Source organism: Priestia sp. AB (assembly GCF_028369225.1).
GTDB classification, from domain to species: Bacteria; Bacillota; Bacilli; order Bacillales; family Bacillaceae_H; genus Priestia; species Priestia megaterium.
The window spans coordinates 173,014-230,684 of record NZ_JAQMYN010000001.1 but is presented as its reverse complement, the minus strand read 5'-3'; the positions used below and the strand labels follow the sequence as shown (position 1 = coordinate 230,684).

General features: G+C 39.0%; 55 protein-coding genes, 1 tRNA gene, 1 riboswitch and 2 other annotated features (2 of these 59 only partly in view). Of the genes, 4 read left to right on the top strand and 52 right to left on the bottom strand.

Features of this window, described 5'->3' with window-relative positions:
* On the bottom strand, positions 1-338 hold the 5' portion of the coding sequence (locus POF52_RS01120; protein WP_271989257.1) for a valine--tRNA ligase. Its footprint begins 2,305 nt before the window's first position; 338 of the gene's 2,643 nt are visible here — the first part of the coding sequence; the start codon lies at positions 336-338; the stop codon falls past the left edge of the window.
* 82 nt (positions 339-420) lie between these two features.
* Positions 421-665: a binding site (T-box leader), on the bottom strand.
* Between the two features lie 230 nt (positions 666-895).
* On the opposite strand from POF52_RS01120, the gene POF52_RS01115 reads away from it, so the two are divergent.
* Positions 896-1,093, top strand: coding sequence for a hypothetical protein (locus POF52_RS01115; protein ID WP_013059354.1), 198 nt, complete (start codon positions 896-898; stop codon positions 1,091-1,093).
* Positions 1,094-1,104: 11 nt separating this feature from the next.
* On the opposite strand, the gene ysxE is transcribed toward POF52_RS01115, so the two are convergent.
* The 8 genes from ysxE to hemA form a co-directional block, all read right to left on the bottom strand.
* Complete coding sequence (gene ysxE / locus POF52_RS01110; RefSeq protein ID WP_271989254.1) at positions 1,105-2,154, bottom strand: spore coat protein YsxE; 1,050 nt, start codon at positions 2,152-2,154, stop codon at positions 1,105-1,107.
* Positions 2,155-2,231: 77 nt separating this feature from the next.
* A complete protein-coding gene (spoVID, locus tag POF52_RS01105; RefSeq protein WP_271989252.1) occupies positions 2,232-3,377 on the bottom strand; it encodes a stage VI sporulation protein D in 1,146 nt (381 codons plus the stop codon).
* A gap of 147 nt (positions 3,378-3,524) precedes the next feature.
* Positions 3,525-4,814 carry a glutamate-1-semialdehyde 2,1-aminomutase gene (gene hemL, locus POF52_RS01100; RefSeq protein WP_013085130.1) on the bottom strand — a complete coding sequence of 430 codons (1,290 nt, stop codon included), beginning with the start codon at positions 4,812-4,814 and terminating at the stop codon, positions 3,525-3,527.
* Between the two features lie 16 nt (positions 4,815-4,830).
* On the bottom strand, positions 4,831-5,811 hold the full coding sequence (hemB, locus tag POF52_RS01095) for a porphobilinogen synthase (protein ID WP_014458109.1): 981 nt from the start codon (positions 5,809-5,811) through the stop codon (positions 4,831-4,833).
* A gap of 17 nt (positions 5,812-5,828) precedes the next feature.
* Positions 5,829-6,602, bottom strand: coding sequence for a uroporphyrinogen-III synthase (locus POF52_RS01090; protein ID WP_271989248.1), 774 nt, complete (start codon positions 6,600-6,602; stop codon positions 5,829-5,831).
* Complete coding sequence (gene hemC, locus POF52_RS01085) at positions 6,602-7,534, bottom strand: hydroxymethylbilane synthase (protein WP_271989247.1); 933 nt, start codon at positions 7,532-7,534, stop codon at positions 6,602-6,604. The genes POF52_RS01090 and hemC overlap by 1 nt, the downstream gene beginning before the upstream one ends.
* A 13-nt stretch (positions 7,535-7,547) precedes the next feature.
* Positions 7,548-8,381, bottom strand: a complete 834-nt coding sequence (locus tag POF52_RS01080; RefSeq protein WP_013059361.1) for a cytochrome C assembly family protein — start codon at positions 8,379-8,381, stop codon at positions 7,548-7,550.
* 14 nt (positions 8,382-8,395) lie between these two features.
* On the bottom strand, positions 8,396-9,736 hold the full coding sequence (hemA, locus tag POF52_RS01075) for a glutamyl-tRNA reductase (RefSeq protein ID WP_013085134.1): 1,341 nt from the start codon (positions 9,734-9,736) through the stop codon (positions 8,396-8,398).
* Between the two features lie 329 nt (positions 9,737-10,065).
* Here hemA and POF52_RS01070 point away from each other — a divergent pair, with 329 nt between their 5' ends.
* The gene (locus tag POF52_RS01070; protein ID WP_013059363.1) at positions 10,066-10,551 is read left to right on the top strand and encodes a LiaF transmembrane domain-containing protein; all 486 of its coding nucleotides are present in this window, start codon (positions 10,066-10,068) and stop codon (positions 10,549-10,551) included.
* A 92-nt stretch (positions 10,552-10,643) separates the two neighbouring features.
* Here the strand turns inward: POF52_RS01070 and yihA are convergent, their stop codons facing one another.
* From yihA to POF52_RS00950, 24 genes are all read right to left on the bottom strand, one after another.
* Entirely contained in the window at positions 10,644-11,231 is a 588-nt protein-coding gene (yihA, locus tag POF52_RS01065) for a ribosome biogenesis GTP-binding protein YihA/YsxC (RefSeq protein ID WP_013059364.1), read from the bottom strand.
* Positions 11,228-13,552, bottom strand: a complete 2,325-nt coding sequence (lon, locus tag POF52_RS01060; protein ID WP_013085135.1) for an endopeptidase La — start codon at positions 13,550-13,552, stop codon at positions 11,228-11,230. Before lon ends, yihA begins: the two co-directional genes overlap by 4 nt.
* 259 nt (positions 13,553-13,811) lie before the next feature.
* Positions 13,812-15,479, bottom strand: a complete 1,668-nt coding sequence (gene lonB / locus POF52_RS01055) for an ATP-dependent protease LonB (protein ID WP_013085136.1) — start codon at positions 15,477-15,479, stop codon at positions 13,812-13,814.
* A 152-nt stretch (positions 15,480-15,631) separates the two neighbouring features.
* Positions 15,632-16,897 carry an ATP-dependent protease ATP-binding subunit ClpX gene (clpX, locus tag POF52_RS01050; protein WP_013059367.1) on the bottom strand — a complete coding sequence of 422 codons (1,266 nt, stop codon included), beginning with the start codon at positions 16,895-16,897 and terminating at the stop codon, positions 15,632-15,634.
* Positions 16,898-17,281: 384 nt separating this feature from the next.
* The gene (tig, locus tag POF52_RS01045) at positions 17,282-18,568 is read right to left on the bottom strand and encodes a trigger factor (protein WP_016765666.1); all 1,287 of its coding nucleotides are present in this window, start codon (positions 18,566-18,568) and stop codon (positions 17,282-17,284) included.
* 221 nt (positions 18,569-18,789) lie between these two features.
* Positions 18,790-19,791, bottom strand: a complete 1,002-nt coding sequence (locus POF52_RS01040) for a tetratricopeptide repeat protein (RefSeq protein WP_271989241.1) — start codon at positions 19,789-19,791, stop codon at positions 18,790-18,792.
* 101 nt (positions 19,792-19,892) lie between these two features.
* Positions 19,893-20,483, bottom strand: a complete 591-nt coding sequence (leuD, locus tag POF52_RS01035; protein ID WP_271989239.1) for a 3-isopropylmalate dehydratase small subunit — start codon at positions 20,481-20,483, stop codon at positions 19,893-19,895.
* A 14-nt stretch (positions 20,484-20,497) separates the two neighbouring features.
* Complete coding sequence (gene leuC / locus POF52_RS01030; RefSeq protein ID WP_013059371.1) at positions 20,498-21,913, bottom strand: 3-isopropylmalate dehydratase large subunit; 1,416 nt, start codon at positions 21,911-21,913, stop codon at positions 20,498-20,500.
* Positions 21,914-21,971: 58 nt separating this feature from the next.
* Entirely contained in the window at positions 21,972-23,081 is a 1,110-nt protein-coding gene (gene leuB / locus POF52_RS01025; protein WP_013059372.1) for a 3-isopropylmalate dehydrogenase, read from the bottom strand.
* Between the two features lie 19 nt (positions 23,082-23,100).
* Positions 23,101-24,636: a 2-isopropylmalate synthase gene (locus tag POF52_RS01020; RefSeq protein WP_025750618.1), complete on the bottom strand. Its 1,536-nt coding sequence runs from the start codon at positions 24,634-24,636 to the stop codon at positions 23,101-23,103.
* A complete protein-coding gene (gene ilvC / locus POF52_RS01015) occupies positions 24,623-25,648 on the bottom strand; it encodes a ketol-acid reductoisomerase (RefSeq protein ID WP_013085141.1) in 1,026 nt (341 codons plus the stop codon). The genes POF52_RS01020 and ilvC overlap by 14 nt, the downstream gene beginning before the upstream one ends.
* Before the next feature lie 64 nt (positions 25,649-25,712).
* Complete coding sequence (gene ilvN, locus POF52_RS01010; RefSeq protein ID WP_013059375.1) at positions 25,713-26,225, bottom strand: acetolactate synthase small subunit; 513 nt, start codon at positions 26,223-26,225, stop codon at positions 25,713-25,715.
* A complete protein-coding gene (ilvB, locus tag POF52_RS01005; protein ID WP_271989236.1) occupies positions 26,222-27,949 on the bottom strand; it encodes an acetolactate synthase large subunit in 1,728 nt (575 codons plus the stop codon). The genes ilvN and ilvB overlap by 4 nt, the downstream gene beginning before the upstream one ends.
* Before the next feature lie 68 nt (positions 27,950-28,017).
* Positions 28,018-28,271: a binding site (T-box leader), on the bottom strand.
* 324 nt (positions 28,272-28,595) lie between these two features.
* Positions 28,596-28,669: transfer RNA gene (locus POF52_RS01000), tRNA-Arg, on the bottom strand.
* 125 nt (positions 28,670-28,794) lie between these two features.
* On the bottom strand, positions 28,795-29,307 hold the full coding sequence (locus POF52_RS00995; protein WP_013059377.1) for a metallophosphoesterase: 513 nt from the start codon (positions 29,305-29,307) through the stop codon (positions 28,795-28,797).
* A gap of 15 nt (positions 29,308-29,322) precedes the next feature.
* Positions 29,323-29,916, bottom strand: a complete 594-nt coding sequence (locus POF52_RS00990) for an XTP/dITP diphosphatase (protein ID WP_271989233.1) — start codon at positions 29,914-29,916, stop codon at positions 29,323-29,325.
* Positions 29,917-29,925: 9 nt separating this feature from the next.
* On the bottom strand, positions 29,926-30,672 hold the full coding sequence (gene rph / locus POF52_RS00985; protein ID WP_013085143.1) for a ribonuclease PH: 747 nt from the start codon (positions 30,670-30,672) through the stop codon (positions 29,926-29,928).
* A 134-nt stretch (positions 30,673-30,806) separates the two neighbouring features.
* Positions 30,807-31,892 (bottom strand): GerMN domain-containing protein, encoded by a 1,086-nt coding sequence (locus POF52_RS00980; RefSeq protein WP_271989230.1) that lies wholly within the window; start codon positions 31,890-31,892, stop codon positions 30,807-30,809.
* Between the two features lie 113 nt (positions 31,893-32,005).
* Complete coding sequence (racE, locus tag POF52_RS00975) at positions 32,006-32,800, bottom strand: glutamate racemase (protein WP_025601441.1); 795 nt, start codon at positions 32,798-32,800, stop codon at positions 32,006-32,008.
* Between the two features lie 10 nt (positions 32,801-32,810).
* On the bottom strand, positions 32,811-33,254 hold the full coding sequence (locus tag POF52_RS00970) for a MarR family winged helix-turn-helix transcriptional regulator (protein ID WP_271989227.1): 444 nt from the start codon (positions 33,252-33,254) through the stop codon (positions 32,811-32,813).
* Between the two features lie 211 nt (positions 33,255-33,465).
* Positions 33,466-34,080, bottom strand: coding sequence for a PH domain-containing protein (locus POF52_RS00965; RefSeq protein WP_271989225.1), 615 nt, complete (start codon positions 34,078-34,080; stop codon positions 33,466-33,468).
* Positions 34,081-34,194: 114 nt separating this feature from the next.
* Entirely contained in the window at positions 34,195-35,193 is a 999-nt protein-coding gene (locus POF52_RS00960; RefSeq protein ID WP_025750624.1) for an inorganic phosphate transporter, read from the bottom strand.
* Between the two features lie 15 nt (positions 35,194-35,208).
* Complete coding sequence (locus POF52_RS00955; protein ID WP_218039679.1) at positions 35,209-35,841, bottom strand: DUF47 domain-containing protein; 633 nt, start codon at positions 35,839-35,841, stop codon at positions 35,209-35,211.
* A gap of 442 nt (positions 35,842-36,283) precedes the next feature.
* Positions 36,284-38,302: a penicillin-binding transpeptidase domain-containing protein gene (locus POF52_RS00950; protein ID WP_271989221.1), complete on the bottom strand. Its 2,019-nt coding sequence runs from the start codon at positions 38,300-38,302 to the stop codon at positions 36,284-36,286.
* Between the two features lie 240 nt (positions 38,303-38,542).
* On the opposite strand from POF52_RS00950, the gene POF52_RS00945 reads away from it, so the two are divergent.
* Entirely contained in the window at positions 38,543-38,749 is a 207-nt protein-coding gene (locus POF52_RS00945) for a hypothetical protein (RefSeq protein ID WP_013059387.1), read from the top strand.
* 66 nt (positions 38,750-38,815) lie between these two features.
* Here POF52_RS00945 and ssuD read toward each other — a convergent pair whose 3' ends face one another.
* The 13 genes from ssuD to POF52_RS00880 all read right to left on the bottom strand — a co-directional run bounded on the left by ssuD (position 38,816) and on the right by POF52_RS00880 (position 49,885).
* A complete protein-coding gene (ssuD, locus tag POF52_RS00940; RefSeq protein WP_271989217.1) occupies positions 38,816-39,940 on the bottom strand; it encodes an FMNH2-dependent alkanesulfonate monooxygenase in 1,125 nt (374 codons plus the stop codon).
* A complete protein-coding gene (gene ssuE, locus POF52_RS00935) occupies positions 39,937-40,491 on the bottom strand; it encodes an NADPH-dependent FMN reductase (RefSeq protein WP_271989214.1) in 555 nt (184 codons plus the stop codon). Before ssuE ends, ssuD begins: the two co-directional genes overlap by 4 nt.
* Before the next feature lie 69 nt (positions 40,492-40,560).
* On the bottom strand, positions 40,561-41,415 hold the full coding sequence (locus POF52_RS00930; RefSeq protein WP_016765676.1) for an ABC transporter permease: 855 nt from the start codon (positions 41,413-41,415) through the stop codon (positions 40,561-40,563).
* Between the two features lie 10 nt (positions 41,416-41,425).
* Entirely contained in the window at positions 41,426-42,412 is a 987-nt protein-coding gene (locus POF52_RS00925) for an aliphatic sulfonate ABC transporter substrate-binding protein (RefSeq protein WP_271989213.1), read from the bottom strand.
* A gap of 33 nt (positions 42,413-42,445) precedes the next feature.
* On the bottom strand, positions 42,446-43,243 hold the full coding sequence (locus tag POF52_RS00920) for an ABC transporter ATP-binding protein (protein WP_013085156.1): 798 nt from the start codon (positions 43,241-43,243) through the stop codon (positions 42,446-42,448).
* Positions 43,244-43,379: 136 nt separating this feature from the next.
* Positions 43,380-44,591 (bottom strand): cation:proton antiporter, encoded by a 1,212-nt coding sequence (locus POF52_RS00915; RefSeq protein ID WP_025750630.1) that lies wholly within the window; start codon positions 44,589-44,591, stop codon positions 43,380-43,382.
* Positions 44,592-45,092 carry a cation:proton antiporter regulatory subunit gene (locus POF52_RS00910; RefSeq protein WP_013085158.1) on the bottom strand — a complete coding sequence of 167 codons (501 nt, stop codon included), beginning with the start codon at positions 45,090-45,092 and terminating at the stop codon, positions 44,592-44,594.
* A gap of 148 nt (positions 45,093-45,240) precedes the next feature.
* The gene (locus POF52_RS00905; RefSeq protein ID WP_026106709.1) at positions 45,241-45,567 is read right to left on the bottom strand and encodes a hypothetical protein; all 327 of its coding nucleotides are present in this window, start codon (positions 45,565-45,567) and stop codon (positions 45,241-45,243) included.
* 203 nt (positions 45,568-45,770) lie between these two features.
* A complete protein-coding gene (gerE, locus tag POF52_RS00900) occupies positions 45,771-45,995 on the bottom strand; it encodes a spore germination transcription factor GerE (RefSeq protein ID WP_013059396.1) in 225 nt (74 codons plus the stop codon).
* Between the two features lie 174 nt (positions 45,996-46,169).
* The gene (locus tag POF52_RS00895; protein ID WP_013085160.1) at positions 46,170-46,619 is read right to left on the bottom strand and encodes an acyl-CoA thioesterase; all 450 of its coding nucleotides are present in this window, start codon (positions 46,617-46,619) and stop codon (positions 46,170-46,172) included.
* Positions 46,620-46,682: 63 nt separating this feature from the next.
* Positions 46,683-47,456: a succinate dehydrogenase iron-sulfur subunit gene (gene sdhB / locus POF52_RS00890; RefSeq protein ID WP_013059398.1), complete on the bottom strand. Its 774-nt coding sequence runs from the start codon at positions 47,454-47,456 to the stop codon at positions 46,683-46,685.
* A 3-nt stretch (positions 47,457-47,459) separates the two neighbouring features.
* Positions 47,460-49,247, bottom strand: coding sequence for a succinate dehydrogenase flavoprotein subunit (gene sdhA, locus POF52_RS00885; RefSeq protein ID WP_013085161.1), 1,788 nt, complete (start codon positions 49,245-49,247; stop codon positions 47,460-47,462).
* A 29-nt stretch (positions 49,248-49,276) separates the two neighbouring features.
* The gene (locus POF52_RS00880) at positions 49,277-49,885 is read right to left on the bottom strand and encodes a succinate dehydrogenase cytochrome b558 subunit (protein ID WP_013059400.1); all 609 of its coding nucleotides are present in this window, start codon (positions 49,883-49,885) and stop codon (positions 49,277-49,279) included.
* Between the two features lie 489 nt (positions 49,886-50,374).
* On the opposite strand from POF52_RS00880, the gene POF52_RS00875 reads away from it, so the two are divergent.
* The gene (locus POF52_RS00875) at positions 50,375-50,902 is read left to right on the top strand and encodes a YslB family protein (RefSeq protein WP_013085162.1); all 528 of its coding nucleotides are present in this window, start codon (positions 50,375-50,377) and stop codon (positions 50,900-50,902) included.
* A gap of 49 nt (positions 50,903-50,951) precedes the next feature.
* On the opposite strand, the gene POF52_RS00870 is transcribed toward POF52_RS00875, so the two are convergent.
* From POF52_RS00870 to POF52_RS00845, 6 genes are all read right to left on the bottom strand, one after another.
* Positions 50,952-52,184 carry an aspartate kinase gene (locus POF52_RS00870; RefSeq protein WP_271989205.1) on the bottom strand — a complete coding sequence of 411 codons (1,233 nt, stop codon included), beginning with the start codon at positions 52,182-52,184 and terminating at the stop codon, positions 50,952-50,954.
* 141 nt (positions 52,185-52,325) lie between these two features.
* A riboswitch (Lysine riboswitch) is annotated at positions 52,326-52,503 on the bottom strand.
* 65 nt (positions 52,504-52,568) lie between these two features.
* Positions 52,569-54,335: an excinuclease ABC subunit UvrC gene (gene uvrC / locus POF52_RS00865; RefSeq protein WP_271989203.1), complete on the bottom strand. Its 1,767-nt coding sequence runs from the start codon at positions 54,333-54,335 to the stop codon at positions 52,569-52,571.
* A gap of 224 nt (positions 54,336-54,559) precedes the next feature.
* Positions 54,560-54,874, bottom strand: coding sequence for a thioredoxin (gene trxA, locus POF52_RS00860; RefSeq protein WP_013059404.1), 315 nt, complete (start codon positions 54,872-54,874; stop codon positions 54,560-54,562).
* Between the two features lie 408 nt (positions 54,875-55,282).
* Positions 55,283-56,263, bottom strand: a complete 981-nt coding sequence (locus POF52_RS00855; RefSeq protein WP_271989181.1) for an electron transfer flavoprotein subunit alpha/FixB family protein — start codon at positions 56,261-56,263, stop codon at positions 55,283-55,285.
* Between the two features lie 33 nt (positions 56,264-56,296).
* Complete coding sequence (locus POF52_RS00850; RefSeq protein WP_016765685.1) at positions 56,297-57,070, bottom strand: electron transfer flavoprotein subunit beta/FixA family protein; 774 nt, start codon at positions 57,068-57,070, stop codon at positions 56,297-56,299.
* 18 nt (positions 57,071-57,088) lie between these two features.
* On the bottom strand, positions 57,089-57,671 hold the 3' portion of the coding sequence (locus POF52_RS00845) for an enoyl-CoA hydratase (protein WP_271989178.1). It continues 191 nt past the right edge of the window; 583 of the gene's 774 nt are visible here — the last part of the coding sequence; the start codon falls outside the window, past its right edge — the gene reads right to left on this strand; the stop codon is at positions 57,089-57,091.

Sequence of the window (57,671 nt, the reverse complement as noted above, 5' to 3'; positions counted from 1 at the left end):
CGGCCTAGATCGTAGCGGCTTTTCCCTTCGCTGCGAAGCTTTTCTTCTACTTTTGCCTGCGTTGCAATCCCCGCATGGTCCATACCAGGAAGCCATAAAACGTCATGGCCTTGCATGCGCTTCATACGCGTTAAGATGTCTTGTAACGTTGTATCCCAAGCGTGGCCTAAATGCAGCTTGCCCGTTACGTTTGGGGGTGGAATTACAATTGTATACGGCTCTTTTTCAGGATCATTTGTTGCTTCAAAAAACTTCCCGTCTAACCAATACTGATAACGATTTTCTTCAACGGCTTTTGGATCATACTTCGTTGGAAGAGTCACTTCTTTTTCAGACATAATGTATACCTCCATAATATAAAGTTTCAGTCTTTAGAAACTGTGTAAAGCTTTTATAAACATAAAAAAACTCCTTTCCTAATAAAAGGACGAAAGGAGTTGATTTCGCGGTACCACCTTTTTTTATAGACCTATCCCGTTTGATAAGCCTATACACTTCATTTCATAACGGTTGATTAACCGGCTTTTTCTACTGAGCTATGCAGCTGTTCAAAAAAGCTACTCATAGGCGACATTCCGAGTGCACATTCTTAAGAAATCTCACAGCAGCTGATTTCTCTCTCTGAAAGACGAACATCCCGTACTCTTCCTATTCACTGTATTTATGTATGAATTTCTCTTAATTATACTATATGAAAAAATGTTGAATCGTCAATAATCTTCTCCACTTTTTTACGATTATATTCATAATTTTTTTGTTCTGCTCTTTATTTTTTCATTCACTCGCTAATTTTGGAAATAAAATGAAGAGTCCGCTCAAAAAAATGGCACCATTTCTTTCTTTTTTCATATACTTACTTTAACCTGGGCACGTGGATTGAAAGGGGCATGTACAAATGAAGAAACGAATAAATGTAAATTCGTATCAGCTGCAGCGGTGGCTCAAAACAGCAGGAGCGGCTTGTGGACAGTTTATTGTTCCTTTAACAATTTTTCAAGGTATACGTACACTATTTTTCCCTACAACCTTTGATGTACTGTTGTTGGCACTGCTTGCCATACTAGCGGTTGCTTTATATTCCGACTGGATTTAAAAACCCAAGCGCTATTCGTTCGCTTGGGCTTGTGCAGCTGCTTCCGCTGCCATTTTTTTTTGCTGATCTACTTCAAATATTTTAATATTGAGCTGTTCAATGTTTTTCGTCAGCCAGTATGCTCGAATAAATGACTGCATATGTTCAAGCTCTGTTTTACTTTCTTTATGCTGCCTATATTGAACGATACACTGATACAAGGGTTCTGGAAACGCCAAATAACTGTGTAAAAGCAGCCGTTCCTCTTCTCTGAGAGCAAAATGTTTTTCATACGTACTAAACCACTCATAGCTGTCATAGGTAGTTACTGGGTATGTGCGAAGAGTACGGAAATAAAATGAGACCAAATCATAAATCGGTGAAGCATCTTTTGCATGTTCAAAATTAATAAAAAAACCATTTCCCCGTTCGTCATAGATAAAATGTTTAGCCGATAGCTTTCCATGAGACGTAACCAGCCGGATCTTTTCCTTTTCTTCCATTTCATCGTTCCACTGATCGAGCTTTCCAAAACCAAATTCAAGCGCTCTTGTCATTTCATAATAAAACGTACAGTAATGCAATTCAAACGGGGACATATAGATTTTTTTCTCGCATTCTGCTACATACTGCTTCAGCTCTTCCTGACGTTTTTCCCACGTTTCTTTCATCGATGTATAATGATTTTCTATATCTTCTTTTTTCACTTCTACTTCCTGCGCTGAAGCGCCGTGAAGCTTAGCAAGCTCTTGAAATAATTTATGATATCGAATATCACGCTCTTCGGTCGGATTATTTGGGAGCCACGGCATTAAGTAATACGAGCCGCTTTCATCTGAAACAATGGGCTGAGAACGCTTTGTTTGATAAATAGGGACAAATCCCATCCATCCTTTTTGATGCACGTTCTGCAGCTTTTGAATGAAGTTTTGATTTCGTTCTTGATGATTCGCCATTTCTTTAAGCGCAAATACGCCGGTTTTCGTATAGACTTTTTTTACTTTTCCGTAGTCTTCGATAAAGTCAACATCTAAGTCATATTCTTTTAACAATACTTTGTAGTCTGCTACTGTCCGCTGCATCTATATTCTCCTTCCTCGTAAAAAATAAAGAAAACAGTTAAGACATTATATGCGTCAAAACTGTTTTCTTTCCGACTTTAACGAACGGGAATATTTAAGATGCTTCCTTCTTCCAGCTCATATTCATCTTCTAAATTATTTACTCGTAAAATGTTTTGTACATTCGTATTATAGCGGTTTGCTATCGTATCAAGCGAATCTCCGTCTTGAACAATACAAAGCTTCCACGTTGAAAAAGCTTCTTCTTCCCGCGAAAAGAGCTTTGTTAAATAAAGGGCGTTTTCATTTCGGCCGCTTTCATTTTCTTCTTTCCGAAATTCAACAATAATCTTTTCCTCTTCTTGTTCAGCTTCTTCTTGCTCAGCCTCTTGTTGAACGTCAGCATACGTATTCAATTCACTAGCTTGCGATTCTTCGAAGCTTTCTTGCTCTTGACGAAGCTGAAACAGTTCAATCACATTGTCTTCTCTTTCTTCCTCGATTTGGGCCTCTTTTTTCACTTCGACTTCAAATGGTTCATATGCTTCCTCTTCATATTCCACGACCGGCTCAGCACGAGATTCTTTTTTAAATACAGATGAAAAATAACTAGGGGTCTCTTCTGAATGCTCTTCTTCAATAGCCTCTGCTTCTAAAAGTGCGGGAGCTTCACGATAGCTTACGTCAAACTCTTGTTCTTCTTGTTCTTCTTCTTCTTGAGCAACGTTTTCAGTATATACCTCTTCAGCATCGTCCACTTCTTCATAAGAGACGATGTGCTGTTCCTCCGAAAACTCTTCCTCTTCTCGTTCTTCATGCTGTTCTTCGTACAATCCTGTGATGGACAAGTCAGCCATTAGCTGTAGCTGATTTGTGTCTGGCAATTCATAATCAAATAAATCAATAGATACATATACGTCTTCAATACTTTGAATACGATTTTTAGGAATGGTAATATCAACAGGAAATTGATGTGATAATTCAGCCGTTCCGTCTTCACGGACAGAGATAGATTGCACTTGATTCTCATTTGTATATTCGCGTAACGAGTGCTCTCCCTCGCACGTTTCGTATTCACCTGTTAATTGTAATGCTCCTCGAATAGACACGTATTGGTCATATTCTTGAATAGATACTTGAGGCTCTAAGGAGATAGACAAAAGTTGTGAGACTTCCTGTCCTTTTTGAAACCATACTGATTCTTCTACGGAAAAACGCAGACATGATAAATTATCCTGCGACAAATTGTTCTCCCCCTTCCAACACCCGCCAGGTAATAGCGCGGTCATTAAAGATGTATGAACAAATAAATTAAAATATGTCTTTAAAACTAAAAAAGCTTACGGAATACTCCGTAAGCTTTGATATAAAAGTCAATCTTATTTATCTGTTTATCCACGTAACTTCGAAAAGGCTTTTTCAGCTGCTGCAATTGTATGTTCAATGTCTGCATCTGTATGAGAAGTTGATAAAAACATTCCTTCGAATTGAGAAGGAGGTAAAAACACGCCTTCATTAGCCATTTCACGATAGTAAGCTGCAAAATAATCTAAATTCGATGTTTTCGCTGTTTCGTAATTTATTACCTGTTCGTTTGTAAAGAAGAAACCGATCATTGAACCAGCTCGGTTTACCGTAAACGGCACATCATATTTTTCAGCTGCTGCCATCAATCCTTCTTCTAAGCGATCTGCTTTACGAATGAACTCATTGTAGGATTGAGGTGTCAGCTGCGTTAACGTCTCGTATCCAGCTGTCATCGCAAGCGGATTACCTGATAATGTACCTGCTTGATAAATCGGGCCGCTTGGTGCAACTCGCTCCATAATTTCAGCTTTACCACCGTAAGCACCTACTGGTAAACCGCCACCGATTACTTTTCCTAAGCAAGTTAAGTCAGGCGTAATGTTGTAGTATCCCTGTGCACAGTTGTACGCTACGCGGAACCCTGTCATTACTTCATCAAAAATGAGCAGTGAGCCATATTCTGATGTGATATCACGAAGCCCTTGTAAGAAACCTGGCTGAGGCGGTACCACACCCATATTTCCTGCTACCGGTTCAACGATTACTCCGGCAATGTCATCTCCGAATTCTTTAAAAGCATATTGTACGCTTTCTAGATCATTGTACGGCACTGTAATCGTGTTTTTAGCGATTCCTTCAGGCACTCCCGGGCTATCTGGTAGGCCTAACGTTGCAACGCCTGAGCCAGCTTTAATTAGAAGAGAGTCACCGTGTCCGTGGTAACAGCCTTCAAATTTTAAAATTTTGTTGCGGCCCGTATAGCCGCGTGCTAAACGCAGTGCGCTCATCGTTGCTTCCGTACCTGAACTCACCATACGGACGATTTCAATTGAAGGAACACGCTCAATAACAACCTTAGCAAGCTCATTTTCAATTAATGTTGGTGCACCAAAGCTTGTACCAGATTCCGTTACTTTTTTGACTGCTTCAACTACTTGATCGTTGGAATGTCCGTGAATTAAAGGTCCCCATGATAAGACGTAGTCAATATATTTGTTGCCGTCAATATCGTAAATCGTAGCGCCTTTTCCTCGTTCCATAAAAATAGGATCCATATCTACTGATTTAAATGCACGAACAGGACTGTTTACTCCACCCGGCATTAATTGCTGCGCTTCTAAAAAAGCTGCTTTTGACTTTTCATAACTTCTCATGTGTAAGCCTCCTTAATTACTTGTCAGATAACCAGCGTGCTGCGTCTTTAGCATGATACGTTACAATTAAATCCGCTCCTGCACGCTTCATGCTAATTAATTTTTCAAGAACAATCTCTTTTTCATTTACCCAGCCGTTTTGAGCTGCCGCTTTAATCATTGAATATTCACCGCTCACATTATAAGCTACTACCGGTAAATTAAACGTATTTTTTACATCGCGCATAATATCTAAATATGATAGAGCCGGTTTTACAATTAAGAAATCTGCTCCTTCTTCGACATCAGATTCCGCTTCTCGAAGTGCTTCTAAGCGATTGGCTGGGTCCATTTGATATGTTTTACGGTCTCCAAATTGAGGAGAAGAATGCGCTGCATCGCGGAATGGTCCGTAAAAAGCAGATGCATATTTAACAGCATAAGACATCACGGGCACATCTTCAAATCCAGCTTCGTCTAGACCGTGGCGAATAGCTGCCACGAAACCGTCCATCATGTTTGAAGGCGCAATAATATCCGCTCCTGCTTTAGCTTGACTGACCGCTGTACGCGCTAATAAGTCAAGGCTAGGATCGTTTAAGATTTTTCCGTCTTCAATTACACCACAGTGGCCATGATCTGTGTATTGACATAAGCATGTATCTGCGATAACAACAAAGTCTGGAAAATTTTCTTTAATTTGACGAATACCTTTTTGAACAATTCCGTGGTCATGGTATGCCTGTGAGCCGACCGCATCTTTTTCAGCAGGAACACCAAATACCATAGCTGACTTGATTCCTAAATCGACTAACTCTTGGATTTCATCATTCAAGTAGTCTAAAGAAATTTGATCCACACCTGGCATTGATTTTACAGCATTTCTTTTTTGTTCACCTTCTACAATAAAAATAGGATATATAAAGTCTTCAGGATGTAAATGTGTTTCACGTACAAGCGCACGCATATTTACAGAATTACGAAGACGACGATGACGTGTAAATTGTAAATCTTTCATGTTAAAATCCTCCTTTATTATTCAAAACAACTAACCAACATATCTATCATACCATTTATTGTGTATGTGTTAGGAACAAGATGCTTAATTCCATATTCGCTCGCTGTCTGACTCGTAATAGGACCGATGCAAACAACTTTGGCTCTATTTATAAGCTCAAGCCAATTCGGAATGTCTTTAACTGACTCGACAAAAAACCTCACTGTAGAAGAACTTGTAAAAGTAATGGCATCAATTCCTGTTTCTAAATGTTGCTTAACCAAGCGTTCAGAATCTTGATTTCGAATGGTCTGATATACAACTAAATCCGTTACCTCACACTCTTTTAACCCATCTTTTAAAACAGAGCGGGCTAATTGTCCTCGTACAAGGAGAACTCGCTCGTGATGTGCCACATTTGCTTTTAACGACTCAAGAAGTGATTCCGCCACGTATTCTTTTGGAACAAGTTGCACGTTAACATCATGTTTTTCTAGCAATTTTGCGGTTTTTTCTCCAACCGCAGCCACTTTTAATCTTTTTAAAGCACTCCAACTGATATTTAACTCTTTTAGCCATTCAAAGAAAAAAGAAATGCCGTTTTGACTTGTAAAAACAATCCAATCAAAACAGTCAATCGACAGCAGGACATCTTCCACTTCTTTTTCATTGTTAGAACGTGCGAACGTGAGGACTGGTAAGCTTAAAGGTATACCTCCAAGCTTTTTAATCTGTGCTGCAAATGAATGAGCCTGCTTCGCTTCTCTTGTAATCAAAACTGTTTTTAAAAAAAGAGGAGCCTCATGACTCATTATTTGTCCAGCTCCTCTTTTACACGGTCAATTAAAAGCTTAGCTCCTTGAGATGTTAAGCGCTCAGCTGCTGCTGAACCGATAGCAACGGGGTCTTTTCCCGTAATTTGCTCTTTGTAAATCGTTTTGCCATCAGGAGACGCGACTAGCGACGTTAGCTCAATGTTTCCGCCGTCCAATATACGCCCATAACCCGCAATCGGCACTTGGCATCCGCCTTCCATCTCTTTTAAAAATACGCGTTCAGCTCTAACAGCACGAGCGGTTTCATCATGATTTAGAGCTTGAAGAAGCGATAATAATTCATGGTCATTTTCTCGGCATTCGATAGCTAAAGCTCCTTGTCCTACAGCGGGAACGCTTATTTCCGGCTCTAGGTACTGAGTGACCGTATCTCTCGACCAGCCCATACGAGATAACCCTGCAGCTGCCAAGATAATCGCATCGTAATCTTCATTTTTTAATTTCTCTAGGCGTGTGTCGATATTTCCTCGAATCCATTTAATTTCGATATCTGAACGCATAGATAGAAGCTGTGCCCCTCGACGCAAGCTGCTTGTCCCAATCACAGCACCGCTTGGTAGCTCCTCAAATCGTTCACTATTTTTTGAAATAAGCGCATCACGATGATCTTCTCGTAAAGGAATACATCCAATCGTTAATCCTTCTGGCAAAACAGCTGGCATATCTTTCATACTATGAACGGCCATATCAATTTCTTCATCTAACATGGCTTGTTCAATTTCTTTTACAAAAAGACCTTTACCGCCTACTTTGGACAGCGTTACATTTAAAATTTGGTCCCCTTTTGTAACCATTTCTTTAATTTCAAACTCAAAAGGAAGACCTTGTTTTTTTAACTGTTCAATGACCCACTTGGTCTGTGTTAACGCAAGTTTGCTTCGACGAGAGCCGACAATAATTTTTCGCATGTTGTCCTCCTAATTACGAACCCCAAAAGTGAAAATTCGATAAACTGCCAAATAAAAAGAAATTAATAAGTAAGACTAAGAACAATCCAATATTCCACATTGCGATTGCCTTTCCTTGAATACCTCTACGCAGTCTAGCATACAAGTAAGCGCTGTATGCAACAAACATTAAAAATGAACCTAACACTTTTGTATCGTACCAATGAAAATCTACGTATTTAATATAAGCCCATATGATTCCTAAGATTAACGAAAGCAATAACAGCGGTACACCAATTAAAATTAATACATAGGACATGTAATCTAGCTTTGTTAAATCTTCAATTCTTAGCAAGCGCTTGCCCCACTTCTTCTTTTTCAATAAATTATACTGAACAAGATACAGAGCGGAAAAAACAAAAGAGACTGAAAAAGCGCCGTAAGATAAAATAGCCATGGTAATATGAATGATTAATAATTCTGACACAAGGCGCTCCGACTGGACAGCAGTGTATGTTTCAAGTGGAGCAAACGTATGAATAGCCATAATTAAGAAACCAATCACATTTGTAAAAAACACCATAAAATCAACGCGAAACAGGCGATTAATCACAAGTGAAAGAGTAATTAAGACCCACGCGTAAAAATACAGCCCTTCAGAAACGGTAAGAATAGGAAACCTTCCCGTCTCAAACATTCGTAAAATTAAAAAGGCTGTTTGCAAAACCCACACAATAGAAAGTAACCAGAAGGCTATCGAGTTTGCCTTCCGGTTATTTTGTACAAAATCAATAAAATATAATAAAACGCTCACCGCGTATAAAATCACAATCAATTCATAGATTCTGGTTAATTCCATATCAACCATTATTCAATCCTCACTTAAGACTGATAAGCTACTGAATGAGACGTAATCGATGTATGAAGCTGCTCTTCTTTTTCTTTTTGCAAAGCAACTTCCTGTTCAATATTAAAAATCTTCATGAACAGCTCTAAAGACTCTTCAGCATGTTTCTCTCCAGCCAATTCTTTCGCGTGTAAAATTGGATCGCGAAGAAGTTGATTAATTATACTTTTTGTATGTTTATTTAAAACTTTGCGCTCACGCTCAGATAAATCTGGGAGCTTACGATCAATGCTTTTCATCGTTTCAGCTTGAATGGTAAGTGCTTTTTGACGAAGTGCAGAAATAACAGGCACAACGCCTAATGTACCAAGCCAAGACTTGAAAGCAACAATTTCAGCTTCAAGCATAATTTCAATTTCATCCGCAGCTTTTTGACGCTCTTGCAAATTGGATTCTACAATCCCGTTTAAATCGTCGATATCATATAAAAAGACCGTTTCTAGCTCATCTAGTTCTGGATCTAAGTCACGTGGAACGGCGATGTCTACCATAAACAATGGACGACCTTTACGCGTACGCTCGGCTTCACTCATCATTTGTTTCGTTACTACATAGTCATTAGCCCCTGTTGAACTAATTAAGATATCTGCTTCGCTTAAAGCATGCTGAAGATCAGCAAATGGTTTGGCTTCTCCAGAAAAACGGTTTGCTAGCTCTTGTGCCTTTTCAAATGTTCGATTCACTACCGTTACTTTTTTAGCTCCGCTGCCATATAAATTCTGTACGGCAAGCTGACCCATTTTTCCCGCACCAAGAATCAACACATGTTTGGACGATAAGTCTCCAAAAATCTTTTTAGCAAGCTCTACGGCTGCATAGCTGACAGAAACTGCATTTGCACCAATTTCTGTTTCATGATGAGCTTTTTTGGCTAATGTCACAGCTTGTTTAAACAGCTGATTAAAAACCGTTCCAATTGTTTCTTCTTCTTGAGCAAGCAAAAAGCTTGAACGCACTTGTCCAAGAATTTGTGTTTCACCAATCACCATTGAATCTAATCCACATGCTACTCGGTATAAATGTTCGATGGCCCCATCATTTTCATAGATGGTTAAATAAGGCGAAAACTCTTCTTTATCTATTCCGAACCATTCAGCTAAAAATGCTTTTACATAATAACGGCCCGTGTGTAATTGATCAACAACAGCATAAATTTCCGTACGATTGCATGTTGAAACAATGATGTTTTCCAAAATACTTTTTTGGCCGCTTAACGTTTTCATGGCAGATGCTAGTTCTTGCTCATTAAAACTAAGCTTTTCTCTTATTTCAACAGGGGCTGTTCGAAAGTTTAAGCCGACTGCTATAATATGCATTTGTACATACCCCCTATAATTGAAATGTGCTTATTTATCCGAATTTGACGGGCAGTAACCCCTAAATTCCCAAAGAGCTACAGTGAGATAACTGCCCGTAAAATCCGGCGTTCTTCATTCTACTATTCGTAAAAAGCGGCGTACATTACCCAGGTGTAAGCTTCGCCTTATCTCTAACTATTATAACATGTTCTATAAGTCATTCGAAAAAAAAATGTGAACAGTCTTTGAAAACATGTGTTAAGATATTAACTGTTATTCCGTAATAAATTGTATCAAAAAAGCAGCGTTTTATCACGTTTTCTGTTTTGAAACACCTGGAGGTTACTATGAAAAAGCAATCAATGTTTTTTGGTGTCTTACTAGTTGGATTTGGAATCTTTTTCTTACTGAATGAACTACATATGAGCATTGCAGCAAAGGTATACACGTGGCCTGTACTGTTAATTTTAATAGGAGCAGCCCTGTTAACTGAGTCTGCTTTATCTCAAGATCATTCAAACTTGCTTGCAAGCTACATATTAATCACTTTAGGTATTCATTTCTATGTAAGTGAACAAATTCCCTTTTGGCCTACGAATATTAGCATGGTCGTTTTTATGGTGGCCATTAGCTTTTTACTTAGTGCTAGAAAAGCCAAATCAGGCTTTTTCCAAGGCGGCACCCTTTTAATTATTGCCATTTTAATGATGTTTTCAGACCGTCTTAAACTATTTTTGCCAAAAGTTGAAGACGGCGTAAATTATTTAACAACCTTCTGGCCTATTTTATTGTTACTAGTTGGGCTATATTTATTATTTTTCAAACGAAAGTAATCTATGTAAACAAGTTAAAAAATGGAACGTTTGACTCACTTCCTGTTAGAGTGATGATAAACGTTCCATTTTTTTAGCTTCTATTCCTTTGTTTAGTGAGTCATACGATACTGCAAAGATTTCCACGCTTTATCTTTTCCTTCACCTGTTTCAGATGAGAAATGAATTAATTCATCATTTGGATCCAAGTCCAGCGTTTCTCTCACTACTTTTAAGTGCTTTTGCCATTTTCCTTTAGGAATTTTATCAGCTTTCGTCGCAATAACCATAACGGGAAGGTCATGGTGCTTCAAAAACTCATACATCATAACGTCATCCTTTGAAGGTGCATGGCGTAGATCAACAATCATTAACACAGCTTTAAGCTGCTCACGATTTGTTAAATACGTTTCAATCATTTTCCCCCATGCTTCACGCTCTTTTTTAGACACTTTTGCAAATCCGTAGCCAGGTACGTCTACAAAGTGAAGGATTTCATTAATTAAAAAGAAGTTAAGCGTTTGAGTTTTTCCAGGCTTAGACGACGTACGCGCTAAGCTTTTGCGATTAAGCATCTTATTAATAAAAGATGATTTTCCTACATTTGAACGGCCTGCTAACGCAAACTCTGGCAGGTTTTCTTTAGGATATTGTTCAGGGCGTACAGCACTGATGACAATATCGGCTTGAGTTACTTTCATTTTACCTCTCCTACTAGCGCATGTTCCAATACTTGGTCCACATGTGACACAAGAACGATGTCTAATTCCTCTTGTACACTGTCAGGGATATCTTCAATATCACGTTCATTATCATGAGGGATTAATATTTTAGTTAATCCGGCACGATGTGCACTAAGTGACTTTTCTTTTAAACCGCCGATTGGTAATACGCGACCTCTTAGTGTAATTTCTCCTGTCATTCCTACTTCTCTACGCACTGGTTTACCCGTTAGTGCTGATACTAGAGCAGTGGCAATGGTAATTCCTGCAGAAGGTCCATCTTTTGGTACAGCTCCTTCTGGAACATGGATATGAATATCATGTTTTTCATAAAACTTTTCATCAATTCCTAGTTTCTCTGCATTTGAACGCACGTAGCTAAATGCTGCCTGAGCTGATTCTTTCATCACGTCTCCAAGCTTTCCAGTTAGCACTAGTCTTCCTTTACCAGGGGACAAGCTTACTTCAATGGCTAGCGTGTCTCCTCCTACAGTTGTGTAAGCAAGACCTGTAGCAACGCCGACTTGATCTTCCGTCTCAGCCTGTCCGTAACGGAACCTAGGCTTACCAAGGAATTCTTCAAGCGTTTTGGCCGTCACCACCACGCGTTTTTTCTCGCCAGAGACTACGATACGAGCTGCTTTTCGACAAATGGAAGCAATTTCGCGTTCAAGGTTACGAACACCAGCTTCTCTCGTATATAAACGGATGATTGCTGTTAGCGCGTCATCACGAATCTGCAAATTGCCCTTTTGCAATCCGTGATTTTCTAGCTGGCGCAGCAATAGGTGACGCTTCGCGATTTCAAGCTTTTCCAGCTCCGTGTAACCAGCAATTTGAATAATTTCCATTCGATCGCGCAGCGGCCCTGGAATCGTAGCTAAGTTATTAGCTGTAGCCACGAACATCACTTTTGATAAATCATACGTTTCTTCTATATAGTGATCGCTGAAATTATGGTTTTGTTCAGGATCCAATACTTCTAACAAAGCAGAAGACGGGTCTCCACGGAAATCATTTGACATTTTATCGATTTCATCAAGCAGAAATACCGGATTAATCGTTCCCGCTTTTTTCATTCCTTGAATAATGCGTCCAGGCATAGCTCCCACGTACGTGCGACGATGACCGCGGATTTCTGACTCGTCTCTCACGCCGCCTAGAGACACTCGTACAAAATGACGATCTAGAGACGTAGCAATTGAACGGGCTAGGGATGTTTTCCCTACGCCAGGAGGTCCTGCTAAACATAAAATAGGACCTTTAAGAGATTTTGTCAACTGCTGCACAGCTAGATATTCTAATACGCGTTCCTTCACTTTTTCAAGGCCATAGTGCTCATCGTTCAGCACTTGTTCAGCATTATGAATATTGAGCCTATCTTCCGTTTCATTTGTCCAAGGTAGCGCAATCAACCACTCGATATAATTTCGAATGACTGAGCTTTCAGCGGAGGTAGCAGGAATTTTTTCATAGCGATCCAATTCTTTAAACGCCACTTGTTTGACGTGGTCCGTCATCCCACTTGCTTCAATTTTTTCGCGAAGTGTTGCTACCTCTCCCGTCTTTCCTTCTTTGTCTCCAAGCTCTTTTTGAATCGCCTTCATTTGCTCACGAAGATAATACTCTTTCTGAGTGCGTTCCATTGATTTCTTTACACGCTGTCCAATTTTTTTCTCCAGCTGCAAAACTTCTTGCTCGTCTTGAATATGAGAAATGATCGTATTTAATCTTTCTTTCACATCAGTTATTTCTAAAATTTCTTGTTTAAGCTGAATTTTTATTGGTAAATGAGAGGCTACAATATCCGCTAATCTTCCTGGTTCTTCAATATCGCTTACGGTTGAAAGAGTTTCAACGGACACCTTTTTGGAAAGTTTTATGTATTGTTCGAAATAGTCTAAAAGCGTGCGCATCAGCGCTTTATCTTCTACATCAACCTGATGTTCTTCGTTCTGCTTTTCCACGTGCACAACAAAATATTCTTCGCTGTCTTCAAATTCTGTAACGGTTACGCGATTTAGTCCTTCTACTAAGACGCGCATCGTTCCATTCGGCAGCTTTAGCATTTGTTTAATTTTTGCTAACGTACCGGTTCTATATAAATCCTCTTTTGTTGGTTCATCGATACCCATATCTTTTTGTGATACTAAACAAACTAAGTGATCATCCATCATTGCTTTTTCTAATGCTTGCACAGATTTATCTCGCCCAACATCTAAATGAAGCACCATTGTCGGATAGACGATCAAACCTCGTAAAGGCAATAGCGGCATTGTCAATTTTTCTTTTTCTGCCATGCAATGAACACCTCCAATGCTCGTCAATTAAAGTATGTAAAGTGTGAATTCTTTTAACAATTTTATCTCATTTGTATACACATGTCTAACAATAGTAATTACTAATTGTACCATGAGAAAGAATTAAAAGGCAAAATATATCTTTTTAAGCTCTTTTCATAAAAAAACGCCTTTTTCGTTGGCTGTGTATAAAGGTTTTATACGCGAAAAAGGCGATGAATATTCATCTGACCATTAATTTTTAATTATCATGATAGAATTAGCTAGATTCTCTAGTTGAAATAGCTGGATCTACCGACAAATGTGCAACATGCTCATGTACAGACAATAGCGCTTGTTCAAACACCTCTGTTAAATGATGGACAGGAATAATATCGATACCTTTTACCTTTTCTACCATTGCATTCATATTTTCTTTTGGCACAATCACCGTCTGAACACCTGCTTGTTTTGCTGCCTTGATTTTTGGAATCACACCGCCAATTGGCTTTACGTTACCGTGCAGACCAATTTCTCCTGTCATTGCTACCGTATGTTTAATTGGCACTTCATAAATCGCTGAGTAGATCCCTGTTGCCATCGCAATACCAGCAGAAGGCCCATCAATTGGCACGCCTCCCGGAAAGTTTACATGAATATCATACTCATCGGCTGGAACATCCATGGAACGAAGAACCGTTATGACATTTTCAATTGAGCTTTTAGCCATACTTTTACGGCGAATAGACTTCCCTTGAGTCCCTATACTTTCCTCTTCAACGATACCTGTAATAATAATGTTCCCTTTCTCTTTTGCAGGAATCGCTTTGACCTCAATTTCTAAAAGTGCTCCAGAGTTGGGCCCGTACACTGCTAATCCATTAATAAGTCCCACTTTTTCCTCATCTGCAATTTTCGGATCGTGCCTTGGAGATAGTTGACTAGAATGAACAATCCATTCAATATCTTCATTTTTAATGTCCGTTCGTTCCTCTGATATCGCTAATCCAGCCGCAATTTGCATCATATTAACCGTTTCACGTCCATTGCGTGCATATGTAGAAAACAGAGATAAACCTTCTTCTGATATATCCATTCTTACTTTATTTGCTGCTTTTTTTGCAACTGTAATAATTTCGTCGCGATCAAGCTCACGGAAAAATACCTCTACGCATCTGGAACGAATGGCAGGCGGAATTTCATTAGGCGTTCTAGTCGTCGCACCAATCAAACGAAAGTCTGCTGGCAACCCATTTTGAAAAATATCGTGAATATGTGTTGGGATTTGTGTGTTTTCTTCGCTGTAATAGGCGCTTTCCATAAACACTTTTCGATCTTCTAGAACCTTTAACAGCTTATTCATCTGAATAGGATGGAGCTCTCCAATTTCATCAATAAATAAAATTCCCCCGTGTGCATCTGTAACCGCTCCTTGTTTTGGCTGCGGAATTCCAGCTTGGCCCATGGCACCTGCTCCTTGGTAAATAGGATCATGAACAGACCCAATCAAAGGATCAGCAATGCCTCGCTCATCAAAACGCGCCGTAGTTGCATCTAACTCTACAAATACAGCCGATTGTTTGAAAGGTGATTTTTTATTTTTTTTTGCTTCTTCTAACACTAAACGTGCTGCTGCGGTTTTTCCTACTCCAGGCGGCCCGTATACAATCACGTGCTGTGGATTAGGACCGCAAAGGGCAGCCTTTAGTGACCGAATTCCATCCTCTTGTCCGACAATATCGGAGAAGCTAGACGGCCTCACACGTTCGGCAAGCGGCTCAGTTAAAGAGATGGCTCTCATTTTCTGCAATTGCTCCATTTCTTTCTTTGAATCCCGATCAATTGAGACTTTTTGCGTACGCTGATTGCGTAATAAATTCCAAAAATATAAGCCAATGATGATACCAAAAAAGAGTTGGACCATTAAGGCAATATTCGTCCAGTTCATAGATAAACCTCCTGCGCAGTTTAGTAAGATAATTATCAGTTATTATCTCCCTGCAGCAGTAGGAATAAACAAGATTCTAGTAAAAAGTAAAATTTAGTTGTGCTTCATCACCAGAAAAAAGCCGGGTACTCAAATTGAGTACCCGGCTTTTTTTATGCTGATGTTTTGCTGCCTTCTTGAATAGTAGATCCGTCTTCTAATACGAACTTAGGAGCCGCTTGATCACGAACAGTTTCACCTGTGATAATACATTTTGTAATATCATCACGTGAAGGAAGATCAAACATTACATCTAACATAATACCTTCAATGATTGAACGTAGACCACGAGCACCTGTTTTACGCTCGATTGCTTTTTTAGAAATTTCTACTAAAGCCTCGTCTTCGAACTCCAGTTCAACGTCATCAAGTTCAAGCATTTTTTGATATTGTTTCACTAGTGCATTTTTCGGTTTTGTTAAAATCTCAACTAGCGCTTCTTCATCAAGAGGCACTAAGCTAGCAGTAACCGGTAAACGACCAATAAACTCTGGAATTAAACCAAATTTTAATAAATCTTCCGGTAATACTTTTGCTAGTAACTCTTTTTCTGTAAAGTCTTGTTGTTTTGTTTCTGAACCGAAACCAATTACTTTTTTACCTAGACGGCGCTTAATAATAGGTTCGATTCCGTCAAATGCACCACCGCAAATAAATAAGATATTTGTTGTATCAATTTGAATAAATTCTTGATGAGGGTGTTTACGTCCACCTTGAGGAGGAACGCTTGCTACAGTACCTTCTAAGATTTTAAGAAGAGCCTGCTGCACACCTTCACCTGATACATCACGTGTAATAGATGGGTTTTCAGACTTACGCGCTACTTTATCAATTTCATCGATGTAGATGATACCTTTTTCAGCTTTCTCCACATCGTAATCAGCTGATTGAATTAATTTTAATAAGATGTTTTCAACATCTTCTCCTACATAACCTGCCTCTGTTAGAGATGTTGCATCTGCAATCGCAAACGGTACGTTTAAAATACGAGCCAATGTTTGAGCTAGTAAAGTTTTACCGCTTCCTGTAGGTCCAATTAATGCAATATTACTTTTTGATAACTCAACGTCATCAATTTTGCTGTTTGAATTGATTCGTTTGTAATGGTTGTATACCGCAACGGATAACGATTTTTTCGCATCCTCTTGACCAATTACATACTCATCTAAAATGTCACGAATTTCTTTTGGTTTTGGTACATCTTTAAATTCTACTTCTTCTTCTGTACCTAACTCTTCTTCTACGATTTCCGTGCAAAGTTCAATACATTCATCGCATATGTAAACACCTGGACCCGCAACTAACTTGCGTACTTGTTCTTGTGTTTTACCACAAAATGAGCATTTTAACTGCCCTTTTTCATCGTTAAATTTAAACATAATTTTCACCCCTTGTAGTATTTACTAAAGTGCTCGAAGCTGATTTCTATCCGCGCTATAGCCCAACAACATGAACAACTCATCTATTTGTAGGTAAATGCCCCTCTTTATTACATAGTAAAAGCGCTATGAAAAGATTTGTATTGCATTTTACCATACATTTTCTTGAATAGATACTAAAACGTTTTATGTATATGTTGTTGATGAGCATAACAGAATGGAGATCTGCTATTATATAGTGTCCTCTTATTGGGCCTATTTCATAACCACGGATTTCAAACAATGGGTTAAAGCTGCTTCTACGGTGTTGGTTATGATATAAAAAAACTATTGAAGTTTATAAAACAAGGCACGATCAAGTCGCGCCTTGTTTCTTACTTACTATTATGCAACAGCTTTGCTGTTTTCTACAAGAAATTCAACTGCTTTACGTACTTTCATGTCTTCTTTAATGCTATCAAGACTGCCAAGCACTTTCTTAATTTCTTCGACAGGCATGTTGTACATTCCTGCCATGTTTTCTAATTCTTTTTCTACTTCTTCTTCGCTTACTTCAAGATTTTCAGCTTTTGAAATAGCTTCTAGCGTTAAGTTGATTTTCACACGCTTTTCAGCATCCGGACGCATTTGGTCGCGAAGAGCTTTTTCATCTTGACCTGAGAATTGGAAGTAAAGTTCAAGGTTAAGACCTTGCATTTGTAAACGTTGTTCAAACTCTTGCATCATACGATCCATTTCAGTGTTGAACATTGCTTCTGGAATTTCTACTTCAGCGTTTTCAGCAGCTTTTTCTACTAAAGTGTCGCGAAGAGCTGATTCCGCTTGATTCTCTTTATCGCTTTGTAATTTTTCTTTTGTTTTTGCTTTTAACGCTTCTAAAGTTTCTACTTCTTCATCTACGTCTTTTGCAAACTCATCGTCTAAAGCTGGAAGCTCTTTAGATTTGATTTCGTGTAATTTCACTTTGAATTTAGCAGCTTTACCAGCTAGCTCTTCAGCATGATACTCTTCAGGGAATGTTACTTCCACTTCTTTTTCAGCGCCTACTTCAAGACCAACCAGTTGCTCTTCAAAGCCAGGGATGAATGTGTTAGAACCGATTTCTAAAGAATAGTTTTCGCCTTTCCCGCCTTCGAATGCTTCGCCATCAACGAAACCTTCAAAGTCGATTACAGCTGTATCACCTTCAGCTACAGTTCCTTCTTCTTTAACAACTAGTTCAGCGTGACGCTCTTGAAGTGTTTTTAATTCAGCTTCAACGTCTTCATCTGTTACAGTTGTATCTACTTTTTCTACTTCTAAGTTTTTGTATTCACCTAATTTAACTTCAGGCTTAACAGTTACTTTAGCAGTGAAAACTAGAGGTTGTCCTTTTTCGATTGTTTCAACATCGATTTCTGGACGATCAACCGGCTCGATACCAGCTTCAACAATTGCATTGCTGTAAGCTTCAGGTAATAAGATGTCTAGTGCATCTTGATATAAAGATTCTACGCCAAAACGTTTTTCGAAAAGTGGACGAGGCATTTTACCTTTACGGAACCCTGGTACGTTTACTTGTTTTACAACTTTTGTGAATGCTTTATCTAAGGCTTTATCAAACTCAGCAGCTTCAACTTCTACTGTTAAAACGCCTTGATTTCCTTCTTGTTTTTCCCATTTTGCAGACATGAATGTTTCCCTCCAAAATCATTTTAAGTAGTGATTTCTAAACTAGATAATGCAGATAGCCTATCAGTTCAACCCTCAATCATTATCTATTTAACTCCCTATTACTTTAAAGTAAGTAGGAATGTAATGTAAAGATGAAATTCTACTATACGTATTTAAGTGCATTTTACAACCATTATATTATAACATACAACAATGACGTTTCAACTAAACACCACATTTTATATAAAAGAAATTTCTTCAATTTCTTTTAGCTCTTTAATTGCCTTTCTTAATTCAGCTGCGGAGAAACTTCCGTCTACCTCTGCTACAGCTGCATCTGACTCTTCTCCTTGCATCATCAGACTAACAGCATACACCGCTGCTGTCCAAAGTTTTACATTATCACCCGGTAAAAACGGAAATGTAATAAATAAATGACGCTGCCATATTTCAACGGCAACCTGCAGCAATGTAGGATTTTCATGCTCCAGCTTTTCCGTCAGCTGTGCTTCTACTTGCTCGGCAAACAAATACGGTGTTGTTCGTTGAAGCTGAAACGCATTTACTTTTTTCGTCTCTCCAAACTTAGTAATCATAAAATCAATGTCTACTTCTTCTTCCATAACTGTTTTTAAAGCGACTGTTTTTACGATAGGGTGAACAGCTTCAGATGAAAATAGCTGTTCCAGAAAGACGCGCTGCTTTTCAATTCTCTTTGTTTTTAATGAATGAACCCATTCAAGCTGATCTTGAATATTGTCTAGAGCTGTGAATGATTTAAACTGCTCTAGCTGTTCTTCTTCTGTTTGTTCTTCTATGACTTGTTCTTGATTCATTCTATTCTTGCAGAACTCCAATAGCTGATAAAGCTGTTCAGCATGTTCAGAAGGGAGTTTGTGTTCTTGAATAACTGCTTGTAGAGTGACATATCCTTCATGATAGTGACCAAGCTGAATTAACACCATGAGGTACATTTGCAAATTATGATAATAATCGCCAATATCTTCTTTCAGCATTTGCTCACATAATTCTTTAGCTATGCCTGCATCACCGAGCTCCACGTGACAAATAACAAGGCCAAGCAAGATTTCATGATGCTTATTATCAAGTTCGTAGGCCTGCTCAAATAAAGGAAGTGCTTCTTGAAATTGCTTGTGCTGCATATGATCTGTAGCTTTTTCAACCAACCGTTCTTTTAATAGAGGAAAAGCTACAATTTTGTTTTGTTGTTCATTCGACATGTTTTCTCCCCACTTCGCGGTCCATTTGCTTTACAGTTTAGCAATTCGGTTAACGGAACGCAAAAAAATCGAGCAAAATCATAATTTTGCTCGATTTTTGGTTAATATCTTACCGTTTTTGCTTCATAAGCAGAAATGTCGTCTTCAAAAGAAAGCGTATAGCCAATTTCATCATATCCGTTAACAAGCATATATTTCCAATGACCATTGATATCAAACGTACGTTCAAAACCTGCTTTATCGGTAATTTTTTGCTGATGAAGATCGATTGTACAGGCGTAAGAAGCACTTTGAGACTCTTTCATTAAATAGGAAACATCTTCTTTTGGTAAAACAATAGGTAAAATACCATTTTTTAGACAGTTTTGTTTAAAAATATCCGCAAATGAAGGTGCGATAATAGCACGAAACCCGTAGTCTAAAAGCGCCCATGGCGCGTGTTCACGTGACGAACCACATCCGAAGTTCTCGTCAGCTACAAGAATTGTTGCTCCTTGATTTTGAGGCTGATTTAATTCAAACGTTTCATTTAACGTCTCATCTTCATTATATCGCCAATCAAAAAATAGAAATTGGCCAAAGCCAGTACGCTCAATTCTTTTCAAAAATTGCTTTGGGATAATTTGATCAGTATCTACGTTTGCTCGGTCGAGACCTGCTACTTTCCCTGTATGGATTGTAAAAGCATTCATCTGTGTTCTCCTCCTTATCGCACCGCTTGTTCTTGTAGTTTGCGCACATCAACAAAATGTCCATATACCGCTGCCGCTGCTGCCATTACCGGGCTTACTAAATGCGTTCTGGCGCCTTTTCCTTGACGTCCTTCAAAATTCCGGTTAGAAGTGGACGCACAGTGTTCGCCTTGTGGAACTAAGTCAGAGTTCATGCCTAGACACATGCTGCAGCCTGAGTCTCTCCAATCAAAACCTGCTTCAATAAAAATAGCAGATAACCCTTCTTCTTCAGCCACTCGCTTTACTTTTTGAGAACCGGGTACAATGATTGCTCGCACATCTGGTGACACTTTCTTTCCTTTAATAAAGGCTGCCACGTCACGAAGATCAGACAAACGAGCATTCGTACATGAACCGATAAATACATGCTGAACTGGAATCTCTTCTATTGCCATGCCAGGCTGTAAGCCCATATACTCAAGTGCTCGTGACAAAGACTTTCTCTCAGCTTCTGTTTTACACTCTTCTAATGTAGGAACTTGCTTGCTAACATAAGAACTCATCGCCGGGTTTGTTCCCCATGTTACAACAGGTTCAATTGTATCTGCATCAATTTCCAGCGTTTCATCGTACGTTGCACCTTCATCTGTTGCTAAAGCTGCCCAAGCTTCCACTGCTTTTTCAAACTGTTCTCCTTTAGGAGCATACTGACGTCCTTTAATATAAGAGAACGTGACATCGTCTGGACTGATTAAACCAGCTTTTGCACCGGCTTCAATAGACATATTACAAATGGTCATGCGCTCTTCCATTGAAAGATCGCGAATACATTCGCCCGTAAATTCCACGATTGAACCCGTTCCAAAATTCACGCCGAATTTTTGAATTATTGCTAACACAATGTCCTTAGCATAAACGCCAGGCTGCTTTTTGCCATTCACTTTCACTTGTAGCGTTTTTGGTTTCGCTTGCCATAGCGTTTGTGTTGCTAAAACATGCTCTACCTCACTAGTTCCTATCCCAAAAGCAAGCGCTCCAAATGCACCGTGAGTAGATGTATGACTATCTCCGCACACAATAGTTTTTCCAGGCTGAGTTAATCCTAATTCCGGTCCAATGATATGCACAATTCCTTGCTCTTCACTTGTTAAATCTAAAAGCTTCACACCAAACTCATGACAGTTTTCAGATAGTTTGTCTACTTGTTTCTTTGCAATCGGATCTTTAATATTAAAACGGTCAACTGTTGGAATGTTGTGATCCATTGTAGCAAACGTTAAGTCTGGACGCTTCACTTGGCGATTTGCCACGCGAAGACCTTCAAATGCTTGAGGAGACGTTACTTCATGAATAAGATGAAGATCGATATATAATAAGTCCGGCTTCCCCTCTTCTCGACGTACAACATGTTGTTCCCAAAGCTTATCAATAATTGTTTTTGGTTTCATACTGCTCCTCCTTTCTGATTATGAAAAACGTTTCTCACAAAACGTGAGAAACGCATGATTAACTGTAAGCTGTCATAATGCTTGAAATGGCAGAATCATTAGCAATTACCGCAGTTATCGCCTCCACCATTTTATCGGTACCTAAATAATGATTACCGTCTGCTAAGTCAGCTGTTCGATGACCTGCATGTAATACACTTTCAACCGCTTGTTCAATCACTGCTGCTTCTTTTTCTAATCCAAACGAATGTCTAAGCAACATTGCTGCAGATAAAATAGCAGCAATCGGATTAGCTTTGTTTTGACCAGCAATATCTGGTGCAGAACCGTGAACCGGTTCGTATAGAGACGGACCATCAGCCGTTAAGCTCGCAGATGGCAACATTCCTAACGATCCTGTCAGCATAGAAGCCTCATCACTCAAAATATCACCAAACATATTTTCAGTTACCACTACATCAAAATACTTAGGATTACGAATTAACTGCATAGCAGCTGAATCTACAAGCATGTGCTCAAGCTCTACATCGGGGTAGTCTTTTGCTACTTCTTCAGCTACTTCACGCCACACTCGACTAGACTCAAGGACATTCGCTTTATCAACAGACGTCACTTTTTTACGTCGATTTACAGCCGTGTCAAATGCTTGGCGAATAATTCTTTCTATTTCTGTACGCTTATAAAATAATGTGTCGACAACTGTTTCTTCATTTCCTTCTGTTCGGCGCTCGCTAGGCTTACCAAAATATAAGCCTCCTGTTAGCTCACGGACGATAATGAAGTCAACACCTTCAATGTATTCTTTTTTCAGAGGAGAGGCATCCGCTAAGCTATCATAAAACGTCACTGGACGAAGATTAGCATATAAATCCAGTTCTTTGCGAATAGCTAGCAAACCTTTTTCCGGTCGCAAATGTGAAGGGTTACGATCCCATTTTGGCCCTCCAACTGATCCAAGTAATACAGCATCTGCCTGCTTACAAGTCTCAATTGTACTTTCTGGAAGAGGTGTGCCCGCCTCATCAATTGCAGCTCCGCCAATTAGTCCATACGTAAACTCAAATTGATGATCAAAGCGCTCTCCAATTGCTTTTAAAACGGCAACAGCGCCTTTGGTTACTTCTGTTCCTACGCCGTCACCCGGTAATACAGCGACTTTTTTTGTCATGGTGGTCTCTCCCTTCAGTTCACATTACTTCTTGCTTTGTACGATGCTGCTGAATAGCGATTAAACGATTGATGGCGTTCAGATATGCTTTCGCTGACGATTCTAATACGTCAAATGCTACTCCGCGTCCGCTTGCTTCAGTTCCTTCGCTTTCAACCTTCACAAATACTTCAGCCAGTGCATCCGGTCCACCGTTAATAGACTGAATACGATAGTCTAATAGTTTTACATCTTGTTCAACACAGCGCTGCAGCGTATTATAGATAGCTTCCACGCTTCCAGATCCCGTAGCTGCTTCTTGAATCTCTTCGCCGTTTTCTTTGCGAAGCGTAATCGTAGCCGTAGGAATATTGTTCGTACCATACTGAACTTGCAGACTTTCAAGCTTATATTCACTGTCTTTGCTAACTTGCTTTTGAATGACTAATGCCAATAAATCATCGTCGGTAATGTCTTTTTTCTTATCTGCTAAGTCTTTAAACTTCTCAAAAAGTACGTTTGCTTCTGTATCTTCCAATGTGAATCCAAGCTCTACTAAGCGTGTACGGAACGCATGACGGCCTGAATGTTTACCAAGCACAATTGGATTTTGTTTAACACCCACAAGTTCTGGGGAAATAATCTCATATGTTAACGGATTTTTTAAGACGCCATCTTGGTGAATACCTGATTCATGAGCAAAAGCATTTTTTCCGACAATTGCTTTATTTGGTGCAATATTCATCCCTGTAAGCTTACTGATAATGTCACTCGTACGCTTGATTTCAGGTAAGATAAGACCTGTGCTCGCTTGATAGAAATCTTGACGGACATGAAGCGCAAGTGCTACTTCTTCAAGAGCTGCGTTACCCGCACGCTCTCCGATTCCGTTAATCGTTCCTTCAATTTGAGTAGCTCCTGCTTCAATCGCAGCCATTGAATTGGCCACAGCTAGCCCTAAGTCATCGTGACAGTGAGCTGACAAATCAACTTTATGAATATTTGACACATGTTCTTTTAAGTAATTAAATACTGATTGATAGTCACCAGGAGTGATAAATCCTACTGTATCTGGAATATTAACGACTTTTGCACCAGCATCAATAACGGCTTCTACAATTCTAGCTAAAAACGGTAAATCTGTTCGACATGCATCTTCAGCAGACCATTGAACAACCGGGAATTTTTTACTTGCGTACTTCACCATTTCCACTGCTGTTTCAAGTACTTCATCAGGTGTTTTTTTCAATTTATGCTGCATATGAATTTCGGAAGTAGCGATAAAAACATGCAGTCTTGGTTCTGCACTTTCTTTTAACGCTTCCCATGCAATGTCAATATCTTTTGTAACAGACCTTGCAAGGCCTGTTACAGAAGAATTTTTGACAATAGACGCAATTTCTTTTACGGATTGAAAATCACCTTTTGAAGAAGCGGGAAATCCGGCTTCAATGATGTCGATACCTAATCGCTCTAACTGCTTAGCAATTTCAAGCTTTTCTTGTAGGTTCAAATTGACTCCAGGTGACTGTTCACCATCGCGTAGCGTCGTGTCAAATAGTTTAATTTTTTGCACTAGCGATCACCGCTTCTTTCTTTTGTTTTTTAACAAATGGCATCATTTCACGTAATTGAGCGCCAACTTTTTCAATTAAATGTTCGTTTTCACGGTTATTGATAGCTGTAAATTCCGGACGATTTGCTTGGTTTTCTAGGATCCAGCCTTTTGCAAATTTACCTGTTTGGATATCTTCAAGCACTTTTTTCATTTGTTCTTTTGAACGCTCATCTACAACGCGTGGTCCTGAAACGAAGTCACCCCATTGAGCTGTATCAGAGATTGAATAACGCATGCCTTCCATTCCGCCTTCATACATAAGGTCAACAATTAATTTTAATTCGTGTAAACACTCAAAATATGCAACTTCCGGTTGGTAGCCAGCTTCTACAAGCGTTTCAAAACCAGCTTTAACTAATGAAGTTAAACCACCGCAAAGTACTGCTTGCTCACCGAAAAGATCTGTTTCTGTTTCTTCTTTAAATGTTGTTTCTAACACACCCGCACGAGCTGAACCGATTGCTTTAGCATAAGCTAACGCTACGTCTTTTGCTTCTCCAGTTACATCTTGGAATACTGCGAATAACGCCGGTACGCCAGCTCCTTCTTCATACGTTCTTCTTACAAGGTGACCAGGACCTTTTGGAGCTACTAAGAATACGTCAACGAATTCAGGTGCTACGATTTGGTTAAAGTGAATGTTGAAACCGTGAGCAAATACTAAAGATTTTCCTGGTTTTAGTCCTGGAAGAATTTCTTCGTTATAAACTTTTGGCTGATACTCATCTGGAAGTAATACCATTACTACTTCTGCTTGTTGAACTGCATCTTTTACAGATAATACAGTGAAACCGTCTTGCTCTGCTTGGTCCCATGATTTACCTTTACGTAATCCTACTACCACGTTTACTCCGCTGTCGCGTAAGTTTTGTGCATGGGCATGACCTTGTGAACCATAGCCTACGATTGCTACTGTTTTACCTTGTAATAATTGATCCTTTGCATCTCCGTTATAATATACCTTTGTCATAATAAATCTCTCCTCTTAGTTTATATAGTTTTATATAGTTTACTTGGTTAGTAACTAGCTAGAATTAAATGATTGATGAAAGTTTGGCTGCCGCTTTTTGCGTACCGCGCGGAACAGCTACTGTTCCAGTGCGCGTTACTTCTTTTAATCCATAAGGCTGAAGCAGATCAATCATCGCTTCAATCTTGCTGGATTCACCTGTTACTTGAATAATCAAGCTGTCGCGGCTTACATCAATGATGGTTGCACGGAAAGGTTCAATTACTGCATAAAGTTCGTTACGGCTCGCTGGCGTAGAGGCTACTTTCATTAAAGCAAGCTCTCTTGATACCACAGCTTGATCCGTAATATCTTGAACCTTCAACACGTCAATCTGCTTATTTAACTGCTTAATCACTTGTTCAGCAGCGTTATCATGCTCTACGTTCACAACAAATGTCATGCGTGATACATCTTCAGATTCAGTGTGACCTACCGAAATACTCTCAATATTGAAATTTCTTTTTGTAAATAACCCCGTCACGCGATTTAATACGCCCGCACGGTTTAATACAGTTGCTGTAATAATTCGCTTCATGGTTTCACCCCCACCATTTCATGTAATCCTTTTCCAGGTGCAACCATTGGATATACGTTTTCTTTAGGTGCGACAAAGAAATTTAGTAGAACAGGTCCATCTGTTTCCATTGCTTCTTTCAACGCCGCATGCGCTTCTTCTTCAGTAGAAGCTTGTAAACCTTTGATATCATAAGCTTCTGCAAGCTTCATTAAATTAGGCTGATTCGGAATTAAAGAGTGTGAGTAGCGTTCTTCATAGAAGATTTCCTGCCACTGACGAACCATACCAAGCGACTGATTGTTAAGTACAACCACTTTTACAGGTAAATTTAATTCTCTAATAACTCCTAATTCTTGAAGCGTCATTTGAAATCCACCGTCACCAACGACTGCTACAACTGTTTTATCTTTGTTTGCCAGCTGAGCGCCGATTGCAGAAGGTAATCCAAAGCCCATGGTGCCAAGACCACCTGAAGTTACCCATCGATCTGGATTATTAAATGTGTAGTATTGAGCTACCCACATTTGATGTTGCCCAACGTCCGTTGTAACCACGGCATCTCCATTTGTATACTTGTGAAGCAACTCAACTACTTTTTGTGGTTTTAACACGTCCGCTGAGTTCTGATACCATAATGGATATTCTTGCTTCCACGCCGCTAATTTCTCATGCCATTTCGTATAATCTCCAACTTCTCCTTCTTGCAGAAGCAATTGCTTCAATACTTCTTTTGCATCTCCAACAATTGGAATCTTGGTTGGAACATTCTTTCCAATTTCCGCTGGGTCGATGTCAATGTGAGCAATTTTTGCATTTGGTGCAAAATGCTTTAAGTTACCTGTTACTCGGTCATCAAAGCGTGCACCGATACTAATGAGAAGATCACTCTCATAAATTGCCATGTTTGCTGTGTAAGTTCCGTGCATGCCAGCCATTCCTAAATGAAGCGAATGATCTGCAGGGAAACAGCCTAATCCTAAAAGCGTATTAATAACCGGAATATTTTGACGCTCAGCGTAATTTTTTAATTCTTCTGAACCTTTACTCAATAACACTCCCGCACCTGCTAGGATAACAGGTTGTTTTGCAGCTGCTACTGCGTCTGTTAATTTTTTAACCTGCAGCTGATTTGGAAAATAAGTTGGCTGATAGCCAGGTAAATCAATTTCTCCTTCGTAATTAAATGTTCCATCACCCTGTGCCATATCTTTTGGAATGTCGATTAAGACTGGACCAGGTCTTCCTGTTGTCGCAATATGAAATGCCTCTTTGATGATTCTCGGCATGTCGCTGATATTGCGTACTTGATAGCTATGTTTCGTAATTGGCATTGTGATTCCTAATACATCTGCTTCTTGGAACGCGTCAGAACCAATTACACTTGAAGCTACTTGACCAGTAAAAACAACTAAAGGAAGTGAGTCAATCATCGCATCTGCCAAACCTGTTACGATATTTGTTGCACCAGGACCACTTGTTGCGATAACTACACCGGGTTTGCCTGAAATTCTTGCATACCCTTCTGCTGCGTGAATTCCACCTTGTTCGTGACGAGCAAGTACGTGAAACATTCCTGAACCATATAGCTTATCGTAAATCGGTAAAACGGCTCCCCCTGGGTAACCGAAGATGACGTCAACATTTTCTCTTCTTAGAGATTCAATCAACATGTCAGCTCCATTCATTTGTGCCCCAGTGCTTACAGGTTCTTTCGTTTGCATATTGGCTCCCACTTTTCTCATCCTTTCGTTTTCTAGATAAAAGAAAAAAGACTTCTCACCCCTAAATAGACCCTATCAAATGATATAGGTCAAGGGGCGAAAAGTCTTTTGTACTTTACGCGGTACCACCCTCGTTTGTAATCGTAATGATTACCTTATGAATGTATACTGTACATTCTTTTTGATAACGAGTGCTTTGGAAGTACACTCGGTCGCCCTTACTGAATTTCAGGGTGACACTCTGAGGTGAGTTCATTTTGAGTTGGTAACGTCGGCTTCCAGCAACCCGACTCTCTGTTGATACCTAAACATCAAAACTACTTATCCTCTTCAACGTTTTAAAACGCTATATGCTTTTTGAACAATGCTTTACACATCATATTTTAAATTAATTACAATTAATTAAAATTTTTAGAAAACTTATATTTGAGGACTATCTTACGCCCATTTCTATGCATAGTCAACCACTTTTCGAGATTTTTTTAGACAATTTAGACTAAACAGAATATTTGAATGCGTTTTCATTATTGATGTAATAAGGGTTTACAGCAGTTCAAAAAGTTTTTCTGAAACGTTCATTTGTACACACTGAATGAACAAACATTCACTTTTAGGATAAATAAAAAAACCGGTTTTTACTAAAAAGTAAAAACCGGTTTTTTTTGGACGTCCCAGGAGAGATTCGAACTCCCGACCGACGGCTTAGAAGGCCGTTGCTCTATCCTGCTGAGCTACTGGGACATAATGTTAAAGTGTATCAAAGACAATACTTATTATATTCAAATATAATTTAAAAGTCAACGTTTTTTTGAAATTTTATGAGAAGAGAGGTAAAAAACCTTCTCTCCTCCCTATATTTGGCTATATTATGCTGAAAGTGTACAGGTTAACTGCATGCTAGGAATATGTTTACCGCTTATATCGTAAAACTGCACGGTAGCCTCTGTACCATCCATTACTAGTATAGCATACGTACGTTCTTTTCTCATACGAGGAAGTAACATACTTCCTGGATTGATAAATAAAACTCCGTCCATGAGCTCAGCTCCTGCTATGTGAGAATGCCCAAAACAAACAACGTTTGCCCCGACTTCTCTCGCTTTGTAATGCAGATTCATCATAGACATTTTAACATTATATAAGTGACCGTGTGTAACCAGACACGTAGCTTCTCCAAGCGACTCTACTCGATCATTAACGTAAGATGCATCGTAGTCACAATTTCCTCGAACGCCTAAAAATGCAGACATTTCTTTGCTGTCTTGCGGCAACTCAGAGTCCCCACAATGGATCATCTTATCTACATCAGCATGTCTCTCTCTGATAGTGAGCAGCTCTTCTTGTAACCCGTGGCTATCGCTTACAATTAATAGTTTCACACGTCATCACTCCTTCTAAAATTGCGCATCAATTAGCGGTGCTAGTCTTTTTAACGCATTTGCTCGGTGACTAATCTGATTTTTTTGCTCTTTGGTCAATTCTGCCATGGAACATCTCCATTTTTCTACAAAGAAAATGGGATCGTACCCAAAACCGTTTTCCCCTCTTTTTTCCTCCAAGATGTGCCCTTCACACGTGCCTTCTACAATTTCGGTTCTCTTTCCGGGCACTGCAATAGCAAGAGCGCAATGAAAGCGTGCGGTGCGCTTTTCAAACGGCACGTCATTTAATTTTTGAAGTACCTTCTCTATATTAGCATTATCATCTTTATTTTCACCAGCATAACGCGCGGAATAAACGCCTGGCTCCCCGTTTAAGGCATCAATAGCAAGCCCCGAATCATCGGCAATGACTGGCTTATTTAATGCGGATGAAATGGCCTCTGCTTTTAGCGTGGCATTCTCTGCAAATGTAACGCCCGTTTCTTCCACGTCTTCAATCTCAGGAAAATCAAGAAGCGATGTTACTTTAAATCCCTTCGGTGAGAAAAGTGTTTCAAAATCTTTTACTTTGCCTGCGTTTTTAGTTGCAATAATGATTTCACGCACGTTAATCCCTTACCTTTCTTTAACCGGAATGTAGGCAGCCAGGTGATCAAGAACTTCCTTTTGCTGTTCAATCAATTGATAAACACCCTTTTCCCCTAAATCTAGAAGATGGTTTAACTGTTCTCTCGAAAACGTCGATTCCTCTCCCGTTCCCTGTAATTCTACAAACTGTCCGCTTCCTGTCATCACAATATTCATGTCAACTTCCGCTGTCGAATCTTCTTCATAATTTAAATCTAAAATCGAATTTTCTCCATGAATACCTACTGAAGTCGCAGCTAAGTAGTCACGAATAGGAATTTCTGTGAGCTTGTTCTCTTCAACCAGCTTTCCAAACGCTAAAACCATAGCCACAAAAGCACCTGTAATCGATGCTGTTCTTGTGCCGCCATCTGCTTGAATAACATCACAATCAATCCAAATTGTCTTTTCTCCGACCTTTTCCAGATCGACTACGGAACGAAGAGCTCGTCCGATTAGACGCTGAATTTCCATTGTTCGTCCTGTGACTTTACCTTTTGATGATTCACGTATATTTCTTTGTGCCGTAGCTCGAGGCAGCATAGAATATTCAGCTGTAATCCATCCTTTTCCTTGCCCACGCATAAAAGGAGGCACTCTGTCGTCTATGCTTGCGGTACAAATAACCTTTGTGTCTCCCACCGAGATTAATACAGATCCTTCTGGATGCTTTAAGTATGAAGTATGAAGAGATACAGATCTCAATTCATTAAATTCCCTACCGTCCAAACGCATTAAGCATGTCCTCCTATTCATTCATTTATATGTAATAGTCTCTTCCATTTTAACTACAAAACAGCGGAAAGAGGTCGCTATTTCAGCAGACCTCTTTCTACTTAGTCCTTTACTAGTATAACAAAAATTTGTTTTTAAAAACTACCTGTGTTCACATTTTTCGGTCTTGAAACTGGTTCCGTTAATTTTTTCCCTTTTTCATCTTTTAGCGTTTTTTTGCCATTCACTTTAATGGCAACGCTGTCTACGGCTTTTTGTTCCGTCAGAGATAACACTAAGGAGTCGAGAACACGCTGAGAAATTTCCGTTCCTTTCAAATTCCCAAAGATGTTTTTATTAAAGTTCAGCGTTAACTCACCGTCCGCATACTTTGGAGCTGCTACGAGTTTTGCATCGGGATTAAAGTCTGTCACTAAACCTGATGCAGGCGCAGGTCCTTCTACAAGCTCGTTCACAATTGCAGTGTACATATCTTTGTCATCAGAAGCAATTCGTTTTGTGACAGGAACATAGTAAGTTTGTTTGCCCTCTTGAGCTAAGTAATAAATCGTAACTGGCTTCGTTTGAGTTACGTCAACTACTCCAGTATTATCAAAGTTAATGCCATCTGCTCTGCTCAACCCTTTACTGATTGGCGTATGATTTACAGGCATCTCATCTTTATCATAGCCGTTAATGCGAATTTTAACTTTATTTACGCCTTCAAACTGCGTCAGCGTCCAAGTGACGGCCTGCAGAATACGGAGTTCATCTTCTTTTTTATACTCAGCAAATTCAGGTGAAAAATCTGCTACCATCGTGCCGTCACTTTCCAGCTTTGTCCCTAAAACTCTTGTATCAGCAGGAAGAACCGCTCGGAAATTATTTGGCAATAAGTTTGTGACCGGTCCACCCTCTACTAAATATTCAAGAGACTGTTTAGCGACACCTTTTGATTTAGGAATTTCAAGCGTCTGGGGAACAACGTACCCGTTTTTATCAATTAAGTAGAGTTCTCTTTTGGTAGGCCCAGATGTTTCTGCGGCTTTACTTTGTTTTTTATTAGCTTCCGTTACTTTCGCTTCAGTCGCTAATGATTTTTCATCTTTCACATAGGTGACATCCTTTGGCGGATCAATTTCCTTTGCTGCGTTATCCCCTCCGAAAAGTCCACAGCCGGATAACAATACAGATGTGGTCACCACGGCGGATATGAGAACAAGTTGGGTCTTTTTGGACATTCCTTTCCCTCCTCAGACTGTTTGTACTACTATGTATACGAGCTTTTTTGCATTTTAGACCAGCTCAAAAAAGTTTTTGTCCACAAAAAAAACCGAGCATGATATGCACGGTTTTAAAGCTTGATATGTTCAACATTATATACAGGGTGCTCAAACCATTTAGATGCAATAGATTGAAACAGTTCTGTTGATCCTGTTGTAAAGAAGTAGTGTTCAGGCTCCATGTTTCTAGGAGCTAGTAAATTGCTATAAGAAAGAATGGCACTTACCTCTATTGCCGTTTCTTCGCCAGAACTGATTAACTGAACTCTAGGCCCAATTGCTTCTTGAATAACTGGCTTTAATAACGGATAATGCGTACATCCTAAAATAAGGGTATCCATATCTGTATGATAAAAAGGTTTTAATGTTTCTTTTACAATTCGCTGTGCTTCCGGTCCTTCATAATTACCGCTCTCTACAAGAGGTACAAACAAAGGGCATGCTAAATTTTCCACTTCCACTCTCGTATGAAGAGCGCGGAGTGCATGTGTATAGGCTTGACTTTTCACGGTTCCGTTTGTGCCGATTACGCCTATTTTATGGTTTTTAGTTACTTTAAGCGCAGCGCGTGATCCTGGTTCAATGACGCCTATAACCGGAATATCGAGCTGTTCTTGAATTTCATCCAGCACAACTGCCGTAGCCGTATTACACGCAATAACAAGCATTTTAATATCTTTATCTACTAAATAATTAGTCATCTCCCACGTGAAAGCTCGTACTTCTTCACTAGGGCGAGGACCGTATGGGCAGCGGGCTGTATCTCCAATGTACATAATTTGTTCTTTCGGAAGCTGTCTCATAATTTCCTTTGCTACCGTTAATCCGCCCACACCTGAATCTATAACACCAATTGGTCTACTCAAAACAATCGCCTCATTTTCCTTTCATTTCATCATGCAATTTTCGTAACGTTACTCGTAAAACTTCCGTTTCACTCGAAGAGAAGTTTGCCAGTACGCCATTTAAATACGTTTGTCGCTTTTCAATTACTTCTTCGATAACACGTGCTCCTTCAGGAAGCAAATGAATACGCACTACGCGGCGGTCTTTTGGATCTTTCACCCGAACCACCAACTTATTTTTTTCCATACGATCTACTAAATCTGTCGTTGTACTACAAGCAAGAAAAATACGATTTGATAAATCACCAATCGTCATATCTCCACGTTCAAACAGCCACTGCAAAGCAATAAACTGAGGTGGCGTAATCGTATAGTCTTCTAAAATTTCTCTTCCTTTTTGTTTCACAATCGCTGCAATATGTCGAAGTGACTTCTCTAATTCTGCCACTGTATCCTCATTATTTTTTGCTGTCATACCGTAATCCTTTCCACCTATAAGTCTTATTTTCTATTATTTCTTTCAGTTAAACCCGTCTCTATTGTTTCTCTTTTCTATTTTATATTGTGCTCTTTTTTCAGTGATTTTTCAAGGTTAACATGAGGATTCTACAACGTTCATCATAAGTCTACATACTCTCATTCAGCATTAAAAAACAGCTGCTCCATAAAAGGAGCAGCTGTTTCTATTAATTATTGATATACAGCTCGAAAACTGAGCTGAAATCTTTTGTTGTGTAGGCAATTTTTTTATCTAATAACCAAGAAAACGCAGCTTCGTTAATTTCTTTAAATTCACCAGCAACACTTCCACTTGTATTTCTTGTACTGCTTAGCGTAGAAGAAGCTAGCTGAATGCTTTGTGTAGCAAAATCAAGCGCAATTTCATTTTCACGCGTTATTTCAGATATTTTAAACAGCGCTTTATATAAATCTTTTACCTCTTCTATATGCTTTTTGTGTACATCGATAGAAAACGTCTCCGAGCCAATTTTAAATTTAATTTCCACATCTAAATCGACAGTTCCAGCCGTTTCTAGCATCACGTTTGAAATGTGATTTGTGCTGTAGTTATAGCGGCGAAGCATTCGCTTTTTGCTTGTAGCACTTGTTCCATCAAGATGAATGAGCGCTTTATTGGTAAAGCAATATTCATCTGACTTTGATTTGATTAGAAAATAAATTTTTTCTTGTTCTTCATGCATAACGTAATCATCTGCATCTACCTTGTCATAATCAACTGGCTTAATAACAGAACCAATATCACTTAGCCCTAATACATCAGCAGCCACTTTTCCAAACATTTCCCCATCCCCCTTTTAAAAACAATTGTGTTATTTTCATGTTTTAAGTGTACTGTGCAAATGAGGGGATGTAAATAAAAAAAAGGAGCTTCTTAAAAAGAAGCTCCACATTTATTAAAATAACAAATTTAAAATCATATAGATAAGTGCAGCTAATGAAGCTGAAATTGGCAATGTGATAACCCATGTAATCACCATGCGCTGTGCAGTTCCCCATTTTACACCTTTCACTCGGTGAGCAGAACCTACACCTAAGATAGAAGATGAAATAACATGAGTAGTACTGACAGGTAGATGAACAAACGTTGCTCCAAAGATAATGGCAGCACCTGTTAAGTCCGCAGCTACTCCATTAACAGGACGAATTTTCATAATTTTACCGCCAACGGTTTTAATGATTTTCCATCCACCAATTGACGTTCCAAGTCCCATTGCCACCGCACAAGCCAGCTGTACCCACCACTGAATCTCAGTACCGCTTTGCATATTGTTAGCAATAAGCGCTAGCGTAATGATACCCATTGCTTTTTGCGCATCATTCGTACCGTGTGTGTAAGATTGTAGGGCTGCAGTCAGGATTTGAACGCGTCGAAAACGCTTATTCGTTTTCGTCAAGTTATGGTTTTTAAACGTTAGTTTGATAATCGTATAGACGATATAACCTACTACAAAGGCTAGAACTGGTGAAATTAGAAGGGCTTCAATGATTTTGATGAAACCTTTGTAATTTAAAGCACCAAATCCAGCAGCTGCAATAGCTGCTCCTGCAATCGATCCAATAATTGCATGAGAAGAACTACTCGGGATACCGAAATACCATGTGATTAGGTTCCACGCGATAGCAGAAATTAATGCTGCTAAAATAACGACAGAACCATTTTGAAGCGTATAAGGATCAACGATATCCTTTGTAATCGTTTTGGCTACGCCCGTAAACGTCATAGCACCGACAAAGTTCATGGTTGCGGCTAAAAGAATTGCATGTCGCGGTTTTAAAGCTTTGGTTGAAACAGAAGTCGCAATGGCATTAGCTGTATCGTGAAATCCGTTGATAAAGTCAAAACCAAGTGCACCAACTACAATTAGAATGGTTAATATTAGCATCGAATCCATTATAATATAGCCCCGTTACGCATTCTTCATAATAACTGATTCTAAGTTGTTCGCAACCGTTTGACAATAATCCGCGATTTCTTCTAGCGTTTCATAAATTTCTTTATATTGAATAACTTTAATTGGATCTTTACATGTTGCAAATAATTGTTTTAGTGCACGACGATATAATGTATCACAATGTGACTCATACTCTTTAATTTTAATTGCATGTTCACTAATTTGAAGAAGCTTTTTCTCAGACAACAAATTAATAGTAATTAAAATCTCTTCAGCACAGCCTTGAATATTTTTAACAAATTCAGCTACATATTCATCAAATGTCGTAATTGAATGAATTTCCATTAAAGCAGCAAAGCTGTCGATGCCATCAAGTACATCATCCATGCTCATTGCTAGCTGTAAAATATCTTCACGCTCAATTGGAGTAATAAATGCTTTGTTCAACTCAGTAATCACTGTATGCACGTATTTATCACCTTTTGATTCATACGCTTTTAAAACATTGGCAAATTCCTTTAGGTCAGATACATTTTGAAGTTCAAAGCTGCCTAAAAAATCTGCTGAGTCCTTAATATTTTGGGCAATGTCCATTAACATTTCAGAAAACTTGTCTTTTTTTCTTTTGATCACGTTGCAATCCTCCATCCAATTTATCGAAACTTTACCACTCGTTTTTTCTCTCTATCTTTTATTATGTGTTCTAGTTTCTTTTTTCATTTAAAGTAATGGATAAAACTTAGCTGTTCATTACTATAACGAGAGAAACCACCTCTCTTGTGTATCAAAAAATTCTAAAAAAACAAACGTTTACCAGAGCAAAAGTCCCAAAAGGTGGTTCTTTTACTTATAGGTTATGCGATTCATTTTTTTACGCCAAGTCAAAAATTACTCCTATTATTGTTAATTGTCAATAACTTTTCAAACACATTTTTTTAGGTCTCTTTACAATACATTAACAATAATACGTTCATTCCTTTTAAAATAAGGGTTTTCAGAGTTTGTATAAAACTGGGATTTACAAAAACTTAACATTACTCCCCTTGTGTAAATAATAAAAGCCAGCTCCTTTAGAACTGGCTTTTATTATTTACTTATTATATTGCTGAAATACATTTTTTACTTTCGGCACGACGTAATGACTTCCGCCTTTATCTTCTACTCCTTCAACCATCATTGAAACGAGTAGGTTTTTCTGTTTTGTATCCACAGCTACAAACCAGCCGTTTTCCTGCCCTTTTTCACCTTGAGTTTTCTTTAATTCTGCCGTTCCAGTTTTTCCAGCTAGGGTTAACCCATCTATCTTTGCAGCATGACCCGTACCGTTTTTATCTTCAATGACATCAACTAAATCATTTTGAATTAATTGCGCCGTTTCTTTAGATATTACTTGTTTTTTCCATATTCCACTCTCATTACCGTTCATAAGAATAGGCTTTACTATATTTCCATCGTTTACAATCGATGTATACATCAATGCCAAGTGAAGAGGATTCACTTGCAGTTTCCCCTGGCCATAGCCGGAGTTTGCTAATACTCCCTCATCTTTAATATCTTGATCACCTGCAATTTTAGACGTTTCAAAAGGATAATTAACAGGCATTTTTTGATTGAACCCAAACTGTTTTAAACCACTGTTAAATTTGTCTAAACCTAGCTTCAAAGCAGTCTGCGCAAAATAAATATTATCAGATGTAACATAAGCATCACGCAAATTAACATTCGGCTTGCTTCCCACTCGTGTTACGTAGAAATTCCCCCAGCTTTTATCTTTTTGCCATTTCTTCCCGCTGATTGATATACTTTCGTTTGGATTTACCACACCTTCATCAACTGCTAAAGCTCCCGTGACTAACTTAAATGTAGATCCCGGAGAATACGTTTTGGTAAAGCGATTCATTAACGGCTTATCGGGATTCGTTGAAAGGGATTGGTACGTATTAGCATCGATTCCAAAAGAAAAAGAATTCGGATCAAAAGCTGGCGTGCTTACAAGACCTAATATTTCTCCCGTTTTAGGTTGAAGAGCAGTAGCTACTCCTTTTTCATCTTTTAACTGTTCATAAAGGGATTTTTGAACATTCGTGTCTACCGTAACTTGAATGCTTTCCCCGTCTTTTGGATTCACTTTTGCAATTTCATTCTTTTTATTACCATCTTTATCTACAGTATAAATCATGACGCCGTCTCGAGCACGAAGCTTATCTTCATATAAAGACTCTAAGCCAATCATTCCAGCTTTAGACTGAGCATTATAGCCTTCATCTTTATGCTCTTTTAAATATTCCGCTGTGACAGGCGCAACGTATCCAACTAAATGGGCACACGCTTCTTCACAAGGATATACGCGCGCATTTACCTTTTTTTGTTGAATGCCTTCTACTTTTTTCAAAGAATTCTCTAAATTAGAGGCGTCTTTTTGACTAACTGTTTTAATAGGAACAAATTGATTCTTTTTCACCCAAGAAGCGCTCAGTGCTTGATTAATACTTTTTTCTGAAAGAGCAAGAGTCTTGCTTAATTGTTGTATAGCTTGCTCGCCGCCTTTAGAAAACTGCTGTGGAACAACTCCAACTTGAATCGCTTCTCCGTTTTGAGCTAAATATTTTCCTGAACGATCCATAATTTCTCCACGCACAGCTGACTGAGTAGCTACTCTTACTTGCTCTCCTTGCTTAAGTCCTTTAAAAATCATATTAGGCTTCCAATTAATATACCAATTCTCTGTATTCCCTTGTTTTTCTTGAACCACAGCAGCATTTTCTTTAAATGAGATTTCACCGGCTACAGAGTTCATGTTTACTTCAAAAGGTAAAACAGCTTTATGATCTTTTATTTCTAAGTCTTCTATTTTACTTGCCTTCACTTTAAGCTTGTCCGCTTCAATTGCATCATAGATATTTTTATATCGATTTACAAAATCTTTTTCTGAAATCGTCTTTTTAGCATCTTTAGACAAGTATCCATACATGCCTTTAAAATCTTCTTTATTCCACATGGCTACATATTTATCAAATCGATCCTGTGCTTTCTGTTGATCATTTGAGCAACCGGCAGTTATTAATAAGAGAATTGCCATAGTAAAAAATAGCCACTCAATTCGTCTCATGATGATTTTCCCCCTTTTTTCAATACCATTTCTCTATCATATAAAATTTTACATAAACTTTCCATCGGAAAGTTAAGATCAGGAATTAATTGGTATTACAACCCACTAAATTTACATATCGACAAAAAAATCAATAGGTAAATAAGAAAAAAATTGAACATTTTGTGAATATTTTGTGTCTTTTTTGGAAAGTATTTGATATAATAATTGTAAGAAGAAAAAGAATAGGAGGCGACTAAAATGAGAAGATTCTTACAGTTTTACTTTATGTTTAGTTCTCTGTTCTGTTTTGGAAGCGTTTTCGTCCTACTTATGTCTCAAGAATATTATTTTGCACCGTTATTCCTCACACTGGGCTGTTTAAATATTTTTCTCTTTAAAGTATATATTCAAGAAAGTCGAAAAGATAAACAAGCTGCACCTGAAAAACCTAAACCAACAATTTAACGAACTCGTCTCTCGGCTGAGATGAATGTAAAAGAAGAACCGGTGAATTTTTCACCGGTTCTTCTTTTACGACATTGAAGCTTTTGGAAACCTATCGTTTGCAATAATCTCACCGATGCTTTCACTCTTTCCTTCACCGTCATCAATATTTAAAAGCGGGAACAATAACTCTCCTACGTGATAAGCCTCTTCTAAATGCGGATAGCCTGATAAAATAAAAGATTCAATTCCTAAAGCTTCATATTCTTTTATTCGTTTCGCTACATTTTCAGCACTGCCTACTAGTGCAGTTCCTGCGCCTCCCCGGACGAGCCCTACACCTGCCCATAAGTTAGGGCTAATCGTAAGTTCCTCTCGGGTTCCTCTGTGAAGGCTCGCCATTCGCTGCTGCCCGACTGAGTCATACCTAGCAAAAGTACGCTGTGCAGCTTGAATCGTGTCGTCGTCCAAATGCTGAATTAATCGATCGGCTGCTTGCCAAGCTTCTTCTTCCGTTTCGCGTACAATAATATGCAAACGAATCCCAAACTTAACAGTTCTGCCTTCTGCTTCTGCTTGCTTTCTCACAGCCGTTATTTTTTCTCTTACTTGTTCAGGAGGTTCGCCCCACGTTAAATACACGTCAGAATGTTTTGCTGCAACTTTTTGTCCTGCGGGTGAAGATCCGCCAAAATAAATAGGTGGAGAAGGTTTTTGAACAGGTGGATACAGCAGCTCGCTGTTCTCTACATGAATATGTTTTCCTTCATAATTAACCGTATCTCCAGCCAATAACCCTTTCCACACATCTAAAAATTCATCCGCAGCTTCATAACGTTCATCATGTGATAAAAAAAGGCCGTCTCCGGCTAATTCTGCTGGATCTCCTCCTGCTACTACGTTAACTAGTAAACGACCGTTTGAAATTCGATCAAGAGTCGAGGTCATGCGCGCTGCCACGGAAGGAGCCATAATGCCGGGACGTACCGCTACTAAAAATTTCAAACGCTCTGTTTCAGGTATAAGTGAAGCAGCCAATAGCCACGGGTCTTCGCATGATTTCCCCGTTGGAATCAAAACTCCTTCAAACCCTAACCGGTCAGCTGCTTGAGCAACTTGCCGAAAATATGAATAGTCTGCTGAACGACCTCCTCGATTTGTCCCTAAATATCTTCCATCTCCATGGGAAGGAATAAACCATAGCATTTTCATGATTCAACACTCCTTTTCGTTTGTTCTAGATGATATCCCAGCTCTTTTAATGAACGTTTAATTCTCGCTTCTGCTTCTTCCGCAATAAACTCAATTTCATTTTCTTTCGTATAGGCCACCTCAGAATCAACAATATAAACTCCATGAATAAGAGCAGTAGCTCCTAAAACGGATAAAGTCGGCTTAAATACATAATCAAGAGCCAGTAGGTGAGCAATGGTTCCCCCTGTAGCTATCGGCAGCACGGTTTTATTGTGCAAACCTTTTTCAGGTATTAAATCTAAAAATGTTTTTAAAATTCCTGTGTAGCTAGCTTTATAGATTGGGCTCACAATAATAACGGCATCAGCACCTGCGACTTTCTTTTGAGCTTCTTGAATCGCAGAGCTAGAAAAGTTAGCATATACTAAGTCTTCAGCGGGCAAGTCACGGACATGCACGGTTTTCACTTCATATTTTTCATCTTGTAGATATAATGCAATATACTCGCTTAAAGCAGCTGACCTTGATTGCTTTGAAGGACTTCCTGTAATAATTGTAACCTGGCTCATTATCATCTCTCCTTTTAGCTCATAAAATTGATAGATTTACAAGGATTAATACGTATATAAATCCTTCTTTTATTTTTCACCTGCGTAACTGTCTCTCCATTTAAGAAGACGCTTTTCTAATACTCGGACAAATGAATCGGTTAATTTGCCTACAACAGCAAAAATAATAATTCCGACAAAAACTACGTCCGTTTGAGAAAACTGTCTAGCATCCATAATCATGTATCCTACACCTTCACTTGCTCCCATTAATTCAGCAACTACCAGTCCGAGCCATGCAATACCTAAAGACAAACGGACACCAAGTAAAATATTAGGAAGAGCAGCTGGTAAAATGAGTTTTGTGATTTGTTTCCATTTACTAAATTGAAGAACACGAGCAACATCAAATAATTTCGAATCAACGCCGCGAATACCTAGATACGTATTAACATAGATTGGGAAAAATGCACCGTTTGCAATTAGCAATATCTTTGAAATTTCACCAAAGCCAAACCATAAGATAAATAAAGGCGCCAACGCAAGGTGAGGAACAGTTCTAAGCATTTGAATAGATGGATCCATATAGTGCTCCGTTTTCTTTGAAAAACCGACAATTACACCAAATAGTAACCCTAGTCCAGCTCCAACGGCAAAACCTATGGCAGCACGCAAAATACTGATTTGAAGGTTAGCTCCGAGTTCTCCAGATACGATGAGCTGTTTGAAAGAAAGTATGATATCAACAGGTGTAGGAAGAACAGTTTTGGATACATAGCCCGCAGAACCAATGATTTGCCACACGACAATAAGCAGAAGTGGCACGACAAGAGAACGAAGAAAAATTCCCTGCTTATTTTTCGCTTCTTCCTTTCTTTTTTTCATTTTTTGCAAGTGAGCTGCTGAAGACTGGACATGTCCTGAAACCACAGATGTTTTACTCATTTTCATCACCTCATTTTTCTTTTAATGCTTTTTCAATAAATGAATTATCAACGACATCTCCAGTATCAATTTTCTTTTTAATAACGCCTAAAGATTGTTGAAAATCAGCTGTCCGCTGTTGTTCTGCAATAATTTCTTTAGAGGTTGGGCGATTATAGGCAGGATTATTTTTTAACACTTGTCTTACTACGTCTTTATCTAGATTTTTTTGTTTTGCTAAAATATCCACAGATTCTTCAAAATGTTCGTTTTGCCATTCAAGCGCTTTTTGATAAACTTGTAAAAACTTAACGACTAACTCTGGATGATCTTTTGCAAAGCCTTCTCTTACAATAGTAAAACCTGGTGAAGCAACCTTTAATGAATCGCCGTCTGCTAAAATGCGAGCTTCATTTTTTAAGTTTTGCAGTGAGATAAACGGTTCCCAGATTGACCATGCATCCACTGATCCATTTTCAAATGCTGGCTGAGCTTCGTCTGGCTGAAGCTGAATAATCTTTACATCACTTGGCTTCAACCCATTTTGGTCAAGAGCTCTGTACAATAAATTAAAACCGCTGCTTCCTTTCGCAACCGCGATCTTTTTACCTTTTAAATCTTTTACGCTTTTAATCTTGCTGTTTTTCCCTACTAAAATGGCATTTCCTTTCAACCCGTCGCTGGAATTAGCAATTTCTAAAAACGGAATATCTGCACCTTGACCAGAAATAACCGGTGAATTTCCAACTTGGCCGAAATCCAAATGTCCAGATGCTAAACCTTCAAATTGCGGAGGGCCGCTTTGAAACTCTGTCCATTTAACATTTACACCTATTTTTTTAAATTCTTTTTCAAACCATTTTTGGTTTTGTGCCAGCATTAAAGGACCTAAGCTTTGCTGGATACCAATATTAATCGTAACGTTTTTTGAATCTTCTCCGCTCCGTTTTTCTTCCGTCCCGCACCCAGCCAATGCGAGAACAAGTACAGTAGCTGCAGTTAAAAGTAGCTTTTTCATCTGTTCTGTCCCCTTCTCTGTCTTATTGAATCTTTAATGTTCTCCTGCTTCTTCAAATTCTTTCAGTACTTGCTGCCTTAGCTGCTGAAACGGTAACTCTGTCTTTTTTCGCGGATGACTAATTTCTACTGGAACGACCCGGCTAATTTCTCCTGGTCTGGCACTCATAATCACAATTTTAGTCCCCAAGTAAATGGATTCATCTAAATCATGGGTAACAAAAATCATGGTTGTTTTTTCTTTTTTCCATATGTCTAACAGCACATCTTGCAAATGAGTGCGCGTAAAAGCATCTAACGCACCAAACGGTTCATCTAACAATAAAACCTCTGGATTTCTTAAAAGAGCACGCGCAATAGCAACTCGTTGAGACATCCCCCCAGATAGTTCTCGAGGATAAGCTTTGTCAAATCCTTTCAGCCTGACAATATCAATTAACTCATCTACGCGGCGCCGAACGTTCGAATCTTTCAGCGATAAGTCAGCCGCTATATTTTGCTCTACATTAAGCCAAGGAAACAAGCGGTGTTCTTGAAAGATCATTCCTTGTTTAATGCTAGGTCCGGCTATGTACTTCCCGTTGATTTCAATACGCCCTTCATAATCCATATCAAGTCCTGCAATCATTTTAAGCAGTGTACTTTTTCCGCACCCGCTCGGACCAATAACGGTGATAAATTCACCTTTATTAATCGTAAGATTTACATTTCGCAATGCTTGAGTTACTTGTTCTCCTTTTTGAAATGAGCGGTTAACAGATTGAATGACAACACTCACAGCAGTTCCTCCTCCTTGAATTTTTAAATCAAAAGCTCGTTCATCTAAAAACACAAAAGCTCCTACCTGAAAAAGGTAGGAGCTTTCGGTTGACCGATCAGCCCGTTGCTATATTTAACTGATTTGTTATTTGATTATTTTGAATTTTATCATATTAATCCGATTTGTCAACTGTGTTTTATATATTTTATCACTTTGATTCTTGAGGATTTGGCTTTTTCCATTTAAATACTGAGTTTAAAAATCCGTATATATGCTTAGACTCCTTCGTTAACAAAGGGCCAATAATAGCTAAAATCAATACATAAAGCGCGGCGAATGGCTGAAGAATTGCGGATAATCCTCCTTCAATTCCAATGTTAGCCATAATGATCGAAAACTCGCCTCGTGACATAATCGTTAACCCAATGTTGGTAGAGGCCTTGTGTGACAGCCCGCTTTTTCTTCCTGAAATCATACCGGCTGTAAAGTTACCAATGATCGTAAGCGCAACTGCGCCAAGCGCAAGCCATCCTGCATCCCACAGCGTAAGAGGATCAATACTTAACCCGAAGCTGAAGAAAAAGATAGCTCCAAAGAAATCACGAAACGGTACGACAAGATGTTCAATCCGATCGCGATGTTCCGTTTCAGAAAATACAAGTCCAAGCAATAACGCACCAATTGCTTCTGCCACGTGAATTGTTTCAGAGAAGCCTGCCACAAAAAACAATACCGCAAAAACGACGATTATAAAGATTTCGTTTGATGAAATATTTAAAAGTTTATTTAGTAGCGGCGTGGCTTTTCGAGCAATGATAAAGAACAGCATCATATAGCCAAACGCAATTAAAATAGATGTTAAAGATCCAGCAAGCGATCCGTGGTCTCCAAGCACCAACCCTGAAACGACAGAAAGATAAACGGCTAAGAAAATATCTTCAAACATGATGATCCCTAATATCAGTTCCGTTTCTGGATTCGCTGTTCGTTTTAAATCAACCAATACTTTTGCGACAATTGCGCTGGACGAAATCGTAATAATTCCGGCGATAATCAGCACTTCAAGAAGAGGATTTCCTGTCAGGTATCCATACAATAATCCTAAAGTGAAGTTAATTAAAATATAAATAGATCCTCCCACCGCGATGGACCTACCTGATTTAATTAGCTTTCCAACTGAAAATTCTAATCCTAAATAAAAGAGTAAAAAGAGAACTCCAATTCTCCCCATGAATTCAATAATCTCTTGGCTTTCAATAAACTTTAAACTGAATGAGCCAAACTCAGGAGCATGGGGACCGACCGCCATGCCCAGCAGAATGAGGAATGGAATAATCGTAAATTTAAATTTATGTGCTAGTATAGCCGCTAAAGCCACTAGTAACAAAGCTGTCCCAACTTCAAATACTAAATGATCCAATTATGAACTACCTCCTTGTGAAAGCAATTCTTTAATGAGCGTTTTTAAATTTCCTCGTTCTCCAGAGATAACAAGCGTATCTCCTTCTTCAATTAACGTATCTGGTCCTGGAGTTGATAATTTTTTTTGCGTATTTTTAATGACGGCGATGATAGTGACATCATAATTGCTGCGAACGTCAATTTCACCAATTGTTTTACTGTGAGCTTTCGCTTGTTTTTCAACTTTGTACCATTCAATAACTAAGTCATTGAATGCCACTTCAATGGTTTCCATTGCTTTTGGCTTGTAAATCATGCCGCCTAAAATTGCAGCTAGCTGTCTTGATTCCGTATCTGTTAACGTAATGTCAAAAATGCTTTCTTCTAAATCTTTTTGATCGAAGTGATAGATTTCACGTCTTCCATCATCATGAATGATAACGACTACGCGGTTTCCTCCGCTTGTCTCAATTTCAAATTTACGGCCGATTCCTGGTAACTCCGTTTCTTTAATCATCATTGAATGATCACTCCTATAAAGTTTTTAAAAAGAATTTTTTAATTTTGCCGCGTTATTTGCCTAGAAAATCCGCATAGCAAATAAGCCTAAGAATAGTTGGTAATTTTAGGTTTGAAGAAAAGGCTGTTGAAATTTCAACCTTTTTTATTTAATTGAGGTAACTTGATTGAAAGATTTTTGGATAAAAAAGTGTTTTCTTGAGGATAAAATACGCAATTTGATGCGTCGGAATGATAAGTTTGGCACTCACCCATACTAAAGCAAAAGTTACTATCACACTTTGTATGAGAGATCCTATTTGTTTAACGCTGTGCTTAGCTCCTGGAGACATGTGCACGATATCCGTGTAATGCTGAACCGAACTTTTTGTGACCTTCACTTTTTCAAAGTCGTTATCAATAAATTTATCTGGCAAACTCGCAAAAGGCAAACAGAATATCATGCATAACAATAAGCTCATCCATATATTTTTCATCATCTCACCTCTCTTTCTTCTGAACTAGTATCTCCTCACTTAAAAGTATACGTACTCTGAAATTCAATTTCAAGCAATAAGTTTTTTTTATAAAGATTTACCTTTTTTATAATTTTTTCTTAACGTTATTCTTTTTAGATATGTATGCGACACTGAAAAAAATATACAAAAAGCTGGCTTTCTAAGAAGAAAGCCAGCTCATGTTATAGTTCAAGTTCTCCCATTCGAAGGAGTTCTACGACTGCTTGAGAACGCCCCTTGACTCCAAGCTTTTGCATCGCATTAGAAATATGATTTCGAACTGTTTTTTCGCTAATGAATAGTTCACTCGCGATTTCTTTTGTTGTTTTGTCCTGTACTAAAAGCTCGAATACTTCTCGTTCACGCTTTGTAAGTAGCGGTTTAGGTTGAAACTCTTTTTCTTTCAATGTAACCCTCCTTGCCTGATCCTGAGTTGAACTATCGGATGGGTGTAAATTTAGTCAACATATCTTATGTGCGGTATGCCTACGCGGTTACTAGTTTTAGAAAAAATATGCAAAAAACTCTTTTTCACTTTTAAAAAAGAAAAAAAGCCTGAAGAAAGAGCCTTCAAGCCATTTTCATATATTTGATAAACACCTTTTCATCTCTTCATTCCAAGGGACGCTTTTTCCTGTTTCTTTAGAAATTTGCACCATTGTTCCTCTTCCGGTGAGTACAACCTCTTTTTGCTCATTTTGAATCATATAGTGTAAATCAACCGACGAACGTCCAATTCTATGAGCTTTTACAAAAACAGATAGCACGTTGCCAAAATACACTTGTTTGACATAATCGCACTGCAAATCAGCCACCACCGGTATCGTTCCCTCATGCTCACTCGTCCACTTTTGCATAAAGCCAATATGGTGAAAGAATTCCGTACGTATTTGTTCAAAATACACAAAAGGGACCGTATTATTTAAATGCCCAAACATATCTGTTTCCGAAAATCTTACCTTGATCTCCTGCTTAAACGAAAATGACTCTTTCCAATGATCCATATCTTCAATATACGAAATATTATTCATCTGTATTTCCTCCGTTCGTCATAGACAAAATAAAACCTCTCCGCGTGGAGAGGTTTTGAGTGATTATACTTGATCGCTACCAAAGAAACTTCTGAATGCTTGAATTGTTGTATCGCGGTTCAAAGCTGCAATTGAAGTAGTCAATGGAATTCCTTTTGGGCATGATTGAACGCAGTTTTGAGAATTCCCGCAGTTCGCTAGTCCTCCATCACCCATAATCGTCTCTAAACGTTCTCCTTTATTTAACGCACCGGTTGGATGGGCATTAAACAGGCGAACTTGAGAAAGCGGTGCCGGACCGATGAAGTTTGACTTGTCGTTTACATTTGGACAAGCTTCTAAGCAAACGCCACATGTCATACATTTGGATAACTCATACGCCCACTGACGTTTCTTTTCAGGCATACGCGGTCCTGGACCTAAATCGTATGTGCCATCGATTGGAACCCAGGCTTTTACTTTTTTTAGTGAATCAAACATACGGCTGCGGTCTACTTGCAAATCACGAACCACAGGAAATGTTTTCATTGGCTGTAAGCGAATTGGCTGTTCTAGTTTATCAACAAGAGCTGTACATGACTGACGAGGTTTACCGTTGATGACCATTGAACAGGCTCCGCATACTTCCTCTAAACAGTTCATTTCCCAGTTTATCGGAGCAACCTCTTTACCTGAAGCATCAACAGGGTTACGTCTGATTTCCATCAGTGCTGAAATAACGTTCATATTCGGACGATACGGAATTTCAAACTCCTGATTGTAAGGAGCAGATTCAGCTGAATCTTGACGTGTAATAATGAAGCGCACTGTCTTTTGGACTGTTTGTTGTTCACTCATTGATTAACGAACCCCCTCTTGTTGTTTTTTTGGTTTTTCATCTTTTTTCTTTGTGTAGTCGCGCTTACGCGGTTTAATTAACGATACGTCTACCTCTTCATAATGGAAAGAAGGAGCCGTTTTCTTATCCACAAAAGCTGCCATTGTTGTTTTTAAGAATTCTTCATCGTTACGATCTGGGAAATCTGGCTTATAATGAGCACCGCGACTTTCGTTACGGTTGTAAGCTCCTAGCGTTACAACACGTGAAAGCTGAAGCATGTTTTGCAGCTGACGAGTAAATGTTGCCGCTTGATTACTCCATTTAGCTGTATCATTAATGTTAATACGATCATAGCGTTCAATTAATTCTTGAATCTTTTCATCTGTTTTTAACAGTTTGTCATTGTATCGTACGACTGTCACGTTGTCAGTCATCCATTCCCCTAGCTCTTTATGAAGAACGTATGCATTTTCTGTACCTTGAAGATTCATGATATTGTTCCATTTCTCTTCTTCTTCTTTCACATGACGATCATATACGCTTGAAGAAATAGCATCTGCGCTCTTTTCTAAACCATTGATGTATTCAACCGCTTTAGGACCGGCAACCATACCACCATAAATAGCTGATAATAATGAGTTTGCTCCTAAACGGTTCGCTCCGTGCTGTGAATAATCACACTCACCAGCTGCGAATAAGCCAGGAATATTTGTCATTTGATCGTAATCCACCCATAAACCGCCCATTGAATAGTGTACGGCTGGGAAAATTTTCATTGGTACCTTGCGTGGATCATCGCCCATGAATTTTTCATAGATTTCGATGATACCTCCAAGTTTAATGTCTAGCTCTTTTGGATCTTTATGTGAAAGGTCCAGATAAACCATGTTCTCTCCGTTGATTCCTAACTTCTGCGCTACGCAGACGTCAAAAATTTCACGAGTTGCAATATCACGAGGTACTAAGTTACCGTATGCAGGATATTTTTCCTCTAAGAAATACCAAGGTTTACCGTCTTTATATGTCCAAACGCGTCCGCCTTCTCCACGAGCAGATTCACTCATAAGACGAAGCTTATCATCTCCTGGGATAGCAGTTGGATGAATTTGAATAAACTCTCCGTTTGAATAGTATGCACCTTGCTGATACACGATAGATGCCGCTGAACCTGTATTAATAACTGAGTTCGTCGATTTTCCAAAAACAATTCCAGGTCCACCTGTAGCCATAATAACCGCGTCAGCTGGGAACGTTTTAATTTCCATTGATTTTAAATTCTGTGCAGAAATTCCGCGACAGCTGCGCTCATCGTCAAGAACAGCACCTAAGAATTCCCATCCTTCGTACTTTGTCACAAGTCCGGCAACTTCATAGCGACGAACCTGCTCATCTAATGCGTACAATAATTGTTGACCCGTTGTTGCTCCAGCAAAAGCCGTACGGTGATGCTGCGTCCCGCCAAATCGTCTGAAGTCTAACAAACCCTCAGGAGTACGGTTAAACATAACCCCCATGCGGTCAAGTAGGTGAATAATACCAGGAGCTGCTTCACACATTGCTTTTACAGGTGGCTGGTTGGCTAAAAAGTCTCCGCCGTACACTGTGTCATCAAAGTGTTCCCATGGTGAATCCCCTTCACCTTTCGTGTTTACGGCTCCGTTGATTCCACCTTGCGCGCAAACTGAGTGAGATCTTTTTACCGGAACTAGTGAAAATAAATCTACTTGCTTGCCAGACTCAGCAATTTTTATTGTTGCCATCAAGCCAGCTAAACCGCCACCGACTACGATGATTTTTCCGTTACTCATCGGAACCCCACTCCTTCAAAACCTTAATTTTATGCAAATGCGAATAATGTACGAACACCTACAAATGTAAGTGCTAAGAAGATTGCTAATGTCACATAAGTTGAAATTCTTTGAGAACGTGGTGTTACAGTTAACCCCCAGCTAACTCCAAATGACCATAGACCGTTTGCAAAGTGGAAGATCGTAGATACAACACCAACTATGTAGAATGCAAGCATTGCCGGGTTGCTTAAAATTCGTTCCATCATTTGAAAATCTACTTCTTTTCCAAGCGCAGCTTGTATTCTGGTTTCCCATACGTGCCATGTGATGAAGATAAGTGTGATTACACCTGAAACACGCTGAAGGATAAACATCCAGTTACGGAAAAAACCGTAGTTGTTAACGTTTGTTTTAGCAGTGAATGCGATGTAAAGACCGTATATTGCGTGAAAAACGATTGGTAAGAAAATAATGAAAATTTCTAGAGCATAGCGGAAAGGTAAGCTCTCCATGAAGTGAGCTGCTTGATTAAATGATTCTTCTCCCTTTGTCGCGAAATGATTCACAACTAAATGCTGTGTTAAGAAAATCCCGATTGGTATTACCCCAAGTAATGAATGGATTCTCCGATATTGAAACTCTCTGTTTGCCGCCATCTGCGTAGACCCCCCTTAGTTAAATGAACATAGTTTGTGAAGAACTTTCTTACTCCCACTAGACAAATAGATTAATCGTGAATACAGGAAATGAAAACCTTTGCATTTCCTAATAAAGTATGTGACAGGTTAATTTTACTCCCATCGATTAAGAGCGTCAAGGCAAGATGTTTAAATCTTCTATAAAATATAAATTTATAAAATTTTATATTTGTTAACGCTTACTGTATTGATGTTACAGGTTTTTTCTTTCTATTATAATATTGCTTGCCACAAATAAGTAAGCGTTTACTTTACACTTTTATTGTAAACAAGTTCACAAAACATTTACACAGGTAAAAGTACCCTTTTAAAAGGTATATTATGGATCTTTTATCTTTACATCTAACTCTTTTTACCATAATAAAGATCCTCTTACATTTTATTAAAAAAATGCGTGAGAGGTTTTTTAGATTTGTATATAATAGTAGTAAAGAAAGAGGGGAAAGCATGAGCAATTTACAAACAGAATCACAGCAAGAACTTGAAGAGACGATGGAAACATCAGAACCTAATGTCACAGCTGAAACAGAGGGAACTCTTGATCACGTTTCATATTTCGGATACAGCCTTTTACGTGACGTGTTAATTCCAGAGCTTCTTGGAGACGAAACGAATGCCATTTCATACTGGGCAGGAAAACACCTTGCGCGGAAATACCCGTTAAATACAATGGATGAAATCGTCGCCTTTTTTAAAGCAGCTTCCTGGGGAACACTGACGCTTGCAAAAAAAGATAAATATTCACTAGAACTTGAGTTATCAGGTGATGTGGTCAGCAAAAGATTTCAGCAGGAAACTTGTTCGTTTCATCTTGAGTCAGGATTTGTGGCTGAACAGATTCAGCGTCAAAACAACTGCCTAACAGAAGCCTACTTAACACATAAAGAAAAGAACGGAAAAGTGCTGATTTCCGTGCAGTGGGACCGAAAAGATATCTTACCTACCGAAACACGCGCGGAGCGTTATAAAAAGTAGGAAATACGTATATAAAAGACGTGGAGATACCACGTCTTTTTTCTCTTCTTTATACTTGCACTGCTTGCTGCTCTTCTAATTCAAATGCTACGTGAAGCGTCTCAACAGCTTTTACCATATCAGCATGCGGTACAACTGTAGATACTTTAATTTCAGACGTGCTGACCATCTTCACTTCAATTTTCTCTCCTGCCAGCACTTCAAACATTTCCGCTGCAACGCCTGGATTAGAAATCATGCCAGAGCCAACAATTGATACTTTAGCCAGACCGCTTTCATGTTCAATACGCGTATATCCTAAAGTAGATTTATACTCTTTTAAGACGGCAAGAGCGGCGTCTACGTCTACGGTTTTAATAGAAAATGAGATAGAGAGACGATTATTAGCGGTTACGTTTTGAATAATAATGTCCACATTTAACTGTTCTTTTGCTAATGCTGTAAAAATAGTAGAAAGAGTTTGCAACTCGTTGTTTAACCCTTCAATTGTCACTCGTGAAATATTATCTTCAAACGCAATTCCTCTTACGACTAAGTTTTGTTCCATTGAAACTTCCTCCTCAACAATCGTTCCATTCTCGTTTTCTAAGCTTGAACGCACTTCTAGCGGTACCTGATAATTTTTTGCAAACTCAACAGCGCGCGGATGCAGCACCCCTGCTCCCAAATTAGCTAATTCTAACATTTCGTCATATGAAATAGAGTGAAGCTTACGAGCATCTTCTACATAGCGCGGATCTGTCGTAAACACTCCTGTTACGTCTGTATAAATATCACATTTTGCAGCTTTTAATGCTGCGGCAAGAGCTACTGCCGTCGTGTCAGAGCCGCCTCGACCTAATGTTGTAATGCTTCCATCTTCTGAACAGCCTTGGAATCCAGCTACTACTACGATTCGGCCTCTATCTAATTGCCTTTGAATACAAGTCGTGTCAATGTGCTGGATTCGTGCATTGCTGTGAACTGCTTCCGTATGGATACCAGCTTGCCAACCTGTTAGCGAAGTTGCTTCATACCCTTTATATTGAAGGGCCATTGTTAACAGGGAAATCGTTACTTGTTCTCCAGTTGTAAGAAGCATATCCATTTCGCGTTTGCTTGGACTGTCTGTAATATCACTTGCTAATTTCACCAGTGCATCTGTAGTTTTGCCCATTGCCGATACAACAACAACTACTTGGTTACCGCGCTCTGCTTCTTGAATAACACGGTTTGCTACATGTTGGATACGTTCAACAGAACCAACAGATGTTCCACCAAATTTTTGAACGATTAATGCCATAATTTTGTTCATTCCTTTTCAATAAATTTGCATATGCAGGATGATGAGAAGCTAAATTTTTTTACTCAGACAATAAAAAAAGCAATGAGATGAGCTCTCATTGCTTAACGAACGAAAATTATAAAACATAACCGTCCACTGCCGTGAGATAGCTCTCCAAGAATCTACATCTTGACAATCCTACGTTTATTCAACGCAGAACCAGCAATCATTACTATGAGGTAATGTTCACTTCGGCAAATTTCCCTTTCCGCATCATTCATAAGAGCTCATACCCTTCCTGATACGTACTGATTAAATTTGCACCTCTATCTTCACTTCATTTGATGAAGTGTCGTATGAAATTAGTTAATAGCTTATCAGATATTTTCTATTATTTCAAGACTATTTTTGCAATGTTTCATAAATTTTTTCAGCGATGTTTTGAGGAACACCTGAATTTCGAATATCATCAACCGTTGCTTCTTTCAATTTTTTCACCGAACCAAAATACTTTAACAAAGCTTTTTTACGCTTTTCGCCCACTCCCGGAATATCGTCCAGAACAGACTGAAAAGCGGACTTAGAGCGCACTTGACGGTGGAAGGTAATCGCAAAGCGGTGAACTTCATCTTGAATTCGCTGAAGCAAATAAAATTCTTGACTATTGCGTTCGAGCGGTATGATTTGAGGAGGCTCACCAATCATCAGGTTGGAGGTTCTGTGCTTATCATCTTTGACAAGACCTGCTGTAGGCACTAAAAGTCCCAATTCATTTTCGAGAACGTCCTGTACTGCAGCTAAATGCCCTTTGCCTCCATCTACAACAATTAAATCCGGGAGCGGAAGACCTTCTTTTAACGCTCTGGAATACCGTCTGCGAACGACTTCTCTCATGGAACTGTAATCATCTGGTCCATGTACGGTCTTAATTTTATATTTGCGATATTCTTTCTTTTCCGGTTTCCCATCAACAAAAACAATCATTGCAGAAACGGGATCTGTCCCTTGAATATTTGAGTTATCAAATGCTTCAATCCGGTAAGGAGCTGCAATTCCAAGCTCTTCTCCTAACCGTTCAACTGCGCCAACCGTGCGCTCTTCATCTCGTTCAATTAAATAGAATTTTTCACCGAGCGCAATTTTTGCATTTTTACACGCAAGTTCTACTAATTCTTTCTTTTTGCCTCGCTTTGGATGCTGAACTTCTACTTCTACTAATTTCTCAGCCAACTCTGCATCAATCGTTGCTGGAACCATCACTTCTTTTGGCTTAATATTTTTGGCATAAAACTGACCGATAAAAGTTAAGAAATCTTCTTCTGGCTCTTTATAAAAAGGAAACATAGAAACTTCTCGCTCAATTAACTTCCCTTGGCGAATAAAGAAAACTTGAACACACATCCAGCCTTTATCATAAGAATAGCCAAACACATCTCGATTAACAAAATCATTAAACGTTACTTTTTGCTTTTCCATTGTCGCTTCGATATGAGCAATTTGATCTCGATATTCTTTAGCCCGTTCAAAGTCAAGTTCTTCTGAAGCTTTTAACATTTTTTCAGTTAACTCTGTTTTGACATGCTCATATCCACCATTTAAAAACCGCGTGATATTTTCAATAATATGTTTGTTTTGCTCTTCTTTTACTTCTTTTACGCAAGGAGCTAGACATTGCCCGATATGGTAATACAAACAAGGTCTGTCTGGCATGGTAGAGCACTTTCTTAATGGATAAATGCGATCAAGAAGCCGCTTTGTTTCATTTGCAGCTTGAACGTTAGGATAAGGACCGAAGTATTTCCCTTTATCTTTTTTTATTTTTCTTGTAATAACAAGTCGGGGCTGTTTTTCAGCTGTAATCTTAATAAAGGGATAACCCTTATCATCTTTAAGCATGATATTGTATTTTGGATCATGCTTTTTAATTAAATTCATTTCTAAAATAAGCGCTTCTAAATTAGAAGATGTGACGATATATTCAAAATCGACAATGTCGTTTACAAGTCGAAGCGTCTTTCCGTCATGAGATCCGGTAAAGTAGGAGCGCACTCGATTTTTTAATACTTTTGCTTTTCCTACGTAAATGACCGTTCCATATTTATCTTTCATCAAGTAACAGCCGGGCTGATCCGGTAAAATAGCCAGCTTTTCTTTTAAATAATCGTTCATATTTTTCTCCTTCCTCTTCTCTTACTCTGTCCATCTATACATTCGCTTATGAAGCGTAACCTACATTCTTTCCTGCCTTACAATACATGCACATAAGCCGGATTTATGGCGGTGTTCCTTACATCTAGTATAAAACAAACGAACGCATATTCGCTAAATAAAAGTATTCCCAAAAGAGAAAAAGTGGAGAAAAAGAAAAAACCTAGCCTGAGCTAGGTTTTGACTTACGCGTGTTTATTAATTAATTCTGTTAATGCTTCTTTTGGTTGGAAACCAACTACTTGGTCAACTTTCTCTCCATCTTTAAATAATACTAAAGTTGGGATACTCATAACACCAAATTTTCCAGCCGTTTCTTGGTTTTCATCAACGTCTACTTTCACGATTTTAACCTTATCGTTAAGTTCGCCATCGATTTCTTCAAGAACTGGAGCAATCATTTTACAAGGTCCGCACCATGGTGCCCAAAAGTCAACAAGCACTAGGCCTGATTTAATTTCATCTGTAAAGTTTTTATCTGTAGCATGTGCAATAGCCATTTTAATTCCTCCTAAATATATGCAATATCCAAATTCTACTCACAGTATATCACCTTCAAATAAGGTTTGCTAACTTTTTGCTTACATTTATACTGTTTATTCTTCGATCTAGTTTGTACAATTTGCCTAAAAATATGCGTAGAAAATTTCGCTCTCCACGTAATAAAAGAGATTGAGACCTAACTAAATCAACCGAATCTAAAAGCGAACAGATTGGATAAATAAGCTCGTACAAATCACTTGTTCCACCGCTGTTGATTTCCGTGCAAGACTTCGCTTTCCGCGGGAGTCTTCGCCTTGCCCTCCAATCACCAGCTAAAAGCAACTACGTCCATGAAAAAATCCGAACGATTAATCGTTCGGATCTTCCTTCAACAAAAATACGTTTGTCCTAGCCTCTTTTACTATTTACACAGAATGTACTTTCAGCTTTTTAAATTCTTCCGTTAGCAGAGGCACCACTTCAAATAAATCTCCAACGATTCCGTAATCAGCTACTTTAAAAATATTTGCCTCAGGATCTTTGTTAATGGCAACAATAATTTTTGAATTTGACATGCCGGCCAAATGCTGAATGGCTCCCGAGATTCCGCAGGCAATGTATAAATCTGGTGTGACTACTTTGCCCGTCTGACCGATCTGAAGAGAATAGTCGCAGTAATCTGCATCGCACGCTCCGCGAGACGCCCCAACAGCTCCATTTAACACGTCCGCTAGTTCTTGGAGAGGTCCAAAACCTTCCGTGCTTTTTACACCTCGACCACCTGCAATCACGACTTTTGCTTCGGATAAATCAACCCCTTGCGTTGCTTTCCGTACAACTTCTTTTACAACTGTACGCAGGTTTTTGATTTCAACATTTAAATCCTCTACATCGCCTGTACGTCCCTCATCTTTTGCAAGCGGTGAAATATTATTTGGACGAATCGTGACAAACGTAAAAGCATCGGTCATGATTTTCTTTTCAAATGCTTTACCAGAATAAATTGGGCGAGTGAAGACTACTTGATCCCCTCCAACTTCTACATCCGTCACATCTGAGATAAGTCCTTTGTCTAAGCGAGCTGCCAGTTTTGGCGCTAGGTCTTTGCCAAGAGCCGTATGGCCAAATACGATAGCTTCAGGCTGTTCACTTTCAATGATGGCTAATAACGCCTGAGCATAACCATCCGATGTGTAAGCAGCTAAATCTTCATGCTCCGTCACAACAACTTTATTCGCTCCGTACGCAATAAGCTCTTCACTTAAAGCTTTTACGTCCTTCCCTACTAACGCTGCAACAATTTCCCCACCGTCAGCTACAGTAGACGCTGCGGAAATCGCTTCAAACGATACGTTTCGTAATCCCCCATCACGTGCTTCTCCTAGAACTAACACTTTGCGTCCCATTGCAATACCCCCATTGTTTTGACTTTTGACTTATTAAATGACTTTTGCTTCTTTATGCAGTAAATTGACCAGTTCTGTCACTTGATCTTTTATATCTCCTTGTAGTACGCGTCCTGCGTCTTTTTTCGGAGGCAAATAAATTTCAATTGTCTTTGTTTTTGCTTCTACATCATCTTCATCTAAATCTAAATCATCTAATTCCACTTCAACCAACGGTTTCTTCTTCGCTTTCATAATCCCTGGAAGAGATGGATAGCGAGGTTCGTTAAGTCCCTGCTGAGCTGTTACTAAAAGAGGAAGCGACGTTTCAATAACCTCGGAGTCACCTTCCACATCGCGTACAACAGTCACTTTTTCACCTTCGATATCCAATTTTGTAATCGTCGTAATATAAGGGATTTCTAACTGTTCTGCTACGCGCGGCCCCACTTGGCCCGAACCTCCGTCAATCGCTACGTTTCCTGCCAAAATTAAGTCAGGAGATTGTTCTTTTAAGTACTGTGCCAGCAGCCTAGAAGTCGTGTACTGATCGCCATCTTCTATGTCATCTTCCGTATTGATTAAAACCGCTTTATCTGCTCCCATAGCCAAAGCTGTTCGGAGTTCTTTTTCTGATTCTTCCCCTCCTACACTCACGACCGTAATCTCCCCGCCATGCTTTTCCTTTAGCTGAATAGCTTCTTCAACTGCATACTCATCGTAAGGATTAATAATAAATTCAGCCCCATCTTCAACAATTTGACCATTTTTTAATGAAAGTTTCTCCTCTGTATCGAATGTTCTTTTTACTAACACGTAAATATTCATTCAATTCCCCTCCTAAGCTTATTTTCCTAAAAATTTAGGCTGGCGCTTTTCAATAAAAGCGGCTACGCCTTCTTGAGCATCCCGGCTTTTGAATACGCTTCCAAAAAACTGCGCTTCTTTTTTGATACCGCTGTAATAAGCATCTGTTTTTACATGCTGAAGCAGCTGCAAGGTAGCTTTAACAGAGATTGGGCTTTTTTTGGCAATTTTTCTAGCAAGTAAAAATGTTTCATTGATAAGCTGACTTTCTTCAAAAGCTGCATTTGCCAATCCTAACTCCACTGCCTCGCTTCCGGATATTGGATCACTTGTCAGCATCATCTCACAAGCCTTATGAACTCCTACATAACGAGGTAATCGCTGAGTTCCTCCAAATCCTGGTATAATCCCTAACTGAAGCTCAGGCAAGCCCAGCTTAGCATTTTCTGTTACCAAACGGATATGGCAGCTCATAGCAAGCTCCAACCCTCCGCCTAAAGCAGCTCCATGAATAGCAGCAATCACTGGTTTTGGGTAACTTTCAATATACTCAAAGAGCTCTTGACCGTTAACAGCAAGCTTCTCGTATTCTTTTTCCTGCTGAAGTGATGTGAATTCTTTT

Bases quoted from the DNA above. Each gene is read 5' to 3' on its own strand.
- POF52_RS01115 (WP_013059354.1), top strand. From the start codon at position 896: ATGAAGAAACGAATAAATGTAAATTCGTATCAGCTGCAGCGGTGGCTC.
- ysxE (WP_271989254.1), bottom strand. From the start codon at position 2,154: ATGCAGCGGACAGTAGCAGACTACAAAGTATTGTTAAAAGAATATGAC.
- hemL (WP_013085130.1), bottom strand. From the start codon at position 4,814: ATGAGAAGTTATGAAAAGTCAAAAGCAGCTTTTTTAGAAGCGCAGCAA.
- hemB (WP_014458109.1), bottom strand. From the start codon at position 5,811: ATGAAAGATTTACAATTTACACGTCATCGTCGTCTTCGTAATTCTGTA.
- POF52_RS01090 (WP_271989248.1), bottom strand. From the start codon at position 6,602: ATGAGTCATGAGGCTCCTCTTTTTTTAAAAACAGTTTTGATTACAAGA.
- hemC (WP_271989247.1), bottom strand. From the start codon at position 7,534: ATGCGAAAAATTATTGTCGGCTCTCGTCGAAGCAAACTTGCGTTAACA.
- POF52_RS01080 (WP_013059361.1), bottom strand. From the start codon at position 8,381: ATGGTTGATATGGAATTAACCAGAATCTATGAATTGATTGTGATTTTA.
- hemA (WP_013085134.1), bottom strand. From the start codon at position 9,736: ATGCATATTATAGCAGTCGGCTTAAACTTTCGAACAGCCCCTGTTGAA.
- POF52_RS01070 (WP_013059363.1), top strand. From the start codon at position 10,066: ATGAAAAAGCAATCAATGTTTTTTGGTGTCTTACTAGTTGGATTTGGA.
- yihA (WP_013059364.1), bottom strand. From the start codon at position 11,231: ATGAAAGTAACTCAAGCCGATATTGTCATCAGTGCTGTACGCCCTGAA.
- lon (WP_013085135.1), bottom strand. From the start codon at position 13,552: ATGGCAGAAAAAGAAAAATTGACAATGCCGCTATTGCCTTTACGAGGT.
- lonB (WP_013085136.1), bottom strand. From the start codon at position 15,479: ATGAACTGGACGAATATTGCCTTAATGGTCCAACTCTTTTTTGGTATC.
- clpX (WP_013059367.1), bottom strand. From the start codon at position 16,897: ATGTTTAAATTTAACGATGAAAAAGGGCAGTTAAAATGCTCATTTTGT.
- tig (WP_016765666.1), bottom strand. From the start codon at position 18,568: ATGTCTGCAAAATGGGAAAAACAAGAAGGAAATCAAGGCGTTTTAACA.
- POF52_RS01040 (WP_271989241.1), bottom strand. From the start codon at position 19,791: ATGTCGAATGAACAACAAAACAAAATTGTAGCTTTTCCTCTATTAAAA.
- leuD (WP_271989239.1), bottom strand. From the start codon at position 20,483: ATGAATGCTTTTACAATCCATACAGGGAAAGTAGCAGGTCTCGACCGA.
- leuC (WP_013059371.1), bottom strand. From the start codon at position 21,913: ATGAAACCAAAAACAATTATTGATAAGCTTTGGGAACAACATGTTGTA.
- leuB (WP_013059372.1), bottom strand. From the start codon at position 23,081: ATGACAAAAAAAGTCGCTGTATTACCGGGTGACGGCGTAGGAACAGAA.
- ilvC (WP_013085141.1), bottom strand. From the start codon at position 25,648: ATGACAAAGGTATATTATAACGGAGATGCAAAGGATCAATTATTACAA.
- ilvN (WP_013059375.1), bottom strand. From the start codon at position 26,225: ATGAAGCGAATTATTACAGCAACTGTATTAAACCGTGCGGGCGTATTA.
- ilvB (WP_271989236.1), bottom strand. From the start codon at position 27,949: ATGAGAAAAGTGGGAGCCAATATGCAAACGAAAGAACCTGTAAGCACT.
- rph (WP_013085143.1), bottom strand. From the start codon at position 30,672: ATGCGTTTGGACGGTAGGGAATTTAATGAATTGAGATCTGTATCTCTT.
- POF52_RS00980 (WP_271989230.1), bottom strand. From the start codon at position 31,892: ATGTCCAAAAAGACCCAACTTGTTCTCATATCCGCCGTGGTGACCACA.
- POF52_RS00970 (WP_271989227.1), bottom strand. From the start codon at position 33,254: ATGACAGCAAAAAATAATGAGGATACAGTGGCAGAATTAGAGAAGTCA.
- POF52_RS00965 (WP_271989225.1), bottom strand. From the start codon at position 34,080: ATGTTTGGAAAAGTGGCTGCTGATGTATTAGGGCTAAGTGATATTGGT.
- POF52_RS00960 (WP_025750624.1), bottom strand. From the start codon at position 35,193: ATGGATTCGATGCTAATATTAACCATTCTAATTGTAGTTGGTGCACTT.
- POF52_RS00955 (WP_218039679.1), bottom strand. From the start codon at position 35,841: ATGGAGGATTGCAACGTGATCAAAAGAAAAAAAGACAAGTTTTCTGAA.
- POF52_RS00950 (WP_271989221.1), bottom strand. From the start codon at position 38,302: ATGAGACGAATTGAGTGGCTATTTTTTACTATGGCAATTCTCTTATTA.
- POF52_RS00945 (WP_013059387.1), top strand. From the start codon at position 38,543: ATGAGAAGATTCTTACAGTTTTACTTTATGTTTAGTTCTCTGTTCTGT.
- ssuD (WP_271989217.1), bottom strand. From the start codon at position 39,940: ATGAAAATGCTATGGTTTATTCCTTCCCATGGAGATGGAAGATATTTA.
- ssuE (WP_271989214.1), bottom strand. From the start codon at position 40,491: ATGAGCCAGGTTACAATTATTACAGGAAGTCCTTCAAAGCAATCAAGG.
- POF52_RS00930 (WP_016765676.1), bottom strand. From the start codon at position 41,415: ATGAGTAAAACATCTGTGGTTTCAGGACATGTCCAGTCTTCAGCAGCT.
- POF52_RS00925 (WP_271989213.1), bottom strand. From the start codon at position 42,412: ATGAAAAAGCTACTTTTAACTGCAGCTACTGTACTTGTTCTCGCATTG.
- POF52_RS00910 (WP_013085158.1), bottom strand. From the start codon at position 45,092: ATGATGATTAAAGAAACGGAGTTACCAGGAATCGGCCGTAAATTTGAA.
- POF52_RS00905 (WP_026106709.1), bottom strand. From the start codon at position 45,567: ATGAAAAATATATGGATGAGCTTATTGTTATGCATGATATTCTGTTTG.
- POF52_RS00895 (WP_013085160.1), bottom strand. From the start codon at position 46,619: ATGAATAATATTTCGTATATTGAAGATATGGATCATTGGAAAGAGTCA.
- sdhB (WP_013059398.1), bottom strand. From the start codon at position 47,456: ATGAGTGAACAACAAACAGTCCAAAAGACAGTGCGCTTCATTATTACA.
- sdhA (WP_013085161.1), bottom strand. From the start codon at position 49,247: ATGAGTAACGGAAAAATCATCGTAGTCGGTGGCGGTTTAGCTGGCTTG.
- POF52_RS00880 (WP_013059400.1), bottom strand. From the start codon at position 49,885: ATGGCGGCAAACAGAGAGTTTCAATATCGGAGAATCCATTCATTACTT.
- POF52_RS00875 (WP_013085162.1), top strand. From the start codon at position 50,375: ATGAGCAATTTACAAACAGAATCACAGCAAGAACTTGAAGAGACGATG.
- POF52_RS00870 (WP_271989205.1), bottom strand. From the start codon at position 52,184: ATGGCATTAATCGTTCAAAAATTTGGTGGAACATCTGTTGGTTCTGTT.
- uvrC (WP_271989203.1), bottom strand. From the start codon at position 54,335: ATGAACGATTATTTAAAAGAAAAGCTGGCTATTTTACCGGATCAGCCC.
- trxA (WP_013059404.1), bottom strand. From the start codon at position 54,874: ATGGCTATTGCACATGCTACAGATAAAAACTTTACAGATGAAATTAAA.
- POF52_RS00855 (WP_271989181.1), bottom strand. From the start codon at position 56,263: ATGGGACGCAAAGTGTTAGTTCTAGGAGAAGCACGTGATGGGGGATTA.
- POF52_RS00850 (WP_016765685.1), bottom strand. From the start codon at position 57,070: ATGAATATTTACGTGTTAGTAAAAAGAACATTCGATACAGAGGAGAAA.